Source organism: Geodermatophilus sp. SYSU D00525, assembly GCF_054050475.1.
In genome coordinates this window covers 172191-227730 of record NZ_JBJGZK010000003.1, presented here as the reverse complement: position 1 = coordinate 227730, position 55540 = coordinate 172191, and the positions used below count along the sequence as shown (strand labels likewise).

The following is a 55540-nucleotide window of genomic DNA, read 5'->3' as shown; positions in this document are numbered from 1 at the left end:
GGTGTTCGACGAGGCCGTGGAGGTCGCCCGCGGCGCCGGGCTGGACGGGCGGCGGCACCTGGCCAACTCCGCGGCCACCGTGGCGCTGCCGGAGACCTGGTACGACATGGTCCGCCCCGGCATCGCCCTCTACGGCCTGGACCCGCTCGGCGGCGACCCGGCGGTCCACGGCCTGCGGCCGGCGATGACCGTGCGCGCGCGGGTGGCCCTCACCCGGCGGGTGCCCGCGGGCGTCGGCGTCTCCTACGGCCACACCTACTCGCCCGTGACCGAGACCACGCTCGCGCTGGTGGCGGTGGGGTACGCCGACGGGGTGCCGCGGGCGGCGGGCAACCGGGCGCCGGTGCTCGCCGGCGGCACCCAGCGCACCATCGCCGGGCGGGTGTGCATGGACCAGTTCGTGCTCGACGTGGGCGACGCCGCCGTGGCGCCGGGCGACGAGGTGGTCCTCTGGGGTCCCGGCGACCGCGGCGAGCCCACCGCGCAGCAGTGGGCCGACGCGGTCGACACCATCCACTACGAGCTGGTCACCCGGGTCGGCGGGCGGTTCACCCGCCGGCACGTCGGGTCCGCAGGGGCGGTCTGATGGCACGCAGCAGGGGACCGGTGCGGCGCGCGGCCGCCCCGGCGCGGTCCGGTGTCGCCGGGGCGCTGGAGCGCCACCCGGCCGCCGGGGTCGCCGGGGCCGTCGTCGGCCTGGCGGCGGCGACCACCGCCGTCGGCGTCGCCGTCGCCCGGATCGCCACCCGGCGGGTGCGCGCGGAGCGGCTGAGCCCCGCCGGGGCGCTGCCCGAGGGCGCCACCGCCGCCGAGCTGCGCGAGGACGACCCGCTCGGCCCGGCCTCCCGCCGGGCCGACCGCACCGCCCTGGTCCGCGCCGACGACGGCGCGCTGCTGGCGGTGGAGGAGGTCGGCCCGCTCGACGCGCCGCTGACGGTCGTCTTCGTGCACGGCTACACGCTGTCGATGGCGTCGTGGACGTTCCAGCGGCGGTCGCTGGGCGCGCAGCTGGCCACGGCCAACGGGCACCGCCCCGCGGCGCGGCTCGTGTTCTACGACCAGCGCGGCCACGGGGGCTCCACCCGCGGCCCGGCCGAGAACTCGACGATCGAGCAGCTCGCCCGCGACCTCGCGACCGTGATCGAGACCCGGGTGCCCGAGGGGCCGGTCGTCCTCGTCGGGCACTCGATGGGCGGCATGACCGTCATGGGCCTGGCCGACCTGCACCCGGGGCTGTTCGGCACGAAGGTCGTCGGCGCGGCCCTGGTGTCGACGTCGAGCGGCAACCTGGCCGAGCTGGACTTCGGCATGCCCGAGTTCCTCACCCGCGTGCGCGCCGCGGTGCTGCCGGTCGCGGCCTGGACGATGCGCCGCCGGCCGGCGTTCGCCGAGCGCACCCGCCGGCTGGCCGCTGACGTCGTCTCCGCGGCCACCTGGTCGCTGTCGTTCTCCTCCACCGACGTCGACCCGCGGCTGGGCCGCTACGTGGACGCGATGATCGGCGGCACCCCGGTCGACGTGATCGCCGAGTTCTACCCGGCGCTGGCCGGCCTCGACGAGACCGGTGCGCTCGAGCCCCTGCGCGCCGTGCCGACGCTGGTGCTCACCGGCGCCGAGGACAAGATGATCCCGATGGCGCACAGTGACACCCTCGTGGAGCTGCTCGGCGGCGAGGGGCCGGTGGTCGAGTACGTCGTCGTGCCGGACGCCGGGCACCTGGTCCCGCTGGAGCGGCCCGAGGAGGTCACCCGCGCGCTGTCCGGCCTGCTGCGCCGCGTCGCCGCCGGGACGCCCGTCCGGGACTGACCCCTCAGCCGCGGACCTCGTACGCCCGGGCCATCAGCTCCTCGCGGGTCCGGCGGGCGACCTCGCAGCCGTCGGCGAAGGTGAGCTCCCACGGCGTCCCGGCGCCGGGCACGACCGGCCGGCGCGGCGGGTCCACGACCGCGGCCCGCAGCGCCGGGTCGGTCAGCCGCGCGACGCCGTCCAGCGCGACCCGGCGCACCGGGTCGCCGTCGCCGGCCCGCGCCTCCCGCAGCAGCCGGCGGCCCGCGGCGGTCGGGCCGAGCAGCCGGCCGAGCAGCCCCTCGTGGCGCAGCCGCCGGACGACGGCGGCCACCCGGTCGTCGCCCGCGGCGCGCCAGCGCACGGTCTCGACCGAGCGGCGGCCCCGCGCCCCGACGGCGTCGAGGACCGCGGCCTCGACCGGGTGCCGGCGCCGGGGGTGGACCACCTGCAGCTCGCCCGGGGCGACGGCGCGGACCCGGCCGGTGACCACCAGGGCGACCAGTGCGGTGTCCACCACCCGCTGCGTCCCGCCGGCGAGGCAGGCGACGTCGTACACGTCCGGCTGCGGCGTCATGGCGGCTCCTCCCGACGCGGGGTCCCGTGCACAGGGTGGGCCTCCGCGGCCGTGCAGGGAAGCCCGCGGGCCGCTGGACCGCGGTCCCCGTAGGGTCGGCGCGTGGCCGCCCCCCGTCCGCCCCGGTTCGACGCCGCGGCCGAGGAGGTCGCCCGCACCGCCGCGGCGGCCGCCGGCTGGCCGGAGCTCGCCGCGGCCGCCACGCCCTGCGTCGCCTGTCCCGAGCTGGCCACGGCCCGGCAGCACGTCGTCGTCGGGGACCCGCCGGTGCGCGGCCGGGCCCGGTTCGCGCTGGTCGGGGAGGCGCCCGGCGCGAACGAGGACGAGACCGGCCGGCCCTTCGTCGGGAGGTCGGGGCAGCTGCTGGACCAGCTGCTCGCCGAGGCCGGGCTGGACCGCGCCGAGGCCGCGGTGCTCAACATCGTGAAGTGCCGGCCGCCGGGCAACCGGACGCCGAAGACCCCCGAGGTGGCCCGCTGCAGCGGCTGGCTGCGCCGCCAGCTCGAGCTCCTCGACCCGCCCGTCGTGGTGGCGCTCGGGCTGTCGTCGGCCAAGTGGTTCCTCGGGCCGAGGACCGTGCTCGCCGAGGCCCGCGGCCGCCCGCACGACGTCGGCGGCCGCGCGGTCTGGGCGACCTACCACCCGTCGGCGGCGATCCGCTTCGGCCCGCGCGGAGCGCCGCGGGCCGGGCTGCTCGAGGACCTCACCTCGGTGGCGCGGAGCCTGGTCCCGTGAGGCGCGAGCACGAGCTGCCCACGCCGGAGGACACCCGGGCGCTGGGCGCGGAGCTCGCCGCCGTGGTGCGGCCGGGCGACCTCGTCGTCCTCACCGGGCCGCTGGGGGCGGGCAAGACCGCGCTCACCCAGGGCCTCGGCGCCGCGCTCGGGGTGACCGAGCCGGTCACCTCGCCCACGTTCGTCATCGCCCGCGTGCACCGCGGCGGGCGGCTGCCGCTGGTGCACGTGGACGCCTACCGGCTCGGCAGCGTGGCCGACGTCGACGACCTCGACCTCGACGCCTCCACCGAGGAGTCGGTGACCGTGGTCGAGTGGGGCGCCGGACTGGTCGAGCGGCTGGCCGACGAGCACCTCGAGGTCCGGCTGGACCGCCGCGACGACGACGTCCGCACCGCCGTGCTCGTCCCGTACGGCGCCGGCTGGGAGCAGCGGCTGGACGGGTGACGCCACAGGCCGAGGTGCCGGCGCTGACCGGCCCGGTGCTCGCGGCCCTGGCCGACGGCGACCTCTCTCCCGCGCCGACCCGTCGGCCGCCGCGTGGGTCACCGGCGTCGTCCGGGACCCCGACCGGCGGCTGGCCGTCGGCCGCGCCGGCTTCCACGGCCCGCCCGACGCCCGCGGCACGGTCGAGATCGGCTACGCCGTGCTGGCGGGGCACCGGCGCCGCGGCCACGCGCGGGCGGCCCTGGCCGTGCTGCTGGACCGGGCCCGGCGCGCGCCGGGCGTCGCGGTGGCCCGGGTGTGCATCGCGCCGGGCAACGCGGCGTCGCGGGCGGTCGCGCTGCCGTTCGGCTCGCCGAGGTGGGGGAGCAGGTCGACGAGGTCGACGGCCCCGAGCTCGTGTACGAGCTGTCGGTCTAACCTGGCGAGTCGTGCTCGTCCTCGCCCTCGACACCGCGACCCCCACCCTCGTCGCCGGGGTCGCCCGCCGCACGGCCGGCGATGTCGAGGTGCTCGCCGAGCGGGCGGTGCCCTCGGGCAACCGGCACGCCGAGCTGCTCGTCCCCGCCGTCCGCGAGGCGCTGGGCGCGGCCGGGCTGGCCCTCGCCGACGTCGACGCCGTCGTCGCGGGCCTCGGCCCCGGGCCGTTCACCGGCCTGCGGGTGGGCGTGGTCACCGCCGCGGCGCTCGCCGACGCGCGCGGCGTCCCCGCGGTCGGGGTCTGCTCCCTGGACGCGGTCGGCTCCGGGCGCCGCACCGTGGTCACCGACGCCCGCCGCAAGGAGGTCTACTGGGCCGCCTACGACGACGCCGGCGCGCGGGTGGACGGGCCCGGCGTCGTCCGGCCGGAGGAGGCCGGCCTGACCGGGCCGCTGGTCGGCGACCCGCGCTTCGCCGACCGGCTGGGCGCGCCGGTCGAGCCCGCCGAGGTGACCACCGCCGGGCTGCTGCGCGCGGCGGCGTCCCTGCTCGAGGACCCGTCGTCCGCGGGGCCGCTGGTGCCGCTCTACCTGCGCCGGCCCGACGCCGTCCCGCCGACGTCGTTCAAGCCGGTGACGACCTCGTGAGCGAGCTCGCGAGCTCCCGCGGGGACAGAGCACGGTCCGGCACCGGACCGACGAGCGCCGGCGAGGAGGGGAGGTGACGGTGCGGCTGCGGCCGATGCGACTGGCCGACCTCGACGCGGTCCTCGCGCTGGAGGAGGAGCTCTTCGCGCCCGACACCTGGACCCGCGCGATGTACCGCGACGAGCTCGCCCGCACCGACACCCGCCACTACCTGGTCGCCGACGACGAGGGGGCCGTGGTCGGCTACGCCGGGCTCATCGCCTACGAGGACGAGGCGCACGTGGCGACCATCGGCGTCGCGCGGGACCGGCAGGGCGAGGGGATCGGGGCGCGGCTGCTCGACGCGCTGCTCACCGAGGCCGACCGGCGCAGCCCGGTGGTGCTGCTCGAGGTGCGGGCGGACAACGACCTGGCGCAGGGCCTCTACCGGCGGCGCGGGTTCACCGAGATCGGCCGGCGGCGCGGCTACTACCAGCCGAGCAACACCGACGCGGTCGTGATGAGGAGGGAGAGGCTCCGTGGCTGACGAGCCGCTGGTCATCGGGTTCGAGACCTCCTGCGACGAGACCGGCGTCGGCGTCGTCCGCGGGCACACCCTGCTCGCCGACGCGCTGGCCACCTCGATGGCCGAGCACGAGCGCTTCGGCGGGGTGGTGCCCGAGATCGCCTCGCGGGCGCACCTGGAGGCGATGGTCCCGACCGTCCACCGCGCGCTGGCCGACGCCGGGGTGTCCGCGGCCGACGTCGACGCCGTCGCCGTCACCGCCGGTCCCGGGCTCACCGGTGCGCTGCTGGTCGGGCTGGCCGCCGCCAAGGCGTACGCGCTCGCGCTGGACAAGCCGCTGTACGGGGTCAACCACCTGGCCGCGCACGTCGCCGTCGACGAGCTGCAGCACGGTCGCCTGGCCGAGCCGTCCCTGGCGCTGCTGGTCTCCGGCGGGCACAGCTCGCTGCTGCTGGTGCCCGACCTCGCCCAGGAGGTGCAGTCGCTGGGCCGCACGATCGACGACGCCGCCGGCGAGGCCTTCGACAAGGTCGCCCGCGTGCTGGGCCTGCCCTTCCCCGGCGGCCCGCCGATCGACCGGGCCGCGCGCGAGGGCGACCCGGCGGCGATCGACTTCCCGCGCGGGCTCACCGGCCCCCGCGACGCGCCCTACGACTTCAGCTTCTCCGGGCTCAAGACCGCCGTCGCGCGCTGGGTCGAGGCGCGGCGGACGGCGGGGGAGCCGGTGCCGGTGGCCGACGTCGCGGCGTCGTTCCAGGAGGCGGTCGCCGACGTGCTGACCGCCAAGGCGGTGCGGGCCTGCCGCGAGCACGGCGTCGACCACCTGGTGCTGGGCGGGGGAGTGGCGGCCAACTCGCGGCTGCGCGCGCTGGCCGAGGAGCGCTGCGCCGCGGCCGGGATCGTGCTGCGGGTGCCCAGCCCGCGGCTGTGCACCGACAACGGCGCCATGGTCGCCGCGCTCGGCTCGCGGCTGGTCGCCGCCGGCGTCGAGCCGTCGGCGCCGGAGCTGGGCGCCGACAGCTCGCTGCCGATCGACGTCGTCAGCCGCTGACGGCGGCAGGAACGGCCGTTCCTGCCGCCTAACCGACGGCGCCGGCCGCGTCCCGCAGCCGGGCGCGGTCGACGCCGAGGTCGGCCAGCGCACGGACGACGGTGCCGCGCTCGAGGTCGCACGCCGCGGCGACGACGTGCGCGCCGCGCAGCGGGGAGCGCGCCGCCTTCGCCGCCGCGACCGCCGCCCGGAAGACCTGCTGCGCCTGCGGGGTCGAGCGCATCGGGCCGGTGGCGGGCCCGCGCAGCGCCGGCTCCCCGGCGGCGGCGCCGACCCCGACCGACGCGAGCGCCGCGGCGTGCGCGGCCTCGACGGCCGCGCGCAGGCGGCCGGCGTCGGTCCCGACCCGGGCGAGCGCGGCGGCGGCCGTGCCGTCGGGGAGCGCGGTGGCCGCCAGCAGGAGGTGCTCCGGTCCGGGGACCGACTCCCCGCTGCCGCGTGCCTCCGCCTCGGCGCCGGTGAGCAGCGCCTTCACCGTCCGCAGGTCCCGCACCGCGGTGACGATCCCCATCAGCTCTCTCCTCTTGGTCGGTGCCCGCGCCGCGCGCGGACCTCGGGGGCGAACCTCTTGTGGGCGGCCTGCGCGCTGATGCCGAGCGCCTCGCCGACCTGGGCCCACGTCCAGCCCCGGCCGACCGCCTCGACCACCGCCTCGACCTCCAGCCGGCTCGCCAGCCGGCGCAGGGCGACGACGGCGGCCAGGGCCGCTTCGGGGTCCTCGGGCCCCGGCACGGACACCGGTTCGACCGCCACGCCATCAACCTAGGTTGATGGCAGAGGTGTCGTCAACCTCGGTTGATGACGTCGCACACCAGGACCGTCGGGGCACCCGCCACCCGGGTGACGACGACGGTCGCGCTGCCGGTCCCCGGGCCGCGCAGCTGCCGGGCGAGCGTCTCCGGCTCGATCGCCGACCCGCGCTTCTTCACCACCACCCGGCCGACGCCGCGCGCCCGCAGCAGCGCACGGAGCCTCTTGAGGTGGAACGGCAGCACCTCGTCGACCCGGTGGGAGTGCACCCAGGGGGAGCCGGCCGGGGCGTCGGAGGTCAGGTAGGCGATCGCCGGGTCGACCAGCGTGGCGCCGAGGTCCGCGGCCGCCAGGGACACCAGCCCGGAGCGGATCACGGCGGGGTCGGGCTCGTGCAGCCACCCGCGGACCGGACCGGCGTCGGCGGGGCCGGGGTCGGCGTCCGCGGTCAGCTCGTGCACGGCGCCGTCGCGGACGACGGTCGCCCGCCGCCACACCTCCGACACCGCGCGGCCCCACAGCAGCGCCTCGACGATCGACCCGCGCACCGAGACCCACTCGGCCTCGACGCCGTCGGGCACCCGGTCGTGGTCGAGGCCGGGCGCCACCTTGACCACCGAGCGCGGCACCCGGTCGAGCAGCGCGGCCACCGTCGGCCAGGGCGGCGACCAGCGGTCGGGGTCCAGCTGCCGCCGCCCGCCGGCCCGCCGGGCGGGGTCGAGGACGGCGGCCCCGCAGCCGGCCACCTCCCCGCCGCGCGCGGCGTCCACCAGCTCGACGACGTCACCGGCGACCACCCACACGTCGTCGTCCACCCCGAGCGCGGCGGCGTTGGCGGCGGTCAGCTCCCGGGCCACCGGGTCGCGGTCGACGGCGAGCACCCGCGCGCCCGCCCGGGCCAGCGCGATCGTGTCGGTCCCGGCGGCGCAGCCGAGGTCGGCGGCGGAGTCGGTGCCGTCGGCCAGCAGCCGGGCGGCGCGGCGGGCGGCGAGCTCGGGGCGGCCGGCCTGCTCCAGGGTGTCGGCGGTGAGGAACAGCCGGTCGGCGTCGGCGCCGAACACCGGGCGGGCCCGCGCGCGCAGCCGGGCCAGCTCCCAGGCGGGGCCGGCCAGCTCCGGGCCGACCTCGGCCCGGAGCCGGGCCACGCCGGTGAGCACGTCGGCGCCCTCGGCCAGCAGCGACACCGCCCGCGCGGTGGCCGCGGCCCCCTCCGGCGTGCGCAGGAGGGCGACCGGTCCGGCGTCGTCGGGCACGGCGACCAGCCTCCCGCAGGGCGGCGTCGCCCGACCCGGCGACCCGGTTGAGGGGCTGGCACTCTCATGGGTAGAGTGCCAATCGACACGGGCAGGCGCCTGACCCCCGCGACGGCAGGCCCGGCCCCCGTGCCACAGCATGAGAGACCACCCGCCGTCCGATCCCGAAGGGGGCGTCACCTCGTGACGACCGCTACCAAGGTCAACATCAAGCCGCTCGAGGACCGCGTCGTCGTCCAGGCCAACGAGGCCGAGACCACCACCGCCTCCGGCCTGGTCATCCCGGACACCGCCAAGGAGAAGCCGCAGGAGGGCACGGTCATCGCCGTGGGCCCCGGCCGCATCGACGACAACGGCAACCGCGTGCCGCTCGACGTGAACGTCGGCGACGTCGTCATCTACTCGAAGTACGGCGGCACCGAGGTCAAGTACGCCGGCGAGGAGTACCTGGTGCTCTCCGCCCGCGACCTGCTCGCCGTCGTGGAGAAGTAGAAGGACCCCCTGCCCCCCACGGCTCGCCCGCTCGCCGCGGGCCCCTGCAGGGGGCCGCACGACAGCTCGACGCGACCGCCCCGGCGACCCGACTGACCGGGTCCCGGGGCGGTCGCCGTCTCACCCCGTAGCGATCTGATCGGAAGGGCCCCATGGCCAAGATCATCAAGTTCAACGAGGACGCCCGCCGCGCGCTCGAGCGCGGCGTGGACAAGCTCGCCGACGCCGTCAAGGTGACCCTCGGCCCGCGCGGGCGCAACGTCGTCCTCGACAAGAAGTTCGGCGCGCCGACCATCACCAACGACGGCGTCACCATCGCCCGCGAGGTCGAGCTCGAGGACCCGTACGAGAACCTCGGCGCCCAGCTGGCCAAGAACGTCGCCACCAAGACCAACGACGTCGCCGGTGACGGCACCACCACCGCGACCGTGCTGGCGCAGGCCCTGGTCAAGGAGGGCATGCGCAACGTCGCCGCCGGTGCCAACCCGATGGGGCTCGGCCGCGGCATGCGCGCCGCCGTCGACGCCGTGTGGGCCGCCCTCGACGAGGTCGCCACCCCGGTCGAGGAGCAGGACGCCATCGCCGGCGTCGCCACCATCTCGGCGCAGGACGCCGAGGTCGGCCGCCTGATCGGCGAGGCGATGGAGAAGGTCGGCAAGGACGGCGTCATCACCGTCGAGGAGAGCAACACCCTCTCCACCGACCTCGACGTCACCGAGGGCGTGCAGTTCGACAAGGGCTACCTCTCGCCCTACTTCGTCACCGACCAGGAGGCGATGGAGGCCGTCCTCGACGACGCCCTCGTGCTGCTGGTGCAGGGCAAGGTCGGCGCGCTGGCCGACCTGCTGCCGCTGCTGGAGAAGGTGCTCGGCAACGGCGCCCGCCCGCTGCTGATCGTCGCCGAGGACGTCGAGGGCGAGGCGCTGTCCACCCTCGTCGTCAACTCGATCCGCAGGACGATCCGCGTCGTCGCGGTGAAGTCGCCCTACTTCGGCGACCGCCGCAAGGCGTTCATGACCGACCTCGCCGTCGTCACCGGCGGTCAGGTGGTCAGCGAGGACGTCGGCCTCAAGCTCGACCAGGTCGGCCTCGAGGTGCTCGGCACCGCCCGCCGCGTGACCGTCACCAAGGACACGACGACGATCGTCGACGGCGGCGGCACGGCCGGCGCGATCTCCGACCGGGTCGCCCAGGTCCGCCGCGAGATCGAGGCCACCGACTCCGACTGGGACCGCGAGAAGCTGCAGGAGCGGCTGGCCAAGCTGGCCGGCGGCATCGGCGTCATCCGGGTCGGCGCGGCCACCGAGGTCGAGCTCAAGGAGCGCAAGCACCGCATCGAGGACGCCATCGCCGCCACCAAGGCCGCGGTCGAGGAGGGCGTCGTCCCCGGTGGCGGCTCGGCACTCGTCCACGCCACCGCCGCGATCGACGCGCTGGACCTCTCCGGTGACGAGCTGACCGGCGCCCGCGCCGTGAAGCGCGCCCTGGAGGCCCCGCTGGCCCGCATCGCCGACAACGCCGGCTTCGAGGGCCGCGTCGTCGTCAGCAGGGTCCGCGACCTCGGCGTGGGCCAGGGCTTCAACGCCGCCACCGGCGAGTACGGCGACCTGGCCGCCCAGGGCGTCATCGACCCGGTCAAGGTCACCAAGGCCGCGCTGGGCAACGCTGCGTCGATCGCCGCGATGGTGCTCACCACCGACTCCGCCGTCGTCGAGGCGCCGGAGGAGGAGGACGAGCACACGGGGGCCGGGCACCACACCCACGGCCACTCGCACGGTCACGGCCACAGCCACTGAGTGATGCGGGCCCCGGGACGACGTCCCGGGGCCCGCACGGCACGAGAGGGCCGGTCCGGCGTCTGCCGGGCCGGCCCTCCCGCCGTCCGCCCCCTGGACGTCGGACGCGCCGACCGGGCACGGTCACGCCGACGACCGACCGGCGGAGGAGGAACGGATGCTCCCGGACGCCCTGCACGACTCCTCGTCAGAGGAGCTCGTCGACCTCGGGTTCTTCGGCCGGCTGGAGGGCGCCTGGCGGCTGCACTGGCGGGGCCTCGAGCCGGACGGCACCTGGTCGACGGCGGTCGGGGAGCTGCACGTCGGGCGCGTGCTCGGCGGCCGCGCGGTGCAGGACGTGTGGATCGTCCCCGGCCGGGGGCAGCCGGGCGCCGGCGTCCCACCGCGGGCGTTCCACGGGACGACGGTCCGCTTCCCCGACCCGCACGCGCCGGGCACGTGGCGCTCGACCTGGATGGAACCCGTCAACGGCCGGGTGCGGCGCTTCGTGGGCCGGCCCACCGGGGACGGCGGGATGGTCCTGCTCGCCGACGAGGAGGACCCGTGGCTGCGCTGGCGGTTCACCGACGTCCGCCCCGACTCCTTCACCTGGTCGGCCGAGACCTCGCACGACCGGGGGAGCACCTGGGTGCACGACGAGCTGATGGCCGCCGAGCGCACGGCCTGAGCCCAGACGACGAGAGGGCCGGTCCAGCGTGACGCTGGACCGGCCCTCTCGTTCGCGAGTGCCGGGTGCGGCCCCCTCTGGGGTCCCGCCGCGAGCCTGCGAGTGGTGGGGAGGAGCGGCCTTCCTCAGACCCCGGCGGCGACGGCGGCGGGCTCCGCGGCGATGAGCCGGGCCCGCTCCTCCTCGCTCATGCCGCCCCAGACGCCGTAGGGCTCACGGACGCTCAGGGCGTGCTTCAGGCAGGCCTCGACGACGGGGCACTTCGCGCACACGGCCTTGGCCGCGGCCTGGCGACGGGCCCGGGCGGGACCGCGTTCGCCGTCGGGGTGGAAGAACAGCGCGGTGCTCTCACCACGGCAGGCGCCGTGCAGCTGCCAGTCCCACACCTCGGCAACGGGCGTCGGGAGACGGCGGATGTCGGCCATGACGGTCCTCCTCGGCTCGGTGCGAGCCGGAGGGGGCGGTCCGGTCGCACGGGAGCCGGTGCCCGAGGGGTCCCGCGGTCAAACACACGGCGATCGGACATTTTCCCGGTCCGCGTCTCCCCCCGCAGGGTGATCACGGGTGTTGTGCCCCGTCACCGCCGGTCATGGTCGTTCCAGGCCGTAGCCGTTCCGGGTCGTGGGGACCCGGGGACCCTCCACGGCCGGGGGAGACGAGGAGCACAGCGTGATCGACGACAGGATGCGCGGCCCGGGCCACGGGGCCACGACCGTCTGGGTGTACGACGAGCGCCGTCGTGTCCGCGACGACGTCGCCGCCCGCCTGGTGGCCCTGCCGTTCGTGGGCCGCGTCGAGGTCGTCGGCGACGCCGCCGCCCTCGTGCAGCGCCTGACCACCCGCCAGCCCGACGTGCTGCTGGTCGGCACGCAGCGCGCGGTGGACACCGGCCTGACCGTCGCCACCCAGGTCATCCGGACCCACCCCACCGTCCCGGTGCTCGTGCTCGGCGCACCCGACGACGCCGAGACGGTCCGCGCCGCGGTCGCCGTCGGGGCCCGCGGGTACCTCCGCTGGGACGCCAGCGCCCTGGAGATGGGCCTCGGCCTGTCCCGCGTGGGCCTGCGCGCCGACGGCCGCCCGCCGCAGCCGGCGCCCGCCCCGGTGCCGCTGAACTCGGTCGGCGCCCCGGTGCCGGCCTGGGCGACGCCGCTCAACGGCGCCGGCCCGCGCGTGGTGAGCACCCCGGTCCGCGAGGCCGCGCCGGCGGTCACGCTGTCGATGCGCGAGATGCAGGTGCTCACCGGGATGAGCCAGGGCAAGAGCAACGCCCAGATCGGCCGGGAGCTCTACCTCTCCGAGGACACCATCAAGACCCACGCCCGCCGGCTGTTCCGCAAGCTCGGCGCCAAGGACCGCGCCGAGGCCGTGGCCACCGGCTTCCGCCGCGGCATGATGAGCTGACCGGGACGGTCCCCCCGGCCGCGGCGGAGCCCCTCCGGCCGTGGTCGACCTCCAGATCGTCGGCGGGGCCGCTCACCACCCGGTGGTGAGCGGCCCCGCCGCCGTCTCCGGACGGAGTACCGACCGGGGCGCGGGCCGGCACGGTCGAGTGCGACGGTCAGCGCCCCGACCGAGGCGCAGGGTGACGGCGTGCAGGTGGTGGGGAGAGGCCCCGGCTCCCCGGGCGCAGCAACGGTCGGGCAACGGTTGACGGTCGCCGGACCGGGCGGGACTCTCCGCGGCATCTCGGCCCTGGGGGACACGGGGGGCTGAACGGGCAGGGAGGCTCTGTCATGGCCGGTCGCCGTCATGACACGTGGAGGAAGTGCGCCGCCGTCCTCCTCCTGGCGCTGGTGCCGTCGGCCGCCGGCGGTCCCGCCGGGGCCGCGGAGGACCCGGTCCACTCCGCCGACGGCGACCTGGTCAGCGGCGTCGAGGGGTCGAAGGCGGCGCTGGTCCGGATCGAGGTCTCCGCGCTGGCCGAGATCGCCCACGTCGACCACACGACCGGCGAGGTCGCGGTGGCGCGGGGGAGGTACACCGTGCCGATCCGGACGGCGACCGGGGTCCTCGTCTCCTCCGAGGGTGTCATCGCGACGGCCGCACCCGTCCTCACCGTCACCGACGACCAGGTCGTCGTCCACGCGGCGAACACGCTGTTCCAGGAGCAGATCGGGACCGCCCTGGTGGGCAACGACGGTGATCCCTCGCGCCCGGCGCAGGCGGTCGACCCCTACTGGGCTCCGCACCTCCAGCACTGCTACGAGCAGCAGGAGCACTGCATCCTGTTCTTCGAACCCCACTTCCAGGTCGTCCCCTACACCCAGGACGGCGTCGGCACGCCGGCGAACCCGGTCTCGACCTCGGGCGGGCCGGCCGACGTCGGGCTGCTGCGGATCAGCGGCGGTGGCGGGACCCCCACGGCGGAGGTCGCGGACCCCGGCCAGGAGGTCGCCGAGCACGGTCTGCTCCTGGGCTTCACCGAACCCCCCGCGCCCGGCGTGCCGGCCGCGGAGGTGGGCGTCCACACCGACGCCGCGACGGGGGCGCTGTCGGTCGAGGGCGACCTGAGCACGACGGAGGCCGCGTTGACCGGGGGGCCGGTGGTCGACCCGGCCACCGGTGCGGTCGTCGGGCTGGCCACCACCGTGGACGGGACGGCGACCCTGGTCCCGGCGCAGGCGCTGCACGACGCGTTCGCGGCGGCCGGCGTGGAGCCCAGCGGCTCGGAGTTCGACGCGGTGTTCCGCCGGGGCGTCGACCACCTCGTCAGCGGACACGGGCAGGGGCCGGCCGCGAGCGCGTTCCAGGAGGCGCTCAGCTACTACGACTCCGCGCTCGCCGCCCGGTACCTCGAGGAGGCGCGGGCGGCCGGCGGGACCGGTGCGGACACCGCCTCCGCGGCGGACGACGACGGGAGCCCGTTCGGCAGCGCGGTCACCTGGGTGGCGCTGGGCGTGCTCGTCCTGCTCGCGCTGCTCGCGGCGGCGCTGTTCCTCCGGCGCCGGCGGGCGCGCGGTGACCGTCCGGGCGCCGCCGTCCCGCCGTCCCCACCCCCGCCCTCCCCGCGCGCGCCGTCCCCACCTCCGCCGGCGCCGACGACCGCCGCCCCGCGGCCGGAACAGGTGCCCGTCCCGGCGTCCACCGGAAGGCCCGCGGCCTGGGGGCAGCTCCCGGCGACCGCCCCCGCCGAGGCACCGGCCGGGGACGACGAGCCGGCCGAGCGGGACGGGGTCCGCGTGCGGGAGGCGCCGGCCGGGGTGGGGGACCCGCAGCCGCCGTCGCGGCGGTCCGTGGCCTTCTGCTCGGACTGTGGCGGGACGGTGCGGGAGAACGCCCGCTTCTGCGCCTGGTGCGGGTCGCCGGTCACCTGAGATGCGCTCCCACCAGCCGTTCCTGGAGCCGGGGACGACGTTCGCCGACTACGAGGTGCTGTCGGTCGTGGGCCGCGGTGGCATGGGCGTCGTCTACCGGGCCCGGGACCTCCGTCTGGAACGGACGGTGGCCCTGAAGCTGCTGGCGCCCGAGTTCACCGCGCACCAGAACTTCCGGACCCGGTTCCTGCGCGAGTCGCGGCTGGCGGCCGCGGTGGACCACCCGAACATCATCCCGATCTACGAGGCGGGGGACGCCGGCGGTCAGCTGTTCATCGCCATGCGCTACGTCCCCGGCGTCGACCTGCGCGCCGAGCTCGACCGGAGGACCCGGCTGCCGCTGCCCGAGGCCCTGCCGGTGCTGCAGCAGCTGGCCGACGCGCTGGACGCCGCGCACGCCGCCGGGCTGGTCCACCGCGACGTCAAGCCGGGCAACGTCCTGCTCGCCGACCCGAACCGCAAGGGCCACCGGCACGCCTACCTCACCGACTTCGGGTTGACCCGTCGCTCGACGTCGATCTCCGGGCTGACGACGACCGGCCACTTCCTCGGCACGCTCGACTACGTCGCCCCCGAGCAGATCCGCGGCGACCCGGTCGACGGGCGCGCGGACGTCTACTCCTTCGCGTGCGTCGCCTACGCCGTGCTCGTGGGGCGGCCTCCGTTCGACGAGGAGGACGACGTCGCGCTGATGTGGGCGCACCTGTCGCGCATGCCCCCACGGGCCGGCGCGCTGCAGCCCGGGCTCACGCCCTCCGTGGACGAGGCGCTGACCGCCGGGATGGCCAAGTCGCGGGAGGAGCGGCCGGAGACCTGCGGGGCGCTGGTGGCCCTCATGGAGGACCGGTCGTCGACGAGGCCGCACCACGGCCCTCCGCCGGCGGAGCCGGGGACGACCGGAGCGCCCCGCCCGGGTCCGCCGCCGCACCGGTCGCCGCCTCCCGCGGGCCCGCCCCCGCCCGCGCGACCGCCGGTGAGTGGTGAGGACGGTCCCCGCCCCGCACCCGCCGTCCCCGGTCGCGGTCGCGGTCGACGGTGGCCGGTCGGCCGGCTGGTGGTGGCGGCGGTGGCCCTGGTGGCGGTCGCCGTGGCGGGCGGGCTGGTCCTGCTCCTCGGTGGCGACCAGGAGCTCACGACGTTCGCCGACCCCGACGTGCCCTACACCCTCGACGTGCCGCAGGACTGGTCCGCGCGCACGCACGAGGCGGGCGACAGCACGGTCACCGTGCTGTCGCCGACGGACCTCACCGCGCTCTTCGCCGACGACCCGGCGGGTGTGCAGGCCGCTGCGGACGCGGTCGCGTCGGATCCCGAGGCCGTCGTCGGGCTGGCGATCTACCACCGGCCGCGGCTGGACGGCGGGACCCCCGGGGACCAGTTGCCGGCGGCACAGGCGCTGCTGCCCGGCCGGGCGGCCGAGCTCCGCCCGGGGGAGAGCGTGACCGTCGGCGACCTCGGGGCGGCCGACCTGCGGGGCACGCTCGGGCTCGAGGGCGACGCCTCGCTGCAGCTGCGGGTGCTGGCCCTGGACTCCTCGCCGCGCCAGCTCCTGGTCTTCTTCGCGCCGCCGTCGGTGTTCGCCGGGCAGACGGAGACCTTCGACCGGGTGGCCGCCTCCCTGGACTCCGGCGGCTGAGGCAGGGCCGGTCGATGACCCGCGGATCCCGGACCCGCGCCGAGTCCACCCTGCGGGTGCGCGCGGGGGACCGCGTGTGGACCTTCGACCGGTCGCTGTCCGTGGTGGCGGGCCGGGACCCCCGGTGCGACGTCCCGCTCGACCACGAGCAGGTCTCCCGGACGCACGTGGGGCTGCGGCACGAGGACCGGGGCTGGGTGCTGCGGGACCTCGGCAGCCGCAACGGCACCTGGGTCGACGGCGCGGAGCTCGCGGCCGGACCGGACGCGGCGGGGACGGTCCTCGCCCCGGGCGCCGAGCACCGCGTCCGGCTCGGGGGCCGCGGCGGTCCGGAGCTGACGGTCCGCGTCGTGACGGCTCCCGACGGGCACGCTGCTGCGGAGCGCGGCCGGACCGTGGTCATCGGCCGCGACCCCGCGTGCGACGTCGTGCTCGCCGACGACCCGCTGGTGTCCCGCCGCCATGCCGCGATCGACGTACCGGCGGGGTCCGGGGCCGCCGTGCTCCGCGACCTGGGCAGCTCCAACGGCACGCACCTCGACGGGGTCCGCCTGCGCGGGCCCGCCGTCCTGACGGCGGGCGACGGCATCGGCGTCGGCGGGACGACGCTGACGTGGGACGGCCGCGCCGCGACCGTCCCCGGTCGTCCCGGCGCCGCCCTCAGCGCCCGGCACCTCGGTGTGACGACGCGGAGCGGCCGGCGCCTGCTGGACGACGTCTCGCTGACCGTCCGGGCCGGCCAGCTGGTCGCGGTCATCGGCCCCTCCGGTGCGGGCAAGTCGACGCTGCTCGGGGCGCTGACCGGCCTCCGGCCGGCCGGCGAGGGCCGGGTGACCTGGGACGGACGCGACCTGTCCGAGGAGTACGACCACCTGCGCCACCTGATCGGCCTGGTGCCCCAGGAGGACGTCCTGCACCGCCAGCTCACGGTCCGCCGCGCCCTCGACCTCGCCGCCCGCCTCCGGCTGCCCCCCGACACCACCGCCGCCGAGCGCGACCAGCGGGTGCGCCGGGTCCTCGAGGAGGTACGGCTGTCGGCGCAGGTCGACCAGCGGATCGACTCGCTCTCGGGTGGCCAGCGCAAGCGGACGTCCATCGCGCTCGAACTGCTCACCGCCCCCCAGCTGCTCTTCCTCGACGAGCCGACGTCGGGCCTGGACGCCGGGCTGGACCGGCAGGTGATGGACGGGCTGCGGGACCTGGCCGACGCGGGCCGCGTGGTGGTGGTGGTGACGCACAGCGTGCTGGCCCTCGACCGGTGCGACCGCGTGCTGCTGCTCGCGCCGGGTGGACGGGTGGCGTTCTTCGGCCCACCCGAGCGGCTGCTGCCCTTCTTCGGGGTGCCCGACCACCCGGCGGTGTTCGCGGCGCTGGAGGACCCCGGCTGGGTGAGCCGGTTCGCCGAGTCGTCGGTCCGCCGGGCCTACGTCGAGCCGACGTCGTCGGGCCGGGCACCGGCTCCCGCCCGGCGGGCTCCGACGCCGCCGCGGCCGGCGCCGGTGCGGCAGCTGGGCACCCTGGTCCGGCGCAACCTCGCCGTCGTCGCCGCCGACCGGCTCTTCCTGGCCCTGCTGGTCGGGATGCCGCTCGTCCTCGGGGTCATGGCCCACGCCTTCCCCGGGGACGCCGGGCTGTCGACGGCCGCGGCGGAGGGAGACCCCGCCGAGGCGCGGCAACGGATCATCGTGCTGGTCGTGGGGGCGGCGCTGATGGGCGCCGCCCTGGGGGTCCGGGAGTTCGTCGGGGAGCGGCCGATCTACCGGCGCGAGCACGCGGTGGGCCTCTCGCCGGCTGCCTACCTCGCCGCCAAGGTCGTGGTCGTGGGCGGCGCGGTCGCCGTCCAGTGCGTGCTCTTCACCCTGATCGCGCTGGCCGGTCTCCCCGGCCCCGACGACCCGCGGCTGGTGCCGTGGGGCCGGTGCGAGATCGCGGTGGCGGCCGCCGCCGTGGGGGTGACGATGAGCATCGCCGCGCTGGCCGTCTCGGCGCTGGCCCGTTCCACGGAGCAGACGATGCCGGCCCTGGTCGCCCTGGTCATGGGCCAGTTGGTGTTCTGCGGTGGGCTGTTCCCGCTGGCCGGCCGGACGGGGCTGGAGCAGTTCTCGCTGGTGCTCCCCGCGCGCGCGGGCTACGCCGCGATGGCCTCGACGGCCGAGCTGCAGCCGCGGTCCGGTCCGCAGCCGGATCCGCTGTTCACCCCGACGACGGGGCGGTGGGCGCTCGACCTCGGCCTGCTCGGCGTGCAGTCGGTGGTCCTGCTCGCGCTGACGGCGTGGGCACTGGCGCGGTCGGTGTCGCGTTCAGGGGTCCGCTGAGCTCTCCCCGCCCGGCCTCCCGGGAGGTCACAGGTCGCGCTCGCGGACGACTCCGCTCTGGAGTGCGCGCTCGACCAGGCGCAGCCGCTTCTGGTTGTGCGGCAGGTCCTCGACGTCGAACTTGGCGAACAGGGCGCGGAGGTGGGTCTTCACCGCGTCCTGGCTGAGGACGAGCTCGGCCGCGATCTGCTGGTTGGGCGTGGGCACCGCGTAGGCGCCGCCGTGCTTGAACGGCCGGCAGAGCGCGACGAGGACCCCCCGCTGCGACTCCGTCAACGAGCCCAGCGTCGGCACGTCGGCGGCCACCCGCGTCGACTCGTCCCGCCGGGGCACGTACTCGCGGTAGGCGAGCAGGGTGCCGCCGACCCGCACGGCGTCGCCGGCGTGCAGCCGCCGCCGGCCGGCGATGCGGGTCCCGTTCACGTAGGTCCCGTTCCGCGACAGCCCGTCGTCGGTGATGGTCCAGGCGCCGCCGATCCACTCGAGGGTGGCGTGCAGGCGGGAGACCTCCGCGTCCCAGGTGAGGGCGAGGTCGTTCTCCGGCGACCGGCCCACCGTCACCCGCGGGGCCGCGCCGGTGAGGAGGAACTCGGCGGACTCCCCGTTCGCGTCGGTGTAGCGGAGCAACGGGCAGCTCACCGTGCCGCCGGACACCCGCACATGGTCCTGCCCGTCCCTCCCCGCGGCAACGGTGTCGCGCACGGCCGCCGGGGGTGCGGAGGGTGGGTGGACACCCACCCCAGGGGTCCTGGAGGGGCCGTCGCGGGCGCTCGACGCTGATCTGCGTCAGGGGCACCCGCCCCACCCCGCTGAAGGGAGACCTCCGATGACCCCCACCGCCCGGCCGCTGCCCCGCTCCGCGGCCCGCACGCACCACACCGCCGTCCGGACGTCCCCGGCCCGGCGCACCCTCACCTCCGTGGTCGTCGGGACGGCGGCCGGTCTGACCCTGCTGGTCGCCGCACCGGCCACCGCCTCCGCCGCACCGGCGACGCCGGGGACGGCGCCGGCCGAGGCCGGGCCGGGGGACGCCGAGAAGTCCCTCGTCTACGTCGGCATCGACTGGACCGGGTACGTGGAGTACCCGACGGATGACGGCGGCTGGACCTGGTCGGACCCCGTCGCGGTGTACAGCGGCTGCACCGGCTGGTTCGCCAGCGACGAGGGGCACATCGTGACCGCCGGCCACTGCCTGGACCCGGCGGAGATCGAGGGTGCCGTCCTGCGCGAGTTCCTGGCGCAGAACGACGCCCTCCACCTGGAGGAGGAGGCCCAGACCTGGCGGGTCGAGGGCTACGAGGAGGGCGCCCCTCCCGACCGGACCGACGTCTGGGTGGTCCAGCCGTCGGCGGTCGAGGGCGCGGTGATCGAGGACCCGCTGACCGTCCAGGTGATCGAGCACCAGCCGTTCGAGGACGGCGACCTGGCCCTGCTCAAGGCCAACGGCCTCCAGGAGCCGACCCCGCCGCTGCCCATCGCGACCGACGCCCCACAGATCGGTGACCCGCTCACCGCCATCGGTTACCCGGACTCGGTCGCCAGCGTCTCGGACGTCCACCGGCTCCGGGCGTCGTTCAAGACCGGCACGGTCAGCTCCGTGCAGGTGAGCGAGAGCGGTGTCTCGAACACCGAGATCAACGCCGAGGTCTCCGCCGGCATGTCCGGCGGCCCCACCATCGACGCCGACGGCCGCGTCCTCGGGGTCAACAGCTTCGGCATCCTGGGGGAGGAGCAGAGCTTCAACTTCATCACCGACGGTGCGGCGCTGCGCGGCTTCCTCGAGCGGCAGGGCGTCGAGCCGCAGACCGGCACCGGCGGCCCGGAGACCGTGCCCGCCGGGGAGGCCCGGCCGGTCGACCCGACCGCGGCCCCGGTGTCCGCCAGTTCCGGCACGCCCGGCTGGGCGTACGGCGCCGGAGGGGCGGTCCTCCTGCTCGCGCTGGTCGCCGGAGGAGCGTTCGTCACGACCCGCGGTCGGGGACGGCGGACGGCGCCGGCGCCCGCCTCCGCCGGTCCGGTGCCCCCCGCCCCCGTGGCCACCCCCGCGGCGCCGGCCCCGCCGGCCCGGTCCGCCGGGGCGGAACGGACCCGGCTGATCGAGCGGACCGCCCCCCGGCCTCCGGTCGCGACGGCCTGCCGGCACGAGCGCAACGCCACCGGCGCCCGGTTCTGCGGCGACTGCGGGAGCCCGCTCACCCGGTGACGTGCCGGCAGTGGGGGACGCCGTGGCGACCCTCCGGGACGGGACGAGAACGCGCCGAGGGCCCTCTCCGACGATCGGAGAGGGCCCTCGGCGCGTTCTCGGCTACTCGTCGCGGGCGTGCCGGCCCGTGCGGCCGGAGCCGGGCTCCTCGCGCTCGGCCATCGCGGCCACCCCGTCGGCGTAGCCGCTGGCGTAGTCCCAGCTGACGTAGTCGTCGGGATCGGGGTCGAACGGCGGCTCGTGCCGGCCGGTCTGCCCCTCCTCGAGCAACTGGCGCAGGTTGGCCTGCATCAGCGCCCAGTCGACGTGGTGCTCCTCGTCGCAGTCCGGGCAGTCGACGACGATGCCCTTGATGCCCGTGGGCTCGAGCAGGGTGCGGAACACCTCGAGCTCGGCCAGGTCGTCGAGGACGCCGGCCCGTTCCTCCATCGACAGCGGTGGCGGGTCCGACGGCGAATCGAAGTCGGGCCCCGGGGCGTCGTCGAAGGGACTCACGGGTGCCTCCTCCCTCGTGCTGGCGGCGCGGGCGTCCCGGCCCGGACGCGCGGGCTCGCCCGTCCGGGGGACCACGGTAGCCGCCCGCGCCGACGGTTCCCACGCCTGCGCCCGGCGGCGTCCCGGGCGCCGGAGCGCCCGGCCTACGATCGTGGGCGGTTCCCGCGCGCCCGGCCGGGGGCGAAGCCGACGGAGAGGGTGGCGGCACCATGCAGCCCGACGACCACGCACCTGACGGGCACCGCCCCGAGCTGCCGGCGAAGTTCGCCCCGCTCGGCCTGACCTACGACGACGTCCTGCTCATCCCCGGCGAGTCCGACGTCGTCCCCGCCGAGGTCGACACCAGCAGCCGCCTCACCCGGGGCGTCCGGCTGGCGGTGCCGCTGGTCTCCAGCGCGATGGACACCGTCACCGAGGCCCGCATGGCGATCGCCATGGCGCGGGTCGGCGGCGTGGGCGTGCTGCACCGCAACCTCGCCGCCGAGGAGCAGGCCGGCCAGGTCGACCTGGTCAAGCGCTCCGAGGCCGGCATGGTCACCAACCCGGTCACCTGCTCGCCGGACAACACCCTCGCCGAGGTCGACGCCCTGTCGGCCCGCTACCGCATCTCCGGTGCGCCCGTCGTCGACGACGAGGGCGTGCTGGTCGGCATCGTCACCAACCGCGACATGCGCTTCGAGACCGACCAGAACCGGCTCGTGCGCGACGTCATGACGAAGATGCCGCTGGTCACCGCCCCGGTCGGCGTCGACCCCGACACCGCGCTGCGGCTGCTGTCCCAGCACAAGATCGAGAAGCTGCCGATCGTCGACGACTCCGGCCGGCTGCGCGGCCTGATCACCGTCAAGGACTTCGTCAAGCGCGACCAGTACCCGAACGCCACCAAGGACGCCGACGGCCGGCTCGTCGTCGCCGCGGCGGTGGGCGTGGGCGAGGACGCCTACGAGCGGGCCGGCCTGCTGGTCGACGCCGGGGTCGACGTGGTCGTCGTCGACACCGCGCACGGCCACCAGCGCGCCGTCCTCGACATGGTCGCCCGGGTCCGGAAGGACTTCGGCGGCGACGGCGGCGTGCAGGTGGTCGGCGGGAACGTCGCCACCCGCGCCGGCGCACAGGCGCTGGTCGACGCCGGCGCGGACGCGGTCAAGGTCGGCGTCGGCCCGGGCTCGATCTGCACCACCCGCGTGGTCGCCGGTGTCGGCGTCCCGCAGATCACCGCCATCTACGAGGCGAGCCTCGCGTGCAAGCCGGCCGGCGTCCCGGTCATCGCCGACGGCGGCCTGCAGTACTCCGGCGACATCGCCAAGGCGCTGGTCGCCGGCGCCGACACGGTCATGATCGGCGGGCTGTTCGCCGGGGTCGAGGAGGCCCCGGGCGAGCTGGTGTTCATGAACGGCAAGCAGTTCAAGACCTACCGCGGCATGGGGTCGCTCGGCGCCATGCAGAAGCGCGGCAACCAGTCCTACAGCCGCGACCGCTACTTCGCCGACGACGTCCTCTCCGACGACAAGCTCGTCCCCGAGGGCATCGAGGGCCAGGTGCCCTACCGCGGCCTGCTGGCCACCGTGGCGCACCAGCTCGTCGGCGGCCTGCGCGCGTCGATGGGCTACGCCGGCGCGGGCACCGTCGCCGACCTGCAGGACCGCGGGCAGCTGACCCGCATCACCTCGGCCGGTCTCGTGGAGAGCCACCCCCACGACATCCAGATGACCGTCGAGGCGCCGAACTACCGGGGGCGGTGACGATGCCCGCCCGCGACACCGTCGAGATCGGCCTCAACCGCTTCGCCCGCCGCGGCTACGACCTGGACGAGGTCTCGATCGTCCCGTCCCGCCGCACCCGCGACGTCGACGACGTCTCCACGGCCTGGCAGATCGACGCCTTCCGGTTCGACATCCCGCTGGTCACCAGCCCCAGCGACGCCGTCGTCAGCCCGGCGACGGCGATCGCCGTCGGCCGGAACGGCGGCCTCGGCGTGCTCAACGCCGAGGGGTTGTGGACCCGGTACGACGACCCGCTGCCGGTCTACCGGCAGCTGCGCGACGCCGCCGCCGAGGCGCCGCCGCCGGTGTCGATCCTGCAGCAGGTCTACGCCGAGCCGGTCAAGCCGGACCTGATCACCGCCCGCATCAAGGAGATGCGCGACGCCGGCGTGACGACGGCGGTGCGCGTCTCGCCGCAGCACACCGAGCAGCTCGCGCCCGCGGTGCTCGCCGCCGGGGTCGACCTGCTGGTCATCCAGGGCACGATCGTCTCCGCCGAGCACGTGACCACCCAGGGCGCGGCGCTGAACCTCAAGTCGTTCATCGCCGACCTCGACGTGCCGGTGATCGTCGGCGGTGCGGCGAACTACACGACGGCGCTGCACCTCATGCGCACCGGCGCGGCGGGGGTGATCGTCGGCGTCGGCGCCGACAGCTTCTCCACCGGCGACGCCGTGATGGGCATCCGGGTGCCGCTGGCCAGCGCGATCGCCGACGCCGCGGCCGCCCGCCGCGACTACCTCGACGAGACCGGCGGCCGGTACGTGCACGTCATCGCCAACGGCCGGATCGAGACCAGCGGCGCGATCGCGCGGGCGCTGGCCTGCGGCGCCGACGCCGTCCAGGTCGGCGAGCCGCTGCGCGCGGCGAAGGAGGCCCCCGGTGGCGGGGTCTGGTGGGACTCGGTGGCCGCCCACCCGCGGCTGCCCCGCGGCGGCACCTCGGCGCCGGTCCCGGCGGCCGGCTCGCTCGAGCAGCTGCTGCTCGGGCCGGCCGAGACCGCCGACGGTCGCACCAACCTGTTCGGCGCGCTGCGCCGCACGATGGCCAAGACCGGCTACCGCGACCTCAAGGAGTTCCAGCGCGTGGACCTGGTGATCGGCGGTCGACCCGACTGATGGACTTCCCCACCGTCCTGGTCGTCGACTTCGGCGCGCAGTACGCCCAGCTCATCGCCCGGCGCATCCGCGAGGCCGGCGTCTACTCCGAGATCGTCCCGTCCTCGGTGCCCGCGGCGGAGATCCTCGCGCGGGAGCCGGCGGCGGTGGTGCTGTCCGGCGGTCCCTCCAGCGTCTACGCGCAGGACGCGCCGCAGGTCGACCCGGCGCTGTTCGGGGGCGGCGTGCCCGCCTTCGGGATCTGCTACGGCTTCCAGGCGATGGCGCAGACGCTCGGCGGCACGGTCGCGCACACCGGCGACCGCGAGTACGGCGGCACCCCGCTGACGGTCACCACGCAGGGCCGGCTGTTCGGCGACCTGCCGGTGGAGCAGTCGGTGTGGATGAGCCACGGCGACGCCGTCAGCGTCCCGCCGCCCGGGTTCACCGTCACCGCCACGTCCACCGGCGCGCCGGTGGCGGCGTTCGAGGACGTCGACCGGCGGCTGGCCGGGGTGCAGTTCCACCCCGAGGTGCGGCACACCGCGCACGGGCAGACGGTGCTCGAGCACTTCCTGTTCGACATCGCCGGGCTCGAGCGCAGCTGGACGATGAGCAACGTCGTCGACGAGCAGGTCGCCGCCATCCGCAAGCAGATCGGTGACCGGCGGGCGCTGTGCGCGCTGTCGGGTGGCGTCGACTCCGCCGTGGCCGCCGCGCTCGTGCAGCGGGCCATCGGCGACCGGCTCACCTGCGTGTACGTCGACCACGGGCTCATGCGGCAGGGCGAGACCGAGCAGATCGAGCGCGACTTCGCCGAGGTCACCGGCGCCGACCTGCGGGTGGTCGACGCGAGCGAGCAGTTCCTCTCCGCGCTGGCCGGGGTCAGCGACCCGGAGCAGAAGCGGAAGATCATCGGCCGCGAGTTCATCCGGGTGTTCGAGCAGGCGGCCACCGACGTCGTCGCCGACGCGCAGGCGCACGGCGAGACCGTCGACTTCCTCGTGCAGGGCACGCTCTACCCCGACGTCGTGGAGTCCGGCGGCGGCACCGGCACGGCCAACATCAAGAGCCACCACAACGTCGGCGGGCTGCCCGAGGACCTGCAGTTCACCCTCGTCGAGCCGCTGCGCACGCTGTTCAAGGACGAGGTGCGCGAGGTGGGCCGGCAGCTCGGCCTGCCCGACCGGCTCGTGCAGCGCCAGCCGTTCCCCGGCCCGGGGTTGGGCATCCGCATCGTCGGCGAGGTGACCCGCGACCGGCTCGACGTCCTGCGGCGGGCCGACGCGATCGCCCGCGAGGAGCTCGGCGCGGCGAAGCTCGACTCCGAGATCTGGCAGTGCCCGGTGGTGCTGCTGGCCGACGTCCGCTCGGTCGGCGTCCAGGGCGACGGGCGCACCTACGGCCACCCGGTGGTGCTGCGGCCGGTGTCCAGCGAGGACGCCATGACCGCCGACTGGACCCGGCTGCCCTACGACGTGCTCGCCCGGATCTCCACCCGCATCACCAACGAGGTGCCCGAGGTCAACCGCGTCGTCCTCGACGTGACGAGCAAGCCGCCGGGCACCATCGAGTGGGAATGAGGGTCACCTGACGGAGTGCGCGTCGGGTGGGGGAGTGCCGTAGACGGCGGGGTCCCGCTCGGGTGCGGGCTCGGTGGTCAGGGCGGCGGCCTCGATGCGGTCCCAGCGGAACCAGCGCGGCGCGTCCCGCTCCCGGCACCAGCCCACGAGGTACCAGCGGTCCCCGGTGCGGGCCAGCAGGTGCGGCTCCACCCGCCGCCGGGACGCCGCCCCCGCCCGGTCCCGGTAGGTGATCGCCACGACGCGGCGCCGGGCCAGCGCCTGCTCGACCACCGGCGCCGGGTCCGGGCGCCGGGTGGGCCGGGCCCGCACCCACACCCGCCCGCCGAGCCGCTCCACCTCCGCCCGGGCCTGCGGGCCGAGGACGTCGAGCACCTTCTCCAGCGCCGCGCGGCCGTCGGCGGCGAACGGCGCGTCCGCCGCGCCGGCCAGGGCGACGGCGACCGCGACCGCCTGCGCCGGGGTCAGGTTCACCGGCGGCAGCGTGGCCGCGGCGTCGAGCACGTAGCCGCCGCCCGGGCCCGAGGTCGCCCAGATCGGGACACCGGCCTGCTGGAGCGCGCTGACGTCCCGCTTGACCGTGCGGGTGGACACCTCCAGCCACGCCGCCAGCCGCTGCGCCGTCCGCCCACGCGACCCGGCGCGACGCAGCTCCTCGGTGAGCGCGTGCAGCCGGTCGGTGCGGTTCACGGCGCGGATCGTCGCAGGAGACGGTGACAGGACGGTGTCACCGGACCTCCGCCACCGTGGGTCCATGACGACCATCGCGCTCTTCCACTCCGTCCTCGGCGTCCGGCCGGGGATCACCGATGCCGCGGACCGGCTGAGAGCGGCCGGTCACGAGGTCCGCGTCGTCGACCAGTACGACGGGCGGGTCTTCGACGGCTACGCCGAGGCGGGGGCGTTCGTGGACGAGGTGGGCTTCCCGGCACTCATGGCCCGCGCGGTCGACGCCGTCCGGGACCTGCCCGACGGCTTCGTGGCCGCCGGCTTCTCCAACGGCGCGGGGATGGCCGAGCACGTGGCCACGCAGCGCCGGTGCAGCGGCGTCCTGCTGGTCTCCGGTGCGCTGCCGGTGGCGGTCCTCGGGGTGCCGGGCTGGCCGGCCGGGCTGCCCGCGCAGCTGCACCGGACCACGGACGACCCGAAGCGCTCCGCGGAGTGGGACGAGGCGTTCGCCGCCGACGTGGCCGCGGCGGGCGCGGTGCTCGAGGTCTTCCGCTATCCCGGGGAGGGGCACCTGTTCACCGACCCGTCCCTGCCCGCGGAGTACGACGCGGAGGCCACCGGGCTGTTCTGGACCCGGGCGCTCGCGTTCGTCGACCGGGTCGCCGGCTGACACGGCGAGGGCCCGGGGAGCTGCTCGCTCCCCGGGCCCTCGCACCGGCCGCCCCGTGTCGTCAGCCGCGCCTGCGGCGCGCCCTCCGCAGCTCGCTCACCATCAGCGCGACACCCACGCCGACCAGCAGCAGCCACAGGAGCCCGCCGTCGGCGAGGAAGCCCAGCGGCACGGTCACCCCGGCGAGGAAGACCAGCGCCAGGACGACGAACGCGACGCCCGGGACCAGCGCGACCAGGTCCACCCGCCGCTTCGGGGCGGGGGCCTCGACCGGGAGGGCGCTGGTGTGCTGCCAGTCGGCGGCCAGCGCGCGCTCCTGCCAGCCGGTGGGGGTGGTGGGGAACTCGCTGTAGTCAGGCACGGGACACCTCCAGGTCGCCGACCCCGTGGTCGATGGTCAGGACGAACTCGGGCCGGCTGTCGCCGCCCGCTGCGCGGAAGTAGCCGTCCTCGCCGTCCTGGCCGAACAGCTCCGCGTTGCCGATGCCGTTCCGGACGTCGACCCGCACGTCGGCGTCGTCGGGGACGGTGACGTCGAGGTCGCCGACGCCGTGGTCGATGCGCACCTCGACCGGCTCGTCGATGTCGTCGACGTCGATCCGGGAGAGGTCGACGTCCATGTCGCCGGCGCCCAGGCGGTAGACGGGGCGCACGTCCTCGACGGTCGCCGGGAGGTAGTCGCGGTCGCCCACGCCGCCGCCGGGTCCGAAGCGGTCGTCGGCGTCCCAGGCGGGGACGGACGAGGTGAACAGCAGCGCCAGGGTGAGCACCGAGCCCAGCGCGATCAGCCCGCCGCGCGGTGTGCGGCCGCGGGTCAGCGCCGAGACGACCAGCCCCAGGCCGACGACGAGCAGCGCGCCGGCGAGGAACCCGCGGGGGCCGAGGTCGAGGTCGGTGTAGCGGGTCACCAGGACCATCAGGCCGACGACGATGAGCAGCCCCGCGATCGTCATCCCGGCGACGGGGGAGCGGGGCGCCGGCGGCTCGGCGGGCGTGCCGTCGGCGGCCCGGCGCGGGCCGCGCGGCATGAGCAGCCAGAGCAGCCCGTAGACGACGACGCCGGTGCCCCCGGCGAGGGTGAGGGCGACGAAGCCGACCCGCCACAGCAGCGCGTCGACGCCGCTGTACTCGGCGAGGCCGCCCGCGACGCCGCCGAGCACCTTGTCGGTGCGGCTGCGCCGGAGCGTGGGGCGTGGTGCGGGCGGGGGGTCGAAGGGTGGGGCGGGAGGAGGGGAGGCGGCGGTCATGGCACAGAGCGTGCCGAGCGGGCGCCCGCCGCGGCATCGGGGAAGGCCCCCATCCGACCCTGGTCCTGCTCGTCCGGGGGTTTCCCGGTACCGGGGGAGGTGCGCGCGGTGCGACGATCGGTGCCGTGACGAGGACGGCGCCCAGCACGGGCGGGCCGCCGGCCGGCGCCCCGCCGGCCGGGCCCGTCGGCGTGCCCACCGAGACCCCGCTGCCCACCGGGACCCTGCTGCCCACCGGGACCCTGCTGCCCACCGGGACCCCGCCGGTTCCCGCGGGCGCGACCGCCGTGGCGACCCGCCCGGCCGACACCCGCCCGCCGCTCGTGCGCCCGCGGCAGGGCCGGATGCTCGCCGGCGTCGCGGCGGGGACGGCGGCGCACCTGCGCACCGACCCGCTGGTCGTCCGCGCGGCGTTCGTCGCGCTGGCCGTGACGGGCATCGGCGTCATCGCCTATGCGCTGCTGTGGTTCTTCGTGCCGCTGGGCGAGGTCGCCCCCGACGCGGCGGCCCGGCCCAGCCGGCGGCAGACCGTCGGCCTGGTCTTCTTCGGCCTCGGCGCGATGGTGCTGGTCACCAACCTGGCGACGTGGGGGAACAACGACCTCATCGCCCCGCTGCTGCTGGTCGGCGGCGGGCTCGCCGTCATCTGGCGGCAGCTGGACACCGACCGCACGCTGACCCGGCCCGGCGTCCGCTGGGTGCTCGCCGGCGGCGCGACGCTCGCCGCCATCGGCCTGGTCCTGCTGCTCGCGACGACGGGTCAGCTGGCCGCGGCGCGCAACGGCTTCGTCGCCACCCTGGTCATCATGGTGGGCGTCGTGCTGGCCACCGCGCCGTTCTGGCGGCGGCTGCTGGACTCGCGCGAGTCCGAGCGCACCGCCCGCATCCGCTCCGAGGAGCGGGCCGCCGTCGCCGCGCACCTGCACGACTCGGTGCTGCAGACCCTCGCGCTCATCCAGCGCAACTCCGCCGACCAGCAGGCCGTCGCGCGGCTGGCCCGCAGCCAGGAGCGGGAGCTGCGCAGCTGGCTCTACGAGCCGGCGTCGTCCGTCGGCGGCGGTACCTGGGCGGCACTGGTCTCGGAGATGGTCGCCGAGGTGGAGGGCGACCACGCGCTCACCGTGGACCCGGTCGTCGTCGGCGACGCCCCCGTCGACGACGCGCTCGCGGCGCTGGGCGCGGCCACCCGCGAGGCGCTGCTCAACGCCGCCAAGCACGCCGGCGTGACCTCGGCCGACCTCTACACCGAGGTGGGCGCGCAGTCGGTGTCGGTGTTCGTCCGCGACCGCGGCGCCGGCTTCGACCCGTCCGCCGTCCCGGCCGACCGCCGCGGGCTGCGCGACTCGGTGTCCGGCCGGCTCACCCGCCTGGGCGGGACGGCGACGGTGCGCTCGGCGCCGGGCGAGGGCACCGAGGTCGAGCTCGTGCTGCCCCGCGAGGCCGCCGCGTGAGCGTCCCCCGCGTCTTCGTCGTCGACGACCACGCCATGGTCCGCGCGGGCGTGCGTGCCGAGCTCGGCGGCGCCGTCACCGTGGTCGGCGAGGCGGCCGACGTCGACTCCGCCGTCGCCGGCATCCGGGCCACCGTCCCCGACGTCGTGCTGCTCGACGTCCACATGCCCGGTGGCGGGGGCCGGTCCGTGCTCGAGACGCTGCGCGCCGAGCTGCCCGACGTGCGCTGGCTGGCGCTGTCGGTGTCCGACGCCGCCGAGGACGTCATCGCGGTCATCCGCGCCGGCGCCCGCGGCTACGTCACCAAGACCATCTCCGGGCCCGAGCTGGTGTCGGCGGTGCAGCGGGTGGCCGACGGCGACGTCGTCTTCAGCCCCCGGCTGGCCGGCTTCGTGCTCGACGCCTTCGCCGCGAGCGCACCGTCGGCCGCGCCCGCCGAGGACCCGGCGACCGACCCCGGCCTGGACCTGCTCAGCGCCCGCGAGCGCGAGGTCATGCAGCTGCTGGCGCGCGGCTACACCTACCGGGAGATCGGCTCGCGGCTGTTCATCTCGGTGAAGACCGTGGAGTCCCACGCGTCGAACGTGCTGCGCAAGCTGCAGCTGTCCAACCGCAACGAGCTGACCCGCTGGGCGGCGACCAATCGCCTGCTCTGACCGCCTCCCGCGTGCGGAAGGCGGAACGGATCACGCCGTGTGGACGACGTGGAAGGCCTCGGCGAGGCGGCCGTCGGGCAGGCCGAAGCGGCGGGCGGTCTGCGCCATCCAGCCCGTGACGAAGGACTCCAGGTCGTCGAGGTGGCTGACCTGCGTCACGTGGCTCTTCAGCGCGGCGAACTTGAGCTCGACGACGTCGGTCACGTCGACGGCGTGGTCGGCCCGCGGGCTGGCGCCCAGCCACACCTCCTCCACCGTCCACGCCGACAGGCCCTCGTCGGCCAGCAGCTCCGGGAAGGCGAACGGGTTGCGGGCGTCGGGGTAGACCGCGCGCAGCGTCGACTCGCCCACGGTCATGTGGTCGGGGTGGCTGGCGCCGACCCGCTCGTACCAGCGCTCCGGGGAGCTGGTGAGCACCCGCTGCGGGCGCACCTGCCGGATGACCCGGCTGATGTCCCGGCGCAGGTCGAGGGTCAGCTCCAGCCGGCCGTCCGGGTAGCCGAGGAAGCGCACGTCGGTGACCCCGACGGCGGCGGCCGCGGCGCGCTGCTCCTCCCGCCGCAGCGGGCCCATCCGGTCGCGCGGGGTCTCGTCGAAGCCGCCCGCGTCGCCGTCGGTGACGATGCAGTAGACGACCTCGGTGCCCGCCGCGGTCCAGGTCGCCACGGTGCCCGCGCTGCCGAAGTCGACGTCGTCGGGGTGGGCGAGCACGCACAGGACGCGCTCGACGTGCTCGGCGGGCCTGCGGGGCGGGACGGCGGTCACCGACGGAGCCTATGCAGGGGGTGCGCCCGCCCGCAGACCCGCCAGCTTGTCCGGGTTGAGCACCACGAGGACCTGCTGGACCAGGCCGTCGGTGACCACCAGGGAGACCGCGACGAGGGGCTCCCCGTCGGTCCACGCCGCCACCCCGGGCCGGCCGTTGACCTCGGTCAGCACCATCCGCAGCCCCGGCGCCGACACCCCTCCGGGGATGACGGCGGCGAGGAAACGGGCCACCTTCTCCGCGCCGGTGATCGGCCGCAGCGCCGCCTTCGCCCGGCCGCCGGCGTCGGTCAGCAGCACCGCGCCCGGGGCGAGCGCGGCCAGCAGCGCGTCGACGTCGCCGCCCACGCACGCGGCCAGGAACCGCTCGGTGACCTCGCGGTGGGCCGCCCGGTCGGCGTCGAACCGCGGACGGCGGGCGGCCACGTGCTCCCGCGCGCGGTGCCCGATCTGCCGGACCGCCGCCTCCGAGCGGCCGAGGGCGGCGGCCACCTCCGCGGCCGGCAGCCCGAACACCTCCCGCAGGACGAACACCGCCCGCTCGGCGGGGGACAGGGTCTCCAGGACGACGAGCAGCGCCAACGACACCTCCTCGCCGAGCACCGCCTCGTCGGCCGGGTCGCCGGACCCGTCGGTGAGCAGCGGCTCGGGCAGCCAGGGGCCGACGTAGGTCTCCCGGCGCGCGCGGGCGGAGTCCAGCCGGTCCAGCGCCAGCCGGGTGGTGACCCGGACCAGGTAGGCGCGCGGGTCGGCGACGTCGCCGCGGTCGGCGGCCGACCAGCGCAGCCAGGCGTCCTGGACGACGTCCTCGGCATCGGCGACGCTGCCGAGCATCTGGTAGGCGACGGTGAACAGCAGCCGCCGGTGCGCGTCGAACGCCGGCAGCGGGCCGGTCACGCGCGGGCCGGTCACGCGCGGGCCGGGAGCTCGCAGCGGTCCCGGAAGCCCTGGCTGGTCAGGCCCAGGGCGCTGTTGGCCCGCGCCCGGCTGTTCTCCACGGCGACCATCATCGTGAGCTCGACCAAGGCGGCGTCGTCGAGGTCGCGCCGCAGGGCGGCGACCATCTCGTCGGTGACGCCCGTCGGCGTGGTGCTCATGGCCTCGGCGTACTCGACGACGCGCCGCTCGAGGCCGGTGAGCGCGTCGCTGTCCCGCCAGGCGGGGACGGCGCGCAGCTTGGCCGGGTCCACGCCCTCGTGCGCGGTCCCGATCCAGTAGCCGAAGTCGACGCACCACGAGCAGCCGACGGTCACCGCCGCCGACATGACCGCGAGCGACTTGAGCGTCGGGTCGAGCCGGTCCCACTTGGCGAGGGACTGCTCGTGGCGCAGGTGGGTGAACAGCAGGCGGGGGTGGTGGCCGAACGCCGCGGCGGGTTCGAGCGTCGCGCCGAACCGGCGGCGGGAGTACCGGTCCACGATGCGCGTGAGCAGCGTGCGCGGCGGGTCGAGCGGGATGCGGGCGGTGCGGGTCCCGGTCACGGCGGCGTCCTCTCGGGTGGGGTGTCCTCTCGGGTGGGGTGTCCTCATGGAGACGACGCAGCCGCCCGCGGTGTGACACGCGGTCCGGGGTTCCACGGGGGACGCGGGCAGGCGGATCCTGACGGTCACCAGGAGGCGTACGACGGGCTGCGCCGGCCCGTCGGGGGAGGAGCAGAGGTGGACCCTGCACTGTCCCGGGCGATGGACCGGGTCGCGGAGGGCCTCGCCGCCATGGGCGCCGGCAACCCCGGTCCCTACGCGGCCTGCTGGGCGGACTCGCCCGACGTCACGCTGTTCGGCGCGTGGGGGCCGATCGAGAAGGGCCACCACGCCGTCACGAAGACCTTCGACTGGGTGGGTGGCCGCTTCAGCGACGGCCGGCTCGTCCCGCGCTACGACGTGGTCGAGGTCAGCGGGGACCTCGCCTACACGGTCGGCTTCGAGCAGGGCACCGTCCGCGTCGACGGCGGGGAGCCGCGGGACATGACGATCCGGGTGACGCACGTGTACCGGCGGGTCGAGGGCGACTGGTGGCTGGTCCACCGGCACGCCGACTTCCCGCCGGCCGACCAGCGACGCTGAGCCGGCCCGGCGGGGTCCTCGTCACAGGCGCCCGCGGCCCTGGCGCAGCAGCAGCATCCCGAGCGCCGCGCCGTCCGGGCCGAGGGCGGCGCGGAAGCGGTCGATCACCTGCTGCTCCCGCGCCAGCGACAGCCGGGTGCCGCCGGTGGAGCGGCGCAGCTCGCCGATCTGCTGCGAGACGGCGAGGCGCCGCTGCACCAGCGCGATCAGCTCGGCGTCGCAGGCGTCGATCTCGCCGCGCAGCTCGGCGATGCGGGTGTCGGCGTCGGTGGGCGGCAGGGTGGCGGTCATCGGGTTCCTCCGGGGCGGGGAGTGGCCGTCGGACCCCGGGGAACGAGAAACGCCCCGGGCTCCTCGGGCCCGGGGCGTTCGTTGCGGCGGCTGCTCAGCCGGCGGCGACGGACACCGGAACCCGGTGCCCGTAGTAAAAGCTCATGGTGGCGAGCAGCACGTCGCCGAGTGTGCCACAGCACGCCCGGCGGCCACGAGGGGCGGTCCGGCGCGGGCGGGTCCGTCGCCGGTCCGAACTACAGTGGTGTGGCTATGAGCAGCGTGCAGCAGGCCCTCCCCGGAACCGCCGCGCTCCAGCGTTCCGCTCCCGGCTCGGCCGGCCGGGACCTGGACCGCATGCTGGCCGGACTCAACGGTCCCCAGCGTCAGGCCGTCGTCCACGAGGGCGGCCCGCTGCTCATCGTGGCGGGCGCCGGGTCGGGCAAGACCCGGGTGCTCACCCACCGCATCGCCTACCTGCTCGGCGCCCGCGGGGTGCAGCCGGGCGAGGTCCTCGCGATCACCTTCACCAACAAGGCCGCCGGCGAGATGAAGGAGCGGGTGGCCCAGCTGGTCGGGCCGCGTGCCCGGGCGATGTGGGTGTCCACGTTCCACTCGATGTGCGTGCGGATCCTGCGCGCCGAGTCGGCGAAGCTGGGCCTGAAGTCGTCGTTCACGATCTACGACCAGGGCGACTCGGTGCGCCTGATGACGATGGTCGCCCGCGACCTGGACCTCGACGCCAAGCGCCACCCCGGCCGCAGCCTGGCCGCGCAGGTGTCGAACCTGAAGAACGAGCTGGTCGACGAGGAGGCGTTCAGCCCGCAGACGGCGCCGGAGAAGGTGCTCAAGGAGGCCTACACGCTCTACCAGCGGCGGCTGCGCGAGGCGCACGCGCTGGACTTCGACGACCTGATCATGACGACGGTCAACCTGCTGCAGGCCTTCCCCGACGTCGCCGAGCACTACCGGCGCCGCTTCCGGCACGTGCTGGTCGACGAGTACCAGGACACCAACCACGCGCAGTACGTGCTGGTCCGCGAGCTGGTCGGCACGGGCGAGGGGCCGGTCCCGCCGGCCGAGCTGTGCGTCGTCGGCGACGCCGACCAGTCGATCTACGCCTTCCGCGGCGCGACGATCCGCAACATCGACGAGTTCGAGCGCGACTACCCCGACGCGACGACGATCCTGCTCGAGCAGAACTACCGCTCCACGCAGCGGATCCTCAAGGCGGCCAACACCGTCATCGCCAAGAACACCGGCCGCCGTCCCAAGAGCCTGTGGACCGACGCCGGCGACGGCGAGCTGATCGAGGGCTACGTCGCCGAGAACGAGCACGACGAGGCCGCCTGGGTGGCCGAGCAGATCGACGCGCTGGTCGACGCCGGCACGGTCCGGCCCGCGGACATCGCCGTCTTCTACCGGACCAACAACGCCTCCCGTGTGTTCGAGGAGGTGTTCATCCGCGTCGGCATGCCCTACAAGGTCGTCGGCGGGGTGCGCTTCTACGAGCGCAAGGAGGTCCGCGACGCGCTGGCCTACCTCCGGGTGGTCGCCAACCCGGCCGACGTCGTCAGCCTGCGCCGGGTGATCAACACGCCCAAGCGCGGCATCGGCGACAAGGCCGAGTCCTGCATCGAGCAGTTCGCCGACCGGGAGCGGATCGCGTTCCCGTCGGCGCTGCGCCGCTGCCCGGAGATCACCACGCTGGCGCCGCGCTCGCTCAAGGCGATCCAGGAGTTCGTCGCGTTGCTCGAGGAGTTCGAGCAGCTGGTCGAGACCGGCTCGGGCCCGGCCGCGCTGCTGGAGAGCATCCTCGACCGCACCGGCTACCTCGCCGAGCTCGAGGCCAGCACCGACCCGCAGGACGAGGGCCGCGTCGACAACCTCAACGAGCTCATCTCGGTGGCCGCGGAGTTCGAGGCGGCCAACCCCGGCGGCACCGTCACCGACTTCCTCGAGCAGGTCTCGCTGGTGGCCGACGCCGACCAGATCCCCGTCTCCGGCGACGAGGCCGGCGTCGTCACGCTGATGACGCTGCACACGGCCAAGGGCCTGGAGTTCCCGGTCGTGTTCCTCACCGGCCTCGAGGACGGCGTGTTCCCGCACCTGCGGGCGCTGGGCGACCCGCGGGAGCTGGAGGAGGAGCGGCGGCTGGCCTACGTCGGCATCACCCGCGCGCGGCAGCGGCTGTTCCTGTCCCGCGCCACGGTGCGCACCAGCTGGGGGCAGCCGGCCTACAACCCGCCGTCGCGGTTCCTCGACGAGCTCCCCCCGGACACCGTGCACTGGGCGCGCACCGACCCGACGCCGGCGCCGAGCACCGGCTCGTCGGCGCAGCAGCGGGTGGCCGCGACCGGCCTGTCGACGGGCGGGCTGCGCGGCGGCCGCGGCAACCGGCCGGTGATCTCCGTCGAGGTCGGCGACCGGGTCAGCCACGACGCGTTCGGGCTGGGCACGGTGGTCGAGGTCAACGGCGCCGGCGACAAGGCGCAGGCCACGGTCGACTTCGGCTCCGGCGGCACCAAGCGCCTGGTCCTGCGCTACGCCCCCCTCGTCAAGCTCTGATCACCGGTCGCGTGCCCTGAGCACCGGCCCCGGGCGGGTCACGCCACCGCCAGGGCCGTGACACCCGCGGCGAGCCCCACCAGGCCGAGGGCGGCCGGGATGCTGCGGGGGACGGTCCGGGGCGTGCCGATGCGCTCGTACAGGGCACCCAGGCGCCGGCGGACCCGCTCGCCGTGGAAGGCGCCCAGGACGAGCAGGACCAGGCACGGCGCGCAGTACACGAGGGCGTAGCCGGCCAGGACCGCGACCCCCTGCCCCGCGGCGACGTCGGCGGTGACGAGCCGCTCGATCGCGATGAGGTACGGGAAGGCGTTGGGCAGGTCCGCGCCGGTGACCAGGACGCCGACGGGCGCGGCGGTCCACGGGCCGAACCAGGCCGGCAGGGTGACCGCACCGCGACGCCGGCTGCGCAACCGGCGGACGGCGGCGACCAGCAGCAGCAGGGCGGCGATCCCGAGCGCGATCCGCCGGACCCAGGTGATCCCGCCGGTGACGGCGTCCGCGGCGGCCTCGGCCCCGGACCAGACCGCCAGACCCAGGGCCAGGACGGTGAGGTACGCCCCGCCGACGAAGGCCGCCGCGCAGGCGACCGGGTGCCGCAGCGGGGCCAGCAGGACCAGGGCGACCCCGCCGATCGTGGCCGGGTTGAGCGCGTCGAGGAGAGCCAGGCCCAGGATGCCGGCGAGCAGGGTGGAGGTCATGACGGGCAGAGGGACGACGCCATGCGATCATCGTCTCATCTGAGACGCCGAAGTCTCAAGCGCGTACGCTGTCGCCCGTGCTCGACGACGAGGCGCTGCTGGCCGGGGCGGCCGCGCTCCTGGCCGCCCGCCCGGCCGCGTCCATGGAGGACGTGGCCCGCGCGGTCGGGATCAGCCGGGCCACGTTGTTCCGCCGGTTCCCCAGCCGGTCGGCGCTCGTCGGCGCCCTGTGCCGCCAGGCGGTCGAGGCCTTCGCCGTCGCCACCGAGCCGATCGACGACGACGGGGCCGACGCCGCGTCCGCCCTGTGCGGACTGGTCGCCCGGCTGGTCCCGCTGGGTGCCCGCTACGGCCTGGTGGCCTCCCAGCCCCTGGACGAGCTGGTCGAGCGGGAGCTGCTCGCCCGTGCCGCCGCCGCCGAGGACCGGGTGCGCGCCCTGGTGCGGCGCGGGCAGGAGGAGGGCTCGTTCCGGGTCGACGTCGACCCCGAGTGGGTGCTGACGGTGCTCACCTGGCTGATCGCGGGCGCGGCGGACGGGGTCCGGCTGGGCCGGCTGGCGCCGGCCCGGGTCGAGGCCCAGGTGACCGACGCCGTGCTCCGGCTGGTCCTCCGCGGCGGGTGAGCGGAGCGGCGGACGTCAGAGGGTGACGCCGTGGTCGGCGAGCCACTCCTCGGGGTCGATCGGCCGCCCGGTCATGCCGCCGCGGTGGATCTCGTAGTGCAGGTGCGGGCCGGTGGACTGGCCCTCGTTGCCGATCCTGGCGATCTCGTCGCCGGCGTGCACGATCTGGCCCGCCTCGACGTCGTAGTAGCGCATGTGCCCGTAGATGTGCACGTTGCCGTCGGCGTCCTGGACGTAGACGGCGTTGCCGTACCCGGAGGCGCGGCCGGCGCGCAGCACGACCCCGTCGGTGACCGAGTGGATCGGCGTGCCGAGCGAGTTGGCCAGGTCGATGCCCCAGTGCATGGAACCCCAGCGCTGGCAGAAGCAGGTGGTCATCCGGCCGGTTGTCGGCGCGACGACCTGCGGCTCGCGGGCGGCGCGGGAGGCGGCCAGCTCGGACAGCCGGACGGCGGCCTCGGCCTGGGTGATGCCCTGCCGGACGCCGGCGTCCTCCATGTCCCCGGTCAGCCCGATGTCGGCGGCGCCGAGGCCGTAGTCGGCGGCACTCACCGAGGCGGCGGGCGCCTCGGCCCCGCCGGTCAGCGTGGGGACGGCGACGACGAGCGCCCCGGCGACGAGCGCGCCCAACCACAGCGGGCCGCGGCGGCCGGGCGGGCGGCGGACGGTGCGCCGGGCGGCGGGCTCGGTGGCGGCGGGCTCGGTGGCGGCCGGCTCGGGAGCGGCCTCGGCGGGGACCGGCGCGGCGGCGTCCACGGCCTCGGGGGCGACGGGGGTGGCGACCGCGGGGACGGCGCCCGGCACCGCGGGCCGCCGGACCGGCGGCACGGCCGGGGTCCCCAGCGGGCCGGACGAGATGCGGCCGGTCGTGTCGGGCCCGGTCGCCCGGCGGCCGGTCGCCGCGGGCTCGAGGAGCGCGGTCACGGGACACCCTTCGTCCACGCTCCCGGGGCCGCTGCGCGGGGCAGTCCGTCGGGGGAGCGACGGCGGTGGAGGCGTCCGGGAGGACGCCCGCCGGTGGGTACCGGCGCCGTGATCGGACCGTAACGTTCCGTCAGGACTGACCGGGGGAAGCGACGCTGCGTGTCGCCATGTCTCCCCGAGGTGAGGTGGCGCTCAGGCGGCGTCGGCGAGCGGCGCCGGGGCGGCCGGCCGCAGCCCGGCGAGCGTCGCGGCCACCTCGTCGACGACGCCGCGGTGGAACGGCAGCGACATGTGCCCCACACCGCGGACGAGGACGTTGCGCGCGCGCAGGTCCGGGTGGTCGCACCGACCGGCCACGGTGGGGACGACGACCTGGTCGAGGTTGCTGTAGACGGCGGTCATCGGGGTCGACCAGTCCGGCGCCGGCTCGGCGAGCTCCTGGAGCACCGGCGACCCGGGCCGCAGCTGGCGCACCATCGGCGTCGGCAGCAGGTGGGCCAGCACCGAGCCGGCGTGCGGCGTGCCGAGGGTCACCAGCGACTCCACCCGACGGCCCCCGCCCTGGCGCTGCACGTAGTGCCGGGCGATGAGGCCGCCGAGGCTGTGTCCCACCAGGTGCACGCGGTCGTGGCCGGTCCGGGCGCAGATCCGCTCGACGTGCTCCCCCAGGTCGCGCGCGCCCTCGGCGACGTCGCCCAGCAGCGGGCTGTAGTTCCAGGTGCAGACCTGGGTGAACCCGCGCCGCCGCAGTCGGCGGCGCATGACGGTGAAGATCGACCGGTTGTCGATGAGCCCGTGGACCAGCAGCACCGGGACGCGCGCGGCGAGCGGGTCGGCGGCGAACAACGCGCGGACGGCGGCCGGCTGGACACCCGGGCGGCGGCGCGGGTCCAGCAGCAGGGCCTCGGTCCGCGCGCCGAGCGGGTAGAGCAGCGCGTGCGCCCCGACCCAGGCCAGTTCGGTGAGCCCGCCGGCGACGGTGGTGGGGGAGACCAGCGCGCGCAGGGCGTCCCGTGGCGTACCCGGGGAGGGCTGTCCCGTGTGCGACTCTGGACGGCACCCGGGGTCGCCGGTCGCGCGCATGGACGTCCTCCCCGTTCGGCGGCCGCCGGCGGTGTCCAGGGGACCCGGGTCCGTCGACGGCGGAGCACCGTTGTGGTGCTCGGTTCACACGAAGGTAATGCCCTGGTGTGGTGACGGTCACACGGACGATGCGGGGATCTCGACGAGATCGAGACCGGAACGCGACACATCTCGACGAAGGGGGACCCGTGGCCGGCCGTGAGAGTGCTGCCCGCGACGACCGGACCCGGGACGGCGCCCGGCGGCCCGGGGGCGCGGGTGCCCGCCGCACCGGGGCCGCGGCCGCCGGGGCGCGGCGCACGGGTACCCGCCCGGCCGCGGACCGCCGCCCGGCCCGCCCGCCGGCCCCCGCTCCCGTCGCCGAGGACGGGCTCGTCGTCGGCGACCGGCCCGGCAGCGCCCGCGCCGCGGGGGTCCTGCTGGTGCTCGCCGGCCTGGCCGGCGCAGCCGCGCTGTTCCCGACCTACCTGGTCGTCGGCGGCCGGGAGCTGTCGCTGGCCGGCGGGCTCGGCGGCGCGCTGGTCGGCCTGGTCGTCCCCCTGACCGCCGTCGCGGTGGGGGCCGGGCTGGCCGCGGGCCGGGTGCCGCGGTTCGGGCTGGCCTACGCCGGCGTCGGCGGCGTGCTGGCGCTGGGCTCCCTGCTCATCGAGGTCTACCGCGGCAGTGCCTCCACCGTCCGCCCCGGCGTCGAGGTGCTGGCCGGCGAGCGGGTGCTCACCAGCTCGGTGCAGACCGGGGCCGGCTGGTGGCTGGAGGTCGCCGGGCTCGCGCTGACCGTCCTGGCCGGCGGGTGCGCCGCGGCGGCGTGGAGCCGCACGGTCATGGAGGACCGCGGCGCACTCGACCCCGCCCGCACGGGGCTGGCCGGCGCGGCGGTGCTGCTCGGCGTCCTCACCGTGCTGTGCCTGGCGCTGCCGGCCGCCGACGTCCCCGACCGGCTGGTCGACGACCCCTCCACCGGCCTGGAGGTCGTCGTGGAGCAGCAGGGCCCGCAGGCGCTGCTCGAGCGGCCCGGGCTGGCGCTGCTCGGCGGGCTGCTGCTGGCCGGCGCCGTCCTGCTCGCCTCGGTGCTGGCGCCCTCGCTGCGGCCGCGTCTGGCCGCCGTCGGCGGCTTCCTCGCCGTCGCGGTGACCGTGCTCGCCGCCGGCCTCGGCGGGCTGCGCGACGCCGTCGCCTCCGACGAGCTGGAGTGGACCGTCCCCGGCGCCGGGCTGCTCACCGCCGGGCTCGGCTACGCGCTGCTCACCGTGCTCGCCTGGCGGCTGCGCCGCACGACCGCCCGGTGACGGCGGGCGAGCGGCTGCGCGTCGTCGTCGCCGGCCCCGACGGCCGGGACGACCCGCGCGCGGTCGCCCTCGCCCGCGCGCTGCGCGACACCGGTGCCGAGGTGGTGCTGACCGGCGAGGTGACCTCGGCCGGGCGGCTGGCCGCGGCCGTCCTCCAGGAGGACGCCGACGCCGTCGGCGTGGCCGGCGCGCCCCCGCGGCTGCTCCGGGAGGTGCTCGACCGGCTGGCCGCCGCCGGCGTCGACGACGTCACCGCCTTCGTCCTCGGGGGCGACGACCCCGGGGGCGACGACGGCGACCTGCCGGACGGGGTGCGCCGGTTCCCCGACGGCACCCCGCCCGGCGACGTCGTCGCCGCGCTGGCTGGGACGTGACCGGCAGGGTCAGCTGCTGCACCCGGCCCGGCCCGGTGGCCAGCGCGACCTGCTGGGGGAGCGTGGAGCCCCGGTAGGCCGTGTCCCCACCGGCCAGCACGACCGCCAGCCGGTGGCCGGGCTCGAACCGGTGCACGATGCCCGGCAGCTCGATGGTCACCGGCCGGGTCACGTCGGCCACCCGCACCGGCGAGACCAGCCGCGAGGGCAGGTCCACCGCGCCGTCGGGGCCGACGTCGTAGAGCTCGGCGAACAGCACCAGCTGCGCGGCCGGCCGCGGCGAGCCGACGACGTCGACCGGCGCGGTCAGCGGCGGCGTCGAGAACCGCACCGCGGTGCCCGGCGGGTCGGTGACGGGCAGCGTCTGGTCGGGGTACGACGTCTCGGTGTGGTTCGGCCCGACCGGCGCGACGCCGGTCCAGCCGGCCGCCCCGGGACGACCGCCAGCGGGCTGTCGACCAGCGCGCCGCCGGCGGAGAGGCGCAGCGTCCGCTGCCGGCCCACCCGGGGAGGACGGCGCCGTGGCGTAGGCGGCGGCGACGTCGCCGGTCTGCTCGTGCACCCAGTCGCGGTGGTAGGAGAAGGTCTGCGCCGGGCGGCACGTGGAGGTCGGCGTCGACGGTGCAGGTGCGGCCGGCGGCCCCCAGACCGGTGACGGTGACGGTCAGGTCGCGGGGGACGACGCCACCGGAGGTGGCCGCCGGAGGGCCGGTGCGGTGGTCACCCCCGCCGTCAGCAGGGCGGTCAGCAGGACGGGTGGCAGACGGCGCACGGGCGGGGCTCCTCGTCGTCGAGTGGGGCCGGGGGCTGCCGCGTGTGATGCGGCGCACCCCCTCCAACGCCGGTGCGGCGGGGCGGTCACGCGAGGGCTACGGTGCCTGTCCGTGGATCTCTTCGAGTACCAGGCGCGTGACCTGCTGGCCTCGCACGGCGTGCCCGTGCTGCCCGGCGGCGTGGCCGAGACACCCGACCAGGCCGAGGCGATCGCCCGCGAGATCGGGCAGACCGTCGTCGTCAAGGCGCAGGTCAAGACCGGCGGCCGCGGCAAGGCCGGCGGCGTCAAGCTGGCCGAGGACGCCGACGAGGCCAGGGCCCGCGCCCAGGACATCCTCGGGCTGGACATCAAGGGCCACATCACCCACCGCGTGATGGTGGCCCAGGCCAGCGACATCGCCGAGGAGTACTACTTCTCCTACCTGCTCGACCGCGCCAACCGCACCTTCCTGGCCATGGCCAGCGTCGAGGGCGGCATGGAGATCGAGCAGCTCGCCGTCGAGCGGCCCGAGGCCCTCGCCCGCGTCCCCGTCGACGCCACGACCGGCGTCGACGCGCAGAAGGCCGCCGAGATCGTCGACGCCGCCGGGTTCGCCCCCGAGGTGCGCGACCAGGTGATCGCCATCGCCGTCCAGCTGTGGGAGACCTTCGCCCAGGAGGACGCCACCCTCGTCGAGGTCAACCCGCTGGCCAAGGCGCCCGACGGCACCGTCCTCGCGCTCGACGCGAAGGTCACCCTCGACGAGAACGCCGCCTTCCGGCACCCGCAGCACGCCGAGCTCGCGGACTCCGCCTCGGCCGACCCGCTGGAGGCCGCGGCCAAGGAGAAGGACCTCAACTACGTCAAGCTCGACGGCGAGGTCGGGATCATCGGCAACGGCGCCGGGCTCGTGATGAGCACCCTCGACGTCGTCGCCTACGCCGGTGAGGAGTTCGGCGGGGTCAAGCCGGCCAACTTCCTCGACATCGGCGGTGGCGCCTCGGCCGAGGTCATGGCCAACGGGCTGCACATCATCCTGTCCGACCCGGCCGTGAAGAGCGTGTTCGTCAACGTCTTCGGCGGCATCACCGCCTGCGACGCCGTCGCCAACGGCATCGTGCACGCGCTGGGCATCCTCGGCGACGAGGCGACCAAGCCGCTGGTCGTCCGGCTCGACGGCAACAACGTCGAGGAGGGCCGGCGGATCCTCGCCGAGGCGAACCACCCGCTGGTGACCCTGGTGGACACGATGGACGGCGCCGCGCGCCGGGCCGCCGAGCTCGCCGCCTGAGGAAGGACCCCTCTCCTCCCCACCCCTCGCAGGCTCGGGGCGGGCCCCTGGACAGGGGCCGTTCCATCACTTCCAGACAGGACCTGAAGAGATGTCGATCTTCCTCAACGAGAACAGCAAGGTCATCGTCCAGGGCATGACCGGCTCGGAGGGGCGCAAGCACACCCAGCGCATGCTCGCCTCCGGCACCGCGATCGTCGGCGGCGTGAACCCGAAGAAGGCCGGCGAGCGCGTCGACTTCGAGGGCGCCAGCGTGCCGGTGTTCGGCAACGTGTCCGAGGCCATGAAGGAGACCGGCGCCGACGTCAGCGTCATCTTCGTGCCGCCGGCCGGCGCCAAGGGCGCGGTCATCGAGGCCGTCGACGCCCAGATCGGGCTCGCCGTCGTCATCACCGAGGGCATCCCGGTGCACGACTCGACCTACTTCTGGGCCCACGCCCAGGGCAGCGCCACCCGGATCATCGGCCCGAACTGCCCCGGCCTGATCAGCCCCGGGCGCTCCAACGCCGGCATCATCCCGGCCAACATCACCAAGCAGGGCAAGATCGGGCTGGTCAGCAAGTCCGGCACGCTGACCTACCAGATGATGTACGAGCTCCGGGACATCGGCTTCTCCACCTGCGTCGGCATCGGCGGCGACCCGGTCATCGGCACCACGCACATCGACTGCCTGCAGGCCTTCCAGGACGACCCGGAGACCGAGGCCATCGTCATGATCGGTGAGATCGGCGGCGACGCCGAGGAGCGCGCGGCCGACTTCATCACGGCCAACGTCACCAAGCCGGTCGTCGGCTACGTCGCCGGGTTCACCGCGCCCGAGGGCAAGACGATGGGCCACGCCGGCGCCATCGTGTCCGGCTCGGCCGGCACCGCGCAGGCCAAGAAGGAGGCCCTCGAGGCCGCCGGGGTCAAGGTCGGCAAGACGCCGTCGGAGACCGCCCGCCTCATGCGGGAGATCGTCGGCGCCTGAAGCGCCGCCTCGTGAACTGCCCCGGCCCCTCCCCAGGAGCCGGGGCAGTTCCGCTTCCCGGGGACGGGTTGCGGGGTGGTCACGATCTCGCCCCTCGTGGTGAGGGGCGAGCGTGGCGAGGTTGCAGCCCGTTCACGGCGGGGGAGAGCATCCGCGACGCCGTACCGATGTGACGAGGGAGAGTCGAACGATGACGTCCAGTCAGCCGCCTCAGCAGCCCGGGATGCCCGGGCAGCCGGGACCGGGCGGCCAGCCGGGGTACGGCCAGCAGGCCCCGTACGGGCAGCAGGCCCCGTACGGGCAGCCGGGGTACGGCCAGCAGCCACCGCCCTCCTTCGCTCCGCCGGGGCAGCCGACCTACGGCCAGCAGGCCCCGTACGGGCAGCAGCCGCCCTACGGCCAGCAGCCCCACGGTGTACAGCAGCCCTACGGGCAGCCGTACGGCCAGCAGCCGCCTCCCGGCGCCCCGTCGCCGTACGGCCAGGCCCCGCGCCCGGCCGGTGCGGGCTTCGACCTCAAGCGCCTGAAGATGGCCGACTACGTCGTCGCCGCCGGTGCGCTGGTCTACCTGGTCCTCGCGCTGCTGCCGTGGGCGACGTTCTCCAGCAGCGACGACTTCGGCTTCGACGTCCCCGGGTTCGACGTCCCGGAGATCAGCTACAGCTTCTCCGGCTTCGAGGTCAGCGGCCTGGTGACCTTCAGCTTCGTGCTGCTGCTCCTGGCCGCCGTGTGGGCGCTGCTGCCGGCGTTCGTGCAGCTGGACCTGGGCTTCCCGCGCAGCTGGATCACCGTGGGCCTGGCCGGGCTGGCCGCGCTGCTCACCCTCGTCGCCTGGATCCAGACCTTCGACGCCGGCTTCTCGGTCTTCGCGCTGCTCGGTCTCCTGGTCACCGTCGCGGTCGCGGTGTTCGCGTTCCTGCGGCTGCTGCCGGAGATGCGCACCGAGCCGGCGCTGCCCGGCGCGTTCGCCGGTGCCGCGCAGTGGGCCAACCAGCAGGCGCCGGACTTCGGCGTCGGCCAGGGCGCCTCCGCCGGCCCGCCCGCGGCCCCGGGCCAGTACGGCGCCCCGGGCCCGTACGGCCAGCCCGCCCCGTACGGCGGCCGGCCGGCGCAGCCGTGGGATCAGCCGGGGGCGCAGGTCCAGCCGGGCCACGGGCAGCCGTACACCCCATCGCCGGCCACCGACCCCGGGCAGCACCCCTCCGGGCAGCACGGCGGCTCCTCCGCCTCGGGTCACGGCCAGCCCTGACCCGACTGCGCCCCGTCAGGGGCGCACTCGTCCCGACGAGGGCCGGCGGCACCTGCCGCCGGCCCTCGTCGGCGTTCCACCCCCGTCCCGGCGCGTGCGGCGGACAGACGGCGGGCACGCTTGCGAGAGTGGGGACGTGGTCTCCTTGCTGGCGCGCCTGCCCCTGCCGGGACAGCGCGGCCCCGGTGCCGGGCGGCCCTGGTACCCGGCCGCGCTGACCGCCGCCGCCACCGCCGCGGTCTCGCTGCTCGGGCTGCTCGGCCTGGGCCTCGCGGTCGTCGTCGTCGAGACCCTCGACCCGGCCGGCGGGCTGTCGGTCGCGAGCGCGGCCCGCGTCGGCGGCCGGCTGTGGCTGCTGGCCAACGGCGGCGGGCTCGACCTGCCGTCCGGGCCGCTGGTCCTCGCGCCGCTGCTGCTCACCCTCGCCGTCGCCTGGGGGCTGGACCGTGCCGGGCGGGGCGTGGTGCGCGTCACCGGACCCGCCGGTGCGCGCGCCGCCGCCGGCGTCGTGGCGACCGCGGTCGCGGTGCACGCGCTGCTGGCGGTCCTGCTCGGGCTCGCCGTCGACGGGCCCGGCGCCCGCACCGACCTGCTGCGCTGCGGCGTCGGCGCCGCCGTCCTCGCCGCGGTCGCCGTCGGCTGGGGCGTGCTGCGCGAGGGCGACCTGCTCGACGGCGTCCTCGACCGCCTGCCCGGGCCGGTGCGGCCGCTGCTGCCCGCCGTCCTCGCCGGGCTGCTCGCCGCGGGCGCGCTGGGCCTCGCCGTCGTCGCCGTCGCGCTGGCCTCGGACGCCGCCGGCTACGCCGCGGTCGCGGGTGCCCTCGGCGGCTCGGGCGCGGGCGCGGTGGGCACGCTGGCGCTCGGCGCGCTGCTGCTGCCCAACGCCGCCGCGGCCGCGCTCGGCGTGGCGGCCGGGCCCGGGTTCGCCGTCGGCGCCGGCACCGTCGTCTCGGTCCACGGCATCAGCCTCGGGCCGGTGCCGGCGTTCCCGCTGCTGGCCGCGCTGCCCGACACCCAGGCCGTGCCGCTGCTGGCGTTCGTCTCGCAGGCGGTCCCGGCGCTGGCCGGCCTGGTCACCGGCGTGGCGCTGGGCCGCCGCATGACCGACGACGACGGCGGCCCGGTGGTCGCCGGCCTGTGGGGCGTGCTGGCCGGCGCCGTCCTGGGGCTGGCCGTGGGCGTCCTCGCGGCGGTGGCCGGCGGCTCGCTGGGCGACGGCGCGCTCGCCGACGTCGGCGCGCCGCCGGTGACCACCGCGCTCGCCGTCGCGCTGCAGGCCGGCGTCGCCGCGGCGGTCGGGGCGGCCACCGCGCGCTGGCGGTCCCTCGGCTGAGGGCCCCGGCGCCGTCGATAGGGTCGCGGACGTGCCCGGCCCCGAGTCCTCCCCGCGGGCGCGGGTCGTCGTGCTGATCTCGGGCACCGGATCGCTGTGCGCCGCGCTGCTCGAGGCCGCCGACGACCCCGGCTACCCGGCCGAGGTGGTCGCCGTCGGCGCCGACCGCGACGCCGCCGGGCTGGAGCACGCCCGCCGCCGCGGCCTGCCGACCTTCGCCGTGGCGCTGCGCGACTTCCCCGACCGGGCCGCCTGGGACCGCGCGCTGGCCGCCGCGATCGCCGCGCACGAGCCCCACCTGGTGGTGTCCGCCGGGTTCATGAAGATCGTCGGCCCCGCCGTCCTGGCCCGCTACGAGGGCCGGCTGGTCAACACCCACCCCGCGCTGCTGCCGGCGTTCCCGGGCGCGCACGCCGTCCGCGACGCGCTGGCCGCCGGCGTGGACGTCACCGGCAGCACGGTGCACCTGGTCGACGCCGGCGTCGACACCGGCCCGGTGCTCGCCCAGCGCGAGGTGCCGGTGCTGCCGGGCGACGACGAGGACCGCCTGCACGAACGGATCAAGGCCGTGGAGCGGACGCTCCTGGTGGAGACGGTGGCGCGACTCGTCACCGGGACGACGGAGGAGAGCGCGCGATGACCGAGAGCCGGACCCCGGTGCGCCGTGCCCTGCTGGGCGTGTACGACAAGACCGGGATCGAGGAGCTCGCCCGCGGCCTGGCCGACGCCGGCGTGGAGCTGGTGAGCACCGGGGCCACCGCGCGGCGGATCGCCGACGCCGGGATCGCGGTCACCCCGGTCGAGCAGGTCACCGGCTTCCCCGAGTGCCTCGACGGGCGGGTCAAGACGCTGCACCCGGCGGTGCACGCCGGCATCCTCGCCGACCGGCGGAAGCCCGAGCACGTCGCGCAGCTCGAGGAGCTCGGCATCGCCGCCTTCGACCTCGTCGTCGTGAACCTCTACCCGTTCACCGAGACGGTGGCGTCGGGCGCGACGCCGGACGAGTGCGTCGAGCAGATCGACATCGGCGGCCCGGCGATGGTGCGTGCGGCCGCGAAGAACCACCCGTCGGTCGCCGTCGTCGTCGACCCCGCCCGGTACGGCGACGTCCTCGCCGCCGTGGCCGCCGGCGGGTTCACCCTCCCGGAGCGGCAGCTGCTGGCCGCGGCCGCCTTCCGGCACACCGCCACCTACGACATCGCCGTCGCCTCGTGGATGGGCAACGTGCTGGCCCCCGACGACGAGTCGGGCTTCCCGTCCTGGGTCGGGGCGTCCTGGGAGCGCGCCGACGTGCTGCGCTACGGCGAGAACCCGCACCAGCGGGCGGCGCTGTACCGCAGCGGCGAGCCGGGCGCCGGGACGGGGGGGATCGCGCACGCCGAGCAGTTGCACGGCAAGCAGATGTCCTACAACAACTACGTCGACACCGACGCCGCGTGGCGGGCCGCGCACGACCACCGCGATCCGTGCGTGGCGATCGTCAAGCACGCCAACCCGTGCGGGATCGCCGTCGGCCCGGACGTCGCCGCCGCCCACCGCAAGGCGCACGCCTGCGACCCGGTCTCGGCGTTCGGCGGCGTCATCGCGGCGAACCGCGAGGTCGACCTGGCGATGGCCGAGCAGGTGGCCGGCGTGTTCACCGAGGTCGTCGTCGCGCCGTCGTTCACCGCGGACGCCGTCGAGGTGCTGACGGCGAAGAAGAACATCCGGTTGCTGCGGCTGCCCGAGGCCGGCCGGCCCCCGGTCGAGCTGCGGCCGGTCGGCGGCGGGCTGCTGCTGCAGAGCGCCGACCGCATCGACGCCGCCGGCGACGACCCGACCACCTGGACGCTGGCCTGCGGGGAGCCGCTGGACGCCGCCGGCCTCGACGACCTCGTGTTCGCGTGGCGCTCGGTCCGCGCGGTGAAGAGCAACGCGATCCTGCTCGCCCACGACAGGGCGACCGTCGGCGTCGGCATGGGCCAGGTGAACCGGGTGGACTCGGCGCGGCTGGCGGTCACGCGGGCGGGGGAGCGGGCCGCGGGGTCGGTGGCCGCCTCCGACGCGTTCTTCCCCTTCGCCGACGGTCTGCAGGTGCTGCTCGACGCCGGGGTGCGCGCGGTGGTGCAGCCGGGCGGGTCGGTGCGGGACGAGGAGGTCGTCGCCGCGGCGCGCGCGGCCGGCGTCCCGCTGTACCTGACCGGCACCCGCCACTTCGCGCATTGAGGGGCCGCCCCCACGTCGGTCCGCCGGAACCGGGGGAGGAGCTCGAGGACGCCGACCTCGCCCGCGTCGACTGGTGGGGCGCCGAGCTCGAGAGCGTCACCTTCACCCGCTGCCGGTTCGACGACGCCGACCTCACCGAGCTGGTGACCCGCCGCTGCGTGTTCGACTCCTGCGTCCTCACCGGCGTGCGGATGAGCGGCTCGCGGCACCGCGGCAGCGCGTTCCTGTCCTGCCGGTTCGACCGCGCCCGGCTGATCGACGCCGTCTGGGAGGGCTGCAAGCTCACCGGCTCGCAGTTCCCCGGCGCCGTCGTCCGGCCGCTGACCAGCACCGACTCCGACTGGAGCTGGACGTCGCTGCGCGGCGTCGACCTGTCCGGCAGCGACCTGTCCGGTCAGCGGTTCCGCGAGGCCGACCTCACCGACGCCGACCTGCGCGAGTGCGACCTCACCGGCGCCGACCTCGACCGCGCCCGCCTGCAGGGCGCCAGGCTGCGCGGCACCGACCTGCGCGGCGCGGCCACCGAGGCCTGGCCGTGGCGGGGCCTGGACCTCACCGGCGTCCGGGTCGACCTCGTGCAGGCGGTGCAGGTCGCCCGCGCCCACGGCGCCCTCGTCGAGGGCTGAGCCCGCGCACCTCCGCGGAGGTGCCCCGCGCACCTCCGTGGACGTGCACGGCCGGAGTCAGCGGTAGCGGGGGCCGGTGAGCATCGCCTTGAGCGCGCCGAGCAGGCCGAGGACGCCGACGGCGCAGGCGAACCAGAAGCCGATGCCGAGGGCCGACGGGTCCCAGTCCTCCGCGGCGAACGGCACGAGCACCGCGGCGATCGCCAGCGCGCTGACGAACAGCGCGAGGACGCCGAGGGTCCGGTGCGTCCGCGCGGGCAGCCACAGCAGGACGCCGAGCAGGAACAGCACGCCACCGCCCAGGACGACGGCGAGCGGCTGCCAGAAGCCGGAGTCCACCAGGGCGTCGAAGCCGCCGCCGGCCTCGTCGAAGCCGCGGCGGACGAGGCTCCAGCCGGTGTCGTCGCGCCGCGCCAGCCAGCGCAGCGGCAGGCTCACCGCGGCGGCGACGCCGGCCAGGATGAGCAGCAGCCCGCCGAGCGAGTCCGGCCCGCGCACCGGCACCGGCCGGGTGGAGTAGCTGGGCGTCGTGTACGGGTTCGGGCCCGCCTGGCCGTACGCGCCGGGGCCCACCGCGGAGGCGCCGGTCACGGGCGCCAGACCGGGCGTGGTCTGCTCCCGCCAGTCGGCGCCGAGCTGCTGGGTGGACGGGTCGCGCTCGGTCATCGGCTCTCCTCGATCGCGGGGGCTCCCCGCGAGGGTAGGGCCGCGCGGGTCGCCCCGGGGGCGCCTCCGGCACACTGTCGGGGTGCCCGCGACGATCCTCGACGGCAAGGCGACCGCAGCCACCATCCGGCAGGAGCTCACCGCCCGCGTCGCGGCCCTGACGGCGGCCGGTCACCGTCCGGGCCTGGGCACGGTGCTGGTCGGCGACGACCCGGGCAGCCGCTGGTACGTCAACGCCAAGCACTCCGACTGCGCGCAGGTCGGCATCGCCAGCATCCAGCGCGAGCTGCCGGCCACCGCCACGCTCGCCGACGTCCTCGCCGTCGTCGAGGAGCTCAACGCCGACCCCGCGTGCACCGGCTACATCGTCCAGCTGCCGCTGCCCCGCCAGGTCGACGAGTACGCCGTCCTCGAGGCGATGGACCCGGCCAAGGACGCCGACGGGCTGCACCCGGTCAACCTCGGCCGGCTGGTGCTGGGCGTCGACGGGCCGCTGCCGTGCACGCCGGTCGGCATCGTCGAGCTGCTGCGCCGGTACGACGTCCCGGTGGCCGGTGCGGAGGTCGTCGTCGTCGGGCGCGGGATCACCGTCGGCCGCCCGCTCGGGCTGCTGCTCACCCGGCGCACCGAGAACGCCACGGTGACCCTCTGCCACACCGGCACCCGGGACCTGGCCGCCCACCTGCGCGCCGCGGACGTCGTCGTCGCCGCCGCGGGCGTGCCCGGCCTGGTCACGGCCGACGTCGTCAAGCCGGGCGCCGCGGTGCTCGACGTCGGCGTCAGCCGGGTCGACGGGAAGATCGCCGGCGACGTCGCGAAGGACGTCGTCGAGGTGGCCGGGCACGTGGCGCCCAACCCCGGCGGGGTCGGGCCGATGACCCGGGCGATGCTGCTGCAGAACGTGGTGCTGGCCGCCGAGCGGGCCGCCGCGGACGAGGTGCTCACCGCCCGATGACGCGCCCGCCGCTCCACCTGCGCCGGCCGTTCCTGGCCGGGCTGCTGCGCCAGCTGCCGCTGTTCGCGGTGCTGGTCGTGGTCGCGGTGGGGCTCGGGATGGTGGCGCTGGAGCACTGGCGGCGCGGCCTGCTGGTGGTCGGGCTGGCGCTCGTGGGCGCGGCCGTGCTGCGGCTGGTCCTCCCCGTCCGCCGGGTCGGCTTCCTCGCCGTCCGCAGCCGGCCGGTCGACGTCGTCCTGATGGCCGGGACGGGGGTCGCGCTGTCGGCGCTGACCCTCGTCGTCCCGGGCAGTTGAGCGCGGCGGCCCGCGGGCGCGGCGACCGGGGTCCCGGGTCTAGGTTGACGCCCATGGCAGAGCAGCCCAGGAACGGCAAGGTCACCGTCGTCGGTGCCGGCTTCTACGGCTCCACCACCGCCCTCCGGCTCGCGGAGTACGACGTCTTCGAGACCGTCGTCCTCACCGACATCGTCGAGGGCAAGCCCGAGGGCCTGGCCCTCGACATCAACCAGTCACGCCCCATCGAGGGCTTCGAGACGCGGGTCGTCGGCGTCGGCGGGGGCTCGTACGAGGGCACCGAGGGGTCCGACGTCGTCGTGATCACCGCCGGCCTGCCGCGGAAGCCCGGCATGAGCCGGATGGACCTCATCGAGACCAACGCGAAGATCGTCCGCGAGGTGGCCGAGAACGTCGCGCGGACCTCGCCGGACGCCGTCGTCATCGTGGTGTCCAACCCGCTGGACGAGATGACCGCCCTGGCGCAGCTGGCCACCGGCTTCCCGAGGGAGCGGGTCATGGGCCAGGCCGGGATGCTCGACACCGCCCGGTTCACCAACAACGTCGCCGAGGAGCTGGGCGTCCCGGTGTCCTCGGTGCGCACCCTGACCCTCGGCTCGCACGGCGACACGATGGTGCCGGTGCCCTCGCGCTGCACCGTCGACGGCAAGCCGCTGGCCGACGTCCTGGCCGCGGACCGCATCGAGCACCTGGTGCAGCGCACCCGCAACGGCGGCGCCGAGGTGGTCGCGCTGCTGAAGACCGGGTCGGCGTACTACGCGCCGTCGGCTGCCGCGGCCCGCATGGCCCGCGCGGTCATCGAGGACTCGGGTGCCGTCATGCCGGTGTGCGCGTGGGTCGACGGCGAGTACGGCATCTCCGGTGTGTACCTCGGCGTCGAGGCCGAGATCGGGCGCCAGGGTGTGCGCCGGGTGGTCGAGGGGGACCTCACCGAGAGCGAGCTGGCCGGGCTGCGCGAGGCGGCCGAGGCCGTGCGCGCCAAGCAGGCCGACGTCGCGGAGCTGTAGAGCGACTGCACCGCGACCTGACCGACTCCCGGCCCGACGGGCCGGGGCTGCAGAGAGGGAATGTCTGACGTGAGCAAGATCAAGGTCGAGGGCACCGTCGTCGAACTCGACGGCGACGAGATGACCCGGATCATCTGGAAGTTCATCAAGGACCAGCTGATCCTGCCGTACCTCGACGTCAACCTGGAGTACTACGACCTGGGCATCGAGCACCGCGACGCCACCGACGACCAGGTCACCGTCGACTCCGCCAACGCGATCAAGAAGCACGGCGTGGGCGTCAAGTGCGCCACCATCACCCCGGACGAGGCGCGGGTCGAGGAGTTCGGCCTCAAGAAGATGTGGCGGTCCCCGAACGGGACGATCCGCAACATCCTCGGCGGCGTCATCTTCCGCGAGCCGATCGTCATCTCGAACGTGCCGCGGCTGGTCCCCGGCTGGACCAAGCCGATCGTCGTCGGCCGTCACGCCTTCGGTGACCAGTACCGCGCCACCGACTTCCGCTTCCCCGGCGAGGGGACGCTGACCGTCACCTTCACGCCGAAGGACGGCTCCGCGCCGATCGAGCACGAGGTCTTCCAGGCGCCCGGCGCCGGCGTGGCCCTGGCCATGTACAACCTCGACGAGTCGATCCGCGACTTCGCGCGGGCCTCGATGAGCTACGGCCTGCAGCGCGGCTACCCGGTCTACCTCTCCACCAAGAACACGATCCTCAAGGCCTACGACGGCCGGTTCAAGGACCTGTTCCAGGAGGTCTTCGAGGCCGAGTTCAAGGACCAGTTCGAGCAGGCCGGCATCACCTACGAGCACCGGCTCATCGACGACATGGTCGCCGCGTCCCTCAAGTGGGAGGGCGGTTACGTCTGGGCGTGCAAGAACTACGACGGCGACGTGCAGTCCGACACCGTCGCCCAGGGCTTCGGCTCGCTGGGCCTCATGACCTCGGTGCTCATGAGCCCCGACGGCCGCACCGTCGAGGCCGAGGCCGCGCACGGCACGGTCACCCGTCACTTCCGCGCCCACCAGCGCGGGGAGCAGACCTCGACCAACCCGATCGCGTCGATCTTCGCCTGGACCCGGGGCCTCGCCCACCGCGGCAAGCTCGACGGCACCCCCGAGGTCACCCGGTTCGCCGAGACCCTGGAGAAGGTCTGCATCGACACCGTCGAGGGCGGCCAGATGACCAAGGACCTCGCGCTGCTGATCAGCAAGGAGCAGCCGTGGCTGAACACCCAGGACTTCCTGGCGGCCATCGACGGCAACCTGCAGAAGGCCATGGCCTGACGTAGTCGCTCCGGCGTCGCCCGCTGAGGCGACGAGAACACGCCAGTGGCCCCCTCGGCACGTCCGAGGGGGCCACTGGCGTGTTCTCGGCCTGTGGACAGCCGGTCCGCGGGTCCCGGGACCGGCAGGGTCGGTTCGTGCCCACCCCGCCCTCGCGTCCGCCCCATCTGCGAGGGCGTGTGTTCCGTGGCAGTGCCGTCGTGCGGCAGGGGTTCCTGACGCCCAAGCAGCTGCGGAGCTCCGCCTGGGTCCGGCTCAGGCGGGACGTGTACGCGGACGCCTCGCTCCCCGTCACCCACCGGCTGCTGGTCAGCGCGGTCGGGCTGACGCTGCCCGCGGGCGCGGGCTTCTGCGGTCGCAGTGCCGCCGTCCTGTGGGGCGTGCCCGACGTCGCCGGTCCCGACGACCCGGTCGAGGTCGTGCTGCCCGGTGACCGGCGGTGGAACGCCGGTGCCGGGGTCCGGGTGCGCAGCCTGCTCGTCGGGCAGCGACTGGTGCAGCGCCGGGCGTGGCACTGTCTCCCACGCGTGGACACCGCGGTCGACCTCGCCCGCTTCGGCGACCGGGACGAGGCGGTCGTCCTGCTGGACCGCCTGGTGCGGGCGGGCGTGGCGGACCTGGAGGGCGTCCGCGTGGCCGCGGCGGCGCTCCCCGTGTGCCGGGGGAGTGCGCAGGCCCGGCTGGTCGCACGGCTCGCGGACGGCCTGGCCGAGTCACCGCAGGAGACCCGCCTGCGACTCCTCCTGCACCGGGCCGGCGTGCCGCCGGTGGCCCAGCACCGCGTCTTCGACGACGCCGGGTTCGTCGCGCGGGTCGACTTCGCGTACCCGGAGCTGCGACTGGCCGTCGAGTACGACGGGCTGTGGCACGCCGAGCGCCGGACGTTCCTCGACGACCGCCGCCGGCTCAACCGCCTCAACGCCGCGGGGTGGATCGTCCTGCACGTGACCGTCGACGACCTCCGACGACCGGACCTGCTCGTGGCGCGGGTGCACGCGCTCCGGGCCCGGCGGCTGGCCGGGACGAACACACGCTGAGCGCCCCCTCGGTCCCGGCGAGGGGGCGCCCGGCGTGTGTCCGTCGTCCTGAGCGCTCAGGCGCCGAAGAGCTGGGTCCACCAGGGGCCGCCGGAGCCCTCGGCCACGCCCACGCCCAGCTTCGTCAGCGAGCAGTTGAGGACGTTCGCCCGGTGGCCCGGGCTGTCCATCCACGCCGCCATCACCGCGGCCGGGTCGGGCTGCCCCTGGGCGATGTTCTCCGCCCGCGCGTAGCCGACGCCCGCGGCCCGGGCCCGGTCGAAGGGGTCGAGCCCCTCGGGGGTGTCGTGCGAGAAGTAGCCGCGGTCGCGCATGTCCGCGCTGTGCGCCCGGGCGACGGCGGCCAGCGCCGCGTCCGCGACCACGGGCGCACACCCCGCGGCGGCGCGCTCCTGGTTGACCAGGGCCAGCACCGCGGCCTCCGCGGAGGGGTCGGCCGGGGCGGCGGCCCGCGCCACCGGCGCCGGCGCGGGCTCCGACGACGGGGTCGGCGTCCGCGTGTCCGGCGCCGCCGCCGACGCGGACGACGAGTCGGCCGACGACGAGCCGGCCGACGACGAGCCGGCCGACGAGGACCCCGCGGACGAGGACCCACCCGGCGCCGGGGCCGACGACCCGGGCACCGCCGAGGACGAGGACGCCGAGGACGACGAGGACGACGACGAGGACGACGACGAGCCGGCGGCGGTCGGGCGCCCCGCCGACGACGAGGTCGCCGGAGCGGAGGAGCCCGCAGCGGAGGAGCCCGGGGCGGAGGAGCCCGGGGCGGAGGAGCCCGCAGCCGACGAGCCCGGAGCTGACGAGCCCGGAGCCGACGAGCCCGGCGCGCCGGGCGTCGTCCCCGGTGCGGTGGTCGGGGCTCCGTCGACGCCCATCGTGACGACGCCGGTGCGCTCGGCGCCGCCCTCCCCGCCGTCCTCCACCGCGTCCGCCGCGGACGTCGCCGCGGATTCCGCCGCCGACAGCGCGCCCCGGCCGGCGGCCATC

58 protein-coding genes and 1 pseudogene (2 of these 59 only partly in view) are annotated in these 55540 nt (G+C 76.1%); 39 read left to right on the top strand and 20 right to left on the bottom strand.

Annotation, left to right across the window (positions count from 1 at the left end):
* Window positions 1–586, top strand: partial view of an alanine racemase gene (gene alr, locus ACI796_RS04420; protein ID WP_456940051.1) — the 3' portion only. 545 nt of this gene lie to the left of the window's left edge; the window shows 586 of its 1131 coding nt (coding positions 546–1131); its start codon lies off the left edge, out of view; the stop codon is at window positions 584–586.
* Window positions 586–1806: an alpha/beta fold hydrolase gene (locus ACI796_RS04415; RefSeq protein WP_456940050.1), complete on the top strand. Its 1221-nt coding sequence runs from the start codon at window positions 586–588 to the stop codon at window positions 1804–1806. Before alr ends, ACI796_RS04415 begins: the two co-directional genes overlap by 1 nt.
* 4 nt (window positions 1807–1810) lie before the next feature.
* Here the strand turns inward: ACI796_RS04415 and ACI796_RS04410 are convergent, their stop codons facing one another.
* Entirely contained in the window at window positions 1811–2362 is a 552-nt protein-coding gene (locus ACI796_RS04410) for a TIGR04222 domain-containing membrane protein (RefSeq protein ID WP_456940049.1), read from the bottom strand.
* Between the two features lie 102 nt (window positions 2363–2464).
* On the opposite strand from ACI796_RS04410, the gene ACI796_RS04405 reads away from it, so the two are divergent.
* The 6 genes and pseudogenes from ACI796_RS04405 to tsaD all read left to right on the top strand — a co-directional run bounded on the left by ACI796_RS04405 (window position 2465) and on the right by tsaD (window position 6163).
* Window positions 2465–3097 carry a uracil-DNA glycosylase gene (locus ACI796_RS04405; RefSeq protein ID WP_456940048.1) on the top strand — a complete coding sequence of 211 codons (633 nt, stop codon included), beginning with the start codon at window positions 2465–2467 and terminating at the stop codon, window positions 3095–3097.
* The gene (gene tsaE / locus ACI796_RS04400; RefSeq protein WP_456940047.1) at window positions 3094–3543 is read left to right on the top strand and encodes a tRNA (adenosine(37)-N6)-threonylcarbamoyltransferase complex ATPase subunit type 1 TsaE; all 450 of its coding nucleotides are present in this window, start codon (window positions 3094–3096) and stop codon (window positions 3541–3543) included. The genes ACI796_RS04405 and tsaE overlap by 4 nt, the downstream gene beginning before the upstream one ends.
* A 91-nt stretch (window positions 3544–3634) precedes the next feature.
* Window positions 3635–3871: pseudogene (locus tag ACI796_RS04395) on the top strand (GNAT family N-acetyltransferase); the annotation flags it as partial.
* A 100-nt stretch (window positions 3872–3971) separates the two neighbouring features.
* Entirely contained in the window at window positions 3972–4607 is a 636-nt protein-coding gene (gene tsaB, locus ACI796_RS04390) for a tRNA (adenosine(37)-N6)-threonylcarbamoyltransferase complex dimerization subunit type 1 TsaB (RefSeq protein WP_456940046.1), read from the top strand.
* 73 nt (window positions 4608–4680) lie between these two features.
* On the top strand, window positions 4681–5133 hold the full coding sequence (rimI, locus tag ACI796_RS04385; protein ID WP_456940045.1) for a ribosomal protein S18-alanine N-acetyltransferase: 453 nt from the start codon (window positions 4681–4683) through the stop codon (window positions 5131–5133).
* On the top strand, window positions 5126–6163 hold the full coding sequence (gene tsaD, locus ACI796_RS04380; RefSeq protein ID WP_456940044.1) for a tRNA (adenosine(37)-N6)-threonylcarbamoyltransferase complex transferase subunit TsaD: 1038 nt from the start codon (window positions 5126–5128) through the stop codon (window positions 6161–6163). The genes rimI and tsaD overlap by 8 nt, the downstream gene beginning before the upstream one ends.
* A 28-nt stretch (window positions 6164–6191) precedes the next feature.
* Here the strand turns inward: tsaD and ACI796_RS04375 are convergent, their stop codons facing one another.
* The 3 genes from ACI796_RS04375 to ACI796_RS04365 are packed head-to-tail and all read right to left on the bottom strand — an operon-like array spanning window position 6192 to window position 8166.
* The gene (locus ACI796_RS04375; protein ID WP_456940043.1) at window positions 6192–6674 is read right to left on the bottom strand and encodes a Clp protease N-terminal domain-containing protein; all 483 of its coding nucleotides are present in this window, start codon (window positions 6672–6674) and stop codon (window positions 6192–6194) included.
* On the bottom strand, window positions 6674–6916 hold the full coding sequence (locus tag ACI796_RS04370) for an RNA polymerase subunit sigma-70 (protein ID WP_456940042.1): 243 nt from the start codon (window positions 6914–6916) through the stop codon (window positions 6674–6676). Before ACI796_RS04370 ends, ACI796_RS04375 begins: the two co-directional genes overlap by 1 nt.
* Window positions 6917–6948: 32 nt before the next feature.
* A complete protein-coding gene (locus ACI796_RS04365; protein WP_456940041.1) occupies window positions 6949–8166 on the bottom strand; it encodes a THUMP-like domain-containing protein in 1218 nt (405 codons plus the stop codon).
* Between the two features lie 183 nt (window positions 8167–8349).
* Between ACI796_RS04365 and groES the strand changes: the two genes are divergently transcribed.
* From groES to ACI796_RS04350, 3 genes are all read left to right on the top strand, one after another.
* Window positions 8350–8658, top strand: coding sequence for a co-chaperone GroES (gene groES, locus ACI796_RS04360; protein WP_110005357.1), 309 nt, complete (start codon window positions 8350–8352; stop codon window positions 8656–8658).
* Between the two features lie 152 nt (window positions 8659–8810).
* Entirely contained in the window at window positions 8811–10454 is a 1644-nt protein-coding gene (groL, locus tag ACI796_RS04355; RefSeq protein ID WP_456940040.1) for a chaperonin GroEL, read from the top strand.
* Between the two features lie 157 nt (window positions 10455–10611).
* Window positions 10612–11121: a hypothetical protein gene (locus ACI796_RS04350; RefSeq protein WP_456940039.1), complete on the top strand. Its 510-nt coding sequence runs from the start codon at window positions 10612–10614 to the stop codon at window positions 11119–11121.
* Window positions 11122–11246: 125 nt separating this feature from the next.
* Here ACI796_RS04350 and ACI796_RS04345 read toward each other — a convergent pair whose 3' ends face one another.
* Window positions 11247–11546, bottom strand: coding sequence for a WhiB family transcriptional regulator (locus tag ACI796_RS04345; RefSeq protein WP_387987654.1), 300 nt, complete (start codon window positions 11544–11546; stop codon window positions 11247–11249).
* Window positions 11547–11790: 244 nt separating this feature from the next.
* Here ACI796_RS04345 and ACI796_RS04340 point away from each other — a divergent pair, with 244 nt between their 5' ends.
* The 4 genes from ACI796_RS04340 to ACI796_RS04325 all read left to right on the top strand — a co-directional run bounded on the left by ACI796_RS04340 (window position 11791) and on the right by ACI796_RS04325 (window position 18389).
* Window positions 11791–12525 carry a response regulator transcription factor gene (locus ACI796_RS04340; RefSeq protein WP_456940038.1) on the top strand — a complete coding sequence of 245 codons (735 nt, stop codon included), beginning with the start codon at window positions 11791–11793 and terminating at the stop codon, window positions 12523–12525.
* Window positions 12526–12857: 332 nt separating this feature from the next.
* Entirely contained in the window at window positions 12858–14438 is a 1581-nt protein-coding gene (locus ACI796_RS04335; protein ID WP_456940037.1) for a zinc ribbon domain-containing protein, read from the top strand.
* 1 nt (window position 14439) lies between these two features.
* Window positions 14440–16074: a serine/threonine-protein kinase gene (locus tag ACI796_RS04330; protein WP_456940036.1), complete on the top strand. Its 1635-nt coding sequence runs from the start codon at window positions 14440–14442 to the stop codon at window positions 16072–16074.
* A 14-nt stretch (window positions 16075–16088) separates the two neighbouring features.
* On the top strand, window positions 16089–18389 hold the full coding sequence (locus tag ACI796_RS04325) for an ATP-binding cassette domain-containing protein (RefSeq protein WP_456940035.1): 2301 nt from the start codon (window positions 16089–16091) through the stop codon (window positions 18387–18389).
* A 27-nt stretch (window positions 18390–18416) separates the two neighbouring features.
* Here the strand turns inward: ACI796_RS04325 and ACI796_RS04320 are convergent, their stop codons facing one another.
* Window positions 18417–19043: an FHA domain-containing protein gene (locus tag ACI796_RS04320; protein WP_456940034.1), complete on the bottom strand. Its 627-nt coding sequence runs from the start codon at window positions 19041–19043 to the stop codon at window positions 18417–18419.
* Between the two features lie 172 nt (window positions 19044–19215).
* On the opposite strand from ACI796_RS04320, the gene ACI796_RS04315 reads away from it, so the two are divergent.
* Window positions 19216–20592: a S1 family peptidase gene (locus tag ACI796_RS04315; RefSeq protein ID WP_456940033.1), complete on the top strand. Its 1377-nt coding sequence runs from the start codon at window positions 19216–19218 to the stop codon at window positions 20590–20592.
* 102 nt (window positions 20593–20694) lie between these two features.
* On the opposite strand, the gene ACI796_RS04310 is transcribed toward ACI796_RS04315, so the two are convergent.
* Window positions 20695–21087 (bottom strand): DUF5319 family protein, encoded by a 393-nt coding sequence (locus ACI796_RS04310; RefSeq protein WP_456940032.1) that lies wholly within the window; start codon window positions 21085–21087, stop codon window positions 20695–20697.
* Between the two features lie 209 nt (window positions 21088–21296).
* On the opposite strand from ACI796_RS04310, the gene guaB reads away from it, so the two are divergent.
* Genes guaB through guaA form a run of 3 tightly spaced genes read left to right on the top strand, consistent with a single transcriptional unit; the run spans window position 21297 to window position 25530 of the window.
* Window positions 21297–22829, top strand: coding sequence for an IMP dehydrogenase (guaB, locus tag ACI796_RS04305; RefSeq protein ID WP_456940031.1), 1533 nt, complete (start codon window positions 21297–21299; stop codon window positions 22827–22829).
* Window positions 22830–22831: 2 nt separating this feature from the next.
* Complete coding sequence (locus ACI796_RS04300; RefSeq protein WP_456940030.1) at window positions 22832–23968, top strand: GuaB3 family IMP dehydrogenase-related protein; 1137 nt, start codon at window positions 22832–22834, stop codon at window positions 23966–23968.
* Window positions 23968–25530 carry a glutamine-hydrolyzing GMP synthase gene (gene guaA, locus ACI796_RS04295; protein WP_456940029.1) on the top strand — a complete coding sequence of 521 codons (1563 nt, stop codon included), beginning with the start codon at window positions 23968–23970 and terminating at the stop codon, window positions 25528–25530. Before ACI796_RS04300 ends, guaA begins: the two co-directional genes overlap by 1 nt.
* A 3-nt stretch (window positions 25531–25533) precedes the next feature.
* Here the strand turns inward: guaA and ACI796_RS04290 are convergent, their stop codons facing one another.
* A complete protein-coding gene (locus ACI796_RS04290) occupies window positions 25534–26220 on the bottom strand; it encodes a helix-turn-helix transcriptional regulator (RefSeq protein WP_456940028.1) in 687 nt (228 codons plus the stop codon).
* 64 nt (window positions 26221–26284) lie between these two features.
* On the opposite strand from ACI796_RS04290, the gene ACI796_RS04285 reads away from it, so the two are divergent.
* Window positions 26285–26869: a dienelactone hydrolase family protein gene (locus tag ACI796_RS04285; protein ID WP_456940027.1), complete on the top strand. Its 585-nt coding sequence runs from the start codon at window positions 26285–26287 to the stop codon at window positions 26867–26869.
* 61 nt (window positions 26870–26930) lie between these two features.
* On the opposite strand, the gene ACI796_RS04280 is transcribed toward ACI796_RS04285, so the two are convergent.
* Window positions 26931–27230 carry a hypothetical protein gene (locus ACI796_RS04280; protein ID WP_387987640.1) on the bottom strand — a complete coding sequence of 100 codons (300 nt, stop codon included), beginning with the start codon at window positions 27228–27230 and terminating at the stop codon, window positions 26931–26933.
* Window positions 27223–28116: a PspC domain-containing protein gene (locus ACI796_RS04275; protein WP_456940026.1), complete on the bottom strand. Its 894-nt coding sequence runs from the start codon at window positions 28114–28116 to the stop codon at window positions 27223–27225. Before ACI796_RS04275 ends, ACI796_RS04280 begins: the two co-directional genes overlap by 8 nt.
* A 125-nt stretch (window positions 28117–28241) precedes the next feature.
* Between ACI796_RS04275 and ACI796_RS04270 the strand changes: the two genes are divergently transcribed.
* Both ACI796_RS04270 and ACI796_RS04265 read left to right on the top strand, forming a co-directional pair.
* Entirely contained in the window at window positions 28242–29567 is a 1326-nt protein-coding gene (locus ACI796_RS04270) for an ATP-binding protein (protein ID WP_456940025.1), read from the top strand.
* Window positions 29564–30223 carry a response regulator gene (locus ACI796_RS04265; RefSeq protein WP_456940024.1) on the top strand — a complete coding sequence of 220 codons (660 nt, stop codon included), beginning with the start codon at window positions 29564–29566 and terminating at the stop codon, window positions 30221–30223. Before ACI796_RS04270 ends, ACI796_RS04265 begins: the two co-directional genes overlap by 4 nt.
* A gap of 30 nt (window positions 30224–30253) precedes the next feature.
* On the opposite strand, the gene ACI796_RS04260 is transcribed toward ACI796_RS04265, so the two are convergent.
* Genes ACI796_RS04260 through ACI796_RS04250 form a run of 3 tightly spaced genes read right to left on the bottom strand, consistent with a single transcriptional unit; the run spans window position 30254 to window position 32469 of the window.
* Window positions 30254–30988 (bottom strand): PIG-L deacetylase family protein, encoded by a 735-nt coding sequence (locus tag ACI796_RS04260; protein ID WP_456940023.1) that lies wholly within the window; start codon window positions 30986–30988, stop codon window positions 30254–30256.
* Window positions 30989–30997: 9 nt separating this feature from the next.
* Entirely contained in the window at window positions 30998–31885 is an 888-nt protein-coding gene (locus ACI796_RS04255; RefSeq protein ID WP_456940022.1) for an RNA polymerase sigma-70 factor, read from the bottom strand.
* An 11-nt stretch (window positions 31886–31896) separates the two neighbouring features.
* Window positions 31897–32469: a carboxymuconolactone decarboxylase family protein gene (locus ACI796_RS04250; RefSeq protein ID WP_456940021.1), complete on the bottom strand. Its 573-nt coding sequence runs from the start codon at window positions 32467–32469 to the stop codon at window positions 31897–31899.
* 177 nt (window positions 32470–32646) lie between these two features.
* On the opposite strand from ACI796_RS04250, the gene ACI796_RS04245 reads away from it, so the two are divergent.
* A complete protein-coding gene (locus ACI796_RS04245) occupies window positions 32647–33051 on the top strand; it encodes a YybH family protein (RefSeq protein WP_456940020.1) in 405 nt (134 codons plus the stop codon).
* Window positions 33052–33072: 21 nt separating this feature from the next.
* Here the strand turns inward: ACI796_RS04245 and ACI796_RS04240 are convergent, their stop codons facing one another.
* Window positions 33073–33342, bottom strand: coding sequence for a chorismate mutase (locus ACI796_RS04240; RefSeq protein WP_456940019.1), 270 nt, complete (start codon window positions 33340–33342; stop codon window positions 33073–33075).
* Window positions 33343–33594: 252 nt separating this feature from the next.
* On the opposite strand from ACI796_RS04240, the gene pcrA reads away from it, so the two are divergent.
* A complete protein-coding gene (gene pcrA, locus ACI796_RS04235; protein WP_456940018.1) occupies window positions 33595–35889 on the top strand; it encodes a DNA helicase PcrA in 2295 nt (764 codons plus the stop codon).
* A 38-nt stretch (window positions 35890–35927) separates the two neighbouring features.
* Here the strand turns inward: pcrA and ACI796_RS04230 are convergent, their stop codons facing one another.
* The gene (locus tag ACI796_RS04230; protein WP_456940017.1) at window positions 35928–36590 is read right to left on the bottom strand and encodes a GAP family protein; all 663 of its coding nucleotides are present in this window, start codon (window positions 36588–36590) and stop codon (window positions 35928–35930) included.
* Between the two features lie 77 nt (window positions 36591–36667).
* On the opposite strand from ACI796_RS04230, the gene ACI796_RS04225 reads away from it, so the two are divergent.
* Window positions 36668–37213 carry a TetR/AcrR family transcriptional regulator gene (locus ACI796_RS04225; protein WP_456940016.1) on the top strand — a complete coding sequence of 182 codons (546 nt, stop codon included), beginning with the start codon at window positions 36668–36670 and terminating at the stop codon, window positions 37211–37213.
* 15 nt (window positions 37214–37228) lie between these two features.
* Here the strand turns inward: ACI796_RS04225 and ACI796_RS04220 are convergent, their stop codons facing one another.
* Both ACI796_RS04220 and ACI796_RS04215 read right to left on the bottom strand, forming a co-directional pair.
* Window positions 37229–38137, bottom strand: coding sequence for a M23 family metallopeptidase (locus tag ACI796_RS04220; protein ID WP_456940015.1), 909 nt, complete (start codon window positions 38135–38137; stop codon window positions 37229–37231).
* Window positions 38138–38329: 192 nt separating this feature from the next.
* Window positions 38330–39220 (bottom strand): lipase family alpha/beta hydrolase, encoded by an 891-nt coding sequence (locus ACI796_RS04215; RefSeq protein ID WP_456940014.1) that lies wholly within the window; start codon window positions 39218–39220, stop codon window positions 38330–38332.
* Window positions 39221–39408: 188 nt separating this feature from the next.
* Between ACI796_RS04215 and ACI796_RS04210 the strand changes: the two genes are divergently transcribed.
* On the top strand, window positions 39409–40506 hold the full coding sequence (locus tag ACI796_RS04210) for a hypothetical protein (RefSeq protein ID WP_456940013.1): 1098 nt from the start codon (window positions 39409–39411) through the stop codon (window positions 40504–40506).
* A 249-nt stretch (window positions 40507–40755) separates the two neighbouring features.
* Here the strand turns inward: ACI796_RS04210 and ACI796_RS04205 are convergent, their stop codons facing one another.
* Window positions 40756–41442 (bottom strand): CocE/NonD family hydrolase C-terminal non-catalytic domain-containing protein, encoded by a 687-nt coding sequence (locus ACI796_RS04205; protein WP_456940012.1) that lies wholly within the window; start codon window positions 41440–41442, stop codon window positions 40756–40758.
* Between the two features lie 322 nt (window positions 41443–41764).
* Between ACI796_RS04205 and sucC the strand changes: the two genes are divergently transcribed.
* The 7 genes from sucC (at window position 41765) to ACI796_RS04170 (ending at window position 49308) form a co-directional block, all read left to right on the top strand.
* On the top strand, window positions 41765–42925 hold the full coding sequence (gene sucC / locus ACI796_RS04200) for an ADP-forming succinate--CoA ligase subunit beta (RefSeq protein WP_456940011.1): 1161 nt from the start codon (window positions 41765–41767) through the stop codon (window positions 42923–42925).
* Window positions 42926–43016: 91 nt separating this feature from the next.
* Window positions 43017–43895, top strand: a complete 879-nt coding sequence (sucD, locus tag ACI796_RS04195) for a succinate--CoA ligase subunit alpha (RefSeq protein WP_456940010.1) — start codon at window positions 43017–43019, stop codon at window positions 43893–43895.
* A 223-nt stretch (window positions 43896–44118) separates the two neighbouring features.
* Entirely contained in the window at window positions 44119–45144 is a 1026-nt protein-coding gene (locus ACI796_RS04190; protein WP_456940009.1) for a hypothetical protein, read from the top strand.
* 136 nt (window positions 45145–45280) lie between these two features.
* A complete protein-coding gene (locus tag ACI796_RS04185; protein WP_456940008.1) occupies window positions 45281–46477 on the top strand; it encodes a cell division protein PerM in 1197 nt (398 codons plus the stop codon).
* A gap of 31 nt (window positions 46478–46508) precedes the next feature.
* A complete protein-coding gene (purN, locus tag ACI796_RS04180) occupies window positions 46509–47117 on the top strand; it encodes a phosphoribosylglycinamide formyltransferase (protein WP_456940007.1) in 609 nt (202 codons plus the stop codon).
* A complete protein-coding gene (gene purH, locus ACI796_RS04175; protein ID WP_456940006.1) occupies window positions 47114–48682 on the top strand; it encodes a bifunctional phosphoribosylaminoimidazolecarboxamide formyltransferase/IMP cyclohydrolase in 1569 nt (522 codons plus the stop codon). Before purN ends, purH begins: the two co-directional genes overlap by 4 nt.
* Window positions 48679–49308, top strand: coding sequence for a pentapeptide repeat-containing protein (locus tag ACI796_RS04170; RefSeq protein ID WP_456940005.1), 630 nt, complete (start codon window positions 48679–48681; stop codon window positions 49306–49308). The genes purH and ACI796_RS04170 overlap by 4 nt, the downstream gene beginning before the upstream one ends.
* 57 nt (window positions 49309–49365) lie before the next feature.
* Here ACI796_RS04170 and ACI796_RS04165 read toward each other — a convergent pair whose 3' ends face one another.
* Window positions 49366–49974: a hypothetical protein gene (locus ACI796_RS04165; RefSeq protein ID WP_456940004.1), complete on the bottom strand. Its 609-nt coding sequence runs from the start codon at window positions 49972–49974 to the stop codon at window positions 49366–49368.
* Window positions 49975–50056: 82 nt separating this feature from the next.
* Here ACI796_RS04165 and ACI796_RS04160 point away from each other — a divergent pair, with 82 nt between their 5' ends.
* The 5 genes from ACI796_RS04160 (at window position 50057) to ACI796_RS04140 (ending at window position 54553) form a co-directional block, all read left to right on the top strand.
* Window positions 50057–50929: a bifunctional methylenetetrahydrofolate dehydrogenase/methenyltetrahydrofolate cyclohydrolase gene (locus ACI796_RS04160; protein WP_456940003.1), complete on the top strand. Its 873-nt coding sequence runs from the start codon at window positions 50057–50059 to the stop codon at window positions 50927–50929.
* Window positions 50926–51225, top strand: a complete 300-nt coding sequence (locus tag ACI796_RS04155) for a DUF3017 domain-containing protein (protein ID WP_456940002.1) — start codon at window positions 50926–50928, stop codon at window positions 51223–51225. The genes ACI796_RS04160 and ACI796_RS04155 overlap by 4 nt, the downstream gene beginning before the upstream one ends.
* Window positions 51226–51278: 53 nt before the next feature.
* Complete coding sequence (gene mdh / locus ACI796_RS04150; protein WP_456940001.1) at window positions 51279–52232, top strand: malate dehydrogenase; 954 nt, start codon at window positions 51279–51281, stop codon at window positions 52230–52232.
* A gap of 69 nt (window positions 52233–52301) precedes the next feature.
* The gene (locus tag ACI796_RS04145; RefSeq protein ID WP_456940000.1) at window positions 52302–53516 is read left to right on the top strand and encodes an NADP-dependent isocitrate dehydrogenase; all 1215 of its coding nucleotides are present in this window, start codon (window positions 52302–52304) and stop codon (window positions 53514–53516) included.
* Between the two features lie 200 nt (window positions 53517–53716).
* Window positions 53717–54553, top strand: a complete 837-nt coding sequence (locus ACI796_RS04140; RefSeq protein ID WP_456939999.1) for an endonuclease domain-containing protein — start codon at window positions 53717–53719, stop codon at window positions 54551–54553.
* 56 nt (window positions 54554–54609) lie between these two features.
* Here the strand turns inward: ACI796_RS04140 and ACI796_RS04135 are convergent, their stop codons facing one another.
* Window positions 54610–54966, bottom strand: a complete 357-nt coding sequence (locus ACI796_RS04135) for a CAP domain-containing protein (protein WP_456939998.1) — start codon at window positions 54964–54966, stop codon at window positions 54610–54612.
* Here ACI796_RS04135 and ACI796_RS04130 point away from each other — a divergent pair.
* Window positions 54950–55540, top strand: partial view of a hypothetical protein gene (locus ACI796_RS04130; protein ID WP_456939997.1) — the 5' portion only. It continues 156 nt past the right edge of the window; 591 of the gene's 747 nt are visible here — the first part of the coding sequence; it begins with the start codon at window positions 54950–54952; its stop codon lies off the right edge, out of view. The two genes, ACI796_RS04135 and ACI796_RS04130, sit on opposite strands and share 17 nt — an antisense overlap.

Bases quoted from the DNA above. Each gene is read 5' to 3' on its own strand.
- ACI796_RS04285 (WP_456940027.1), top strand. From the start codon at position 26,285: ATGACGACCATCGCGCTCTTCCACTCCGTCCTCGGCGTCCGGCCGGGG.
- ACI796_RS04345 (WP_387987654.1), bottom strand. From the start codon at position 11,546: ATGGCCGACATCCGCCGTCTCCCGACGCCCGTTGCCGAGGTGTGGGAC.
- ACI796_RS04240 (WP_456940019.1), bottom strand. From the start codon at position 33,342: ATGACCGCCACCCTGCCGCCCACCGACGCCGACACCCGCATCGCCGAG.
- ACI796_RS04215 (WP_456940014.1), bottom strand. From the start codon at position 39,220: ATGCGCGCGACCGGCGACCCCGGGTGCCGTCCAGAGTCGCACACGGGA.
- ACI796_RS04375 (WP_456940043.1), bottom strand. From the start codon at position 6,674: ATGGGGATCGTCACCGCGGTGCGGGACCTGCGGACGGTGAAGGCGCTG.
- ACI796_RS04300 (WP_456940030.1), top strand. From the start codon at position 22,832: ATGCCCGCCCGCGACACCGTCGAGATCGGCCTCAACCGCTTCGCCCGC.
- ACI796_RS04410 (WP_456940049.1), bottom strand. From the start codon at position 2,362: ATGACGCCGCAGCCGGACGTGTACGACGTCGCCTGCCTCGCCGGCGGG.
- purH (WP_456940006.1), top strand. From the start codon at position 47,114: ATGACCGAGAGCCGGACCCCGGTGCGCCGTGCCCTGCTGGGCGTGTAC.
- groL (WP_456940040.1), top strand. From the start codon at position 8,811: ATGGCCAAGATCATCAAGTTCAACGAGGACGCCCGCCGCGCGCTCGAG.
- ACI796_RS04330 (WP_456940036.1), top strand. From the start codon at position 14,440: ATGCGCTCCCACCAGCCGTTCCTGGAGCCGGGGACGACGTTCGCCGAC.
- ACI796_RS04335 (WP_456940037.1), top strand. From the start codon at position 12,858: ATGGCCGGTCGCCGTCATGACACGTGGAGGAAGTGCGCCGCCGTCCTC.
- ACI796_RS04165 (WP_456940004.1), bottom strand. From the start codon at position 49,974: ATGACCGAGCGCGACCCGTCCACCCAGCAGCTCGGCGCCGACTGGCGG.
- ACI796_RS04325 (WP_456940035.1), top strand. From the start codon at position 16,089: ATGACCCGCGGATCCCGGACCCGCGCCGAGTCCACCCTGCGGGTGCGC.
- mdh (WP_456940001.1), top strand. From the start codon at position 51,279: ATGGCAGAGCAGCCCAGGAACGGCAAGGTCACCGTCGTCGGTGCCGGC.
- ACI796_RS04315 (WP_456940033.1), top strand. From the start codon at position 19,216: ATGACCCCCACCGCCCGGCCGCTGCCCCGCTCCGCGGCCCGCACGCAC.
- ACI796_RS04190 (WP_456940009.1), top strand. From the start codon at position 44,119: ATGCCCGGGCAGCCGGGACCGGGCGGCCAGCCGGGGTACGGCCAGCAG.
- pcrA (WP_456940018.1), top strand. From the start codon at position 33,595: ATGAGCAGCGTGCAGCAGGCCCTCCCCGGAACCGCCGCGCTCCAGCGT.
- sucD (WP_456940010.1), top strand. From the start codon at position 43,017: ATGTCGATCTTCCTCAACGAGAACAGCAAGGTCATCGTCCAGGGCATG.
- ACI796_RS04155 (WP_456940002.1), top strand. From the start codon at position 50,926: ATGACGCGCCCGCCGCTCCACCTGCGCCGGCCGTTCCTGGCCGGGCTG.
- guaA (WP_456940029.1), top strand. From the start codon at position 23,968: ATGGACTTCCCCACCGTCCTGGTCGTCGACTTCGGCGCGCAGTACGCC.
- ACI796_RS04415 (WP_456940050.1), top strand. From the start codon at position 586: ATGGCACGCAGCAGGGGACCGGTGCGGCGCGCGGCCGCCCCGGCGCGG.
- ACI796_RS04350 (WP_456940039.1), top strand. From the start codon at position 10,612: ATGCTCCCGGACGCCCTGCACGACTCCTCGTCAGAGGAGCTCGTCGAC.
- guaB (WP_456940031.1), top strand. From the start codon at position 21,297: ATGCAGCCCGACGACCACGCACCTGACGGGCACCGCCCCGAGCTGCCG.
- ACI796_RS04230 (WP_456940017.1), bottom strand. From the start codon at position 36,590: ATGACCTCCACCCTGCTCGCCGGCATCCTGGGCCTGGCTCTCCTCGAC.
- ACI796_RS04275 (WP_456940026.1), bottom strand. From the start codon at position 28,116: ATGACCGCCGCCTCCCCTCCTCCCGCCCCACCCTTCGACCCCCCGCCC.